At 41.0% G+C, this 47,319-nt stretch carries 58 protein-coding genes, 1 rRNA gene and 2 other annotated features; all 59 genes read right to left on the bottom strand.

The window, feature by feature from the left end; all coding sequences use genetic code 11:
* Positions 1-219: 219 nt before the first annotated feature.
* On the bottom strand, positions 220-609 hold the full coding sequence (rpsK, locus tag ACIQXU_RS18990; protein ID WP_040372575.1) for a 30S ribosomal protein S11: 390 nt from the start codon (positions 607-609) through the stop codon (positions 220-222).
* A 22-nt stretch (positions 610-631) separates the two neighbouring features.
* Positions 632-997 (bottom strand): 30S ribosomal protein S13, encoded by a 366-nt coding sequence (gene rpsM, locus ACIQXU_RS18985; RefSeq protein WP_063235804.1) that lies wholly within the window; start codon positions 995-997, stop codon positions 632-634.
* A gap of 22 nt (positions 998-1,019) precedes the next feature.
* Positions 1,020-1,133, bottom strand: coding sequence for a 50S ribosomal protein L36 (gene rpmJ, locus ACIQXU_RS18980; RefSeq protein WP_003156543.1), 114 nt, complete (start codon positions 1,131-1,133; stop codon positions 1,020-1,022).
* 41 nt (positions 1,134-1,174) lie between these two features.
* On the bottom strand, positions 1,175-1,393 hold the full coding sequence (gene infA, locus ACIQXU_RS18975; protein ID WP_028390440.1) for a translation initiation factor IF-1: 219 nt from the start codon (positions 1,391-1,393) through the stop codon (positions 1,175-1,177).
* A gap of 564 nt (positions 1,394-1,957) precedes the next feature.
* On the bottom strand, positions 1,958-2,611 hold the full coding sequence (locus tag ACIQXU_RS18970; protein WP_402875676.1) for an adenylate kinase: 654 nt from the start codon (positions 2,609-2,611) through the stop codon (positions 1,958-1,960).
* A gap of 58 nt (positions 2,612-2,669) precedes the next feature.
* Positions 2,670-3,965, bottom strand: coding sequence for a preprotein translocase subunit SecY (gene secY / locus ACIQXU_RS18965; RefSeq protein WP_402875677.1), 1,296 nt, complete (start codon positions 3,963-3,965; stop codon positions 2,670-2,672).
* Positions 3,965-4,405, bottom strand: a complete 441-nt coding sequence (gene rplO, locus ACIQXU_RS18960; RefSeq protein ID WP_402875679.1) for a 50S ribosomal protein L15 — start codon at positions 4,403-4,405, stop codon at positions 3,965-3,967. Before rplO ends, secY begins: the two co-directional genes overlap by 1 nt.
* A gap of 32 nt (positions 4,406-4,437) precedes the next feature.
* Entirely contained in the window at positions 4,438-4,620 is a 183-nt protein-coding gene (rpmD, locus tag ACIQXU_RS18955) for a 50S ribosomal protein L30 (RefSeq protein ID WP_402875681.1), read from the bottom strand.
* A 16-nt stretch (positions 4,621-4,636) separates the two neighbouring features.
* Positions 4,637-5,137 carry a 30S ribosomal protein S5 gene (gene rpsE / locus ACIQXU_RS18950; protein ID WP_402875683.1) on the bottom strand — a complete coding sequence of 167 codons (501 nt, stop codon included), beginning with the start codon at positions 5,135-5,137 and terminating at the stop codon, positions 4,637-4,639.
* A gap of 23 nt (positions 5,138-5,160) precedes the next feature.
* A complete protein-coding gene (gene rplR / locus ACIQXU_RS18945; RefSeq protein ID WP_402875684.1) occupies positions 5,161-5,523 on the bottom strand; it encodes a 50S ribosomal protein L18 in 363 nt (120 codons plus the stop codon).
* Between the two features lie 32 nt (positions 5,524-5,555).
* Positions 5,556-6,092 (bottom strand): 50S ribosomal protein L6, encoded by a 537-nt coding sequence (rplF, locus tag ACIQXU_RS18940; RefSeq protein ID WP_402875686.1) that lies wholly within the window; start codon positions 6,090-6,092, stop codon positions 5,556-5,558.
* Between the two features lie 30 nt (positions 6,093-6,122).
* Positions 6,123-6,521 (bottom strand): 30S ribosomal protein S8, encoded by a 399-nt coding sequence (rpsH, locus tag ACIQXU_RS18935; protein WP_285769160.1) that lies wholly within the window; start codon positions 6,519-6,521, stop codon positions 6,123-6,125.
* Positions 6,522-6,551: 30 nt separating this feature from the next.
* Positions 6,552-6,737: a type Z 30S ribosomal protein S14 gene (locus ACIQXU_RS18930; protein ID WP_402875689.1), complete on the bottom strand. Its 186-nt coding sequence runs from the start codon at positions 6,735-6,737 to the stop codon at positions 6,552-6,554.
* Between the two features lie 25 nt (positions 6,738-6,762).
* Positions 6,763-7,302 carry a 50S ribosomal protein L5 gene (gene rplE, locus ACIQXU_RS18925; protein WP_402875691.1) on the bottom strand — a complete coding sequence of 180 codons (540 nt, stop codon included), beginning with the start codon at positions 7,300-7,302 and terminating at the stop codon, positions 6,763-6,765.
* A gap of 29 nt (positions 7,303-7,331) precedes the next feature.
* On the bottom strand, positions 7,332-7,643 hold the full coding sequence (gene rplX, locus ACIQXU_RS18920) for a 50S ribosomal protein L24 (protein ID WP_402875692.1): 312 nt from the start codon (positions 7,641-7,643) through the stop codon (positions 7,332-7,334).
* A 41-nt stretch (positions 7,644-7,684) separates the two neighbouring features.
* Positions 7,685-8,053: a 50S ribosomal protein L14 gene (rplN, locus tag ACIQXU_RS18915; protein WP_402875694.1), complete on the bottom strand. Its 369-nt coding sequence runs from the start codon at positions 8,051-8,053 to the stop codon at positions 7,685-7,687.
* Between the two features lie 41 nt (positions 8,054-8,094).
* Entirely contained in the window at positions 8,095-8,358 is a 264-nt protein-coding gene (rpsQ, locus tag ACIQXU_RS18910; RefSeq protein WP_402875696.1) for a 30S ribosomal protein S17, read from the bottom strand.
* Between the two features lie 18 nt (positions 8,359-8,376).
* Positions 8,377-8,580, bottom strand: coding sequence for a 50S ribosomal protein L29 (rpmC, locus tag ACIQXU_RS18905; RefSeq protein ID WP_034305010.1), 204 nt, complete (start codon positions 8,578-8,580; stop codon positions 8,377-8,379).
* Positions 8,570-9,004: a 50S ribosomal protein L16 gene (gene rplP, locus ACIQXU_RS18900; RefSeq protein ID WP_402875698.1), complete on the bottom strand. Its 435-nt coding sequence runs from the start codon at positions 9,002-9,004 to the stop codon at positions 8,570-8,572. Before rplP ends, rpmC begins: the two co-directional genes overlap by 11 nt.
* 1 nt (position 9,005) lies before the next feature.
* On the bottom strand, positions 9,006-9,662 hold the full coding sequence (gene rpsC / locus ACIQXU_RS18895; protein ID WP_402875700.1) for a 30S ribosomal protein S3: 657 nt from the start codon (positions 9,660-9,662) through the stop codon (positions 9,006-9,008).
* Positions 9,663-9,665: 3 nt separating this feature from the next.
* On the bottom strand, positions 9,666-10,007 hold the full coding sequence (gene rplV / locus ACIQXU_RS18890; protein ID WP_061440384.1) for a 50S ribosomal protein L22: 342 nt from the start codon (positions 10,005-10,007) through the stop codon (positions 9,666-9,668).
* A 17-nt stretch (positions 10,008-10,024) separates the two neighbouring features.
* A complete protein-coding gene (rpsS, locus tag ACIQXU_RS18885; RefSeq protein ID WP_034305018.1) occupies positions 10,025-10,303 on the bottom strand; it encodes a 30S ribosomal protein S19 in 279 nt (92 codons plus the stop codon).
* 60 nt (positions 10,304-10,363) lie between these two features.
* Positions 10,364-11,194 carry a 50S ribosomal protein L2 gene (gene rplB, locus ACIQXU_RS18880; RefSeq protein ID WP_402875702.1) on the bottom strand — a complete coding sequence of 277 codons (831 nt, stop codon included), beginning with the start codon at positions 11,192-11,194 and terminating at the stop codon, positions 10,364-10,366.
* 26 nt (positions 11,195-11,220) lie between these two features.
* On the bottom strand, positions 11,221-11,505 hold the full coding sequence (rplW, locus tag ACIQXU_RS18875; RefSeq protein WP_402875704.1) for a 50S ribosomal protein L23: 285 nt from the start codon (positions 11,503-11,505) through the stop codon (positions 11,221-11,223).
* Positions 11,505-12,128 carry a 50S ribosomal protein L4 gene (rplD, locus tag ACIQXU_RS18870; protein WP_402875706.1) on the bottom strand — a complete coding sequence of 208 codons (624 nt, stop codon included), beginning with the start codon at positions 12,126-12,128 and terminating at the stop codon, positions 11,505-11,507. Before rplD ends, rplW begins: the two co-directional genes overlap by 1 nt.
* Positions 12,129-12,153: 25 nt before the next feature.
* Positions 12,154-12,783 carry a 50S ribosomal protein L3 gene (gene rplC / locus ACIQXU_RS18865; protein ID WP_402875708.1) on the bottom strand — a complete coding sequence of 210 codons (630 nt, stop codon included), beginning with the start codon at positions 12,781-12,783 and terminating at the stop codon, positions 12,154-12,156.
* Between the two features lie 39 nt (positions 12,784-12,822).
* Positions 12,823-13,131 (bottom strand): 30S ribosomal protein S10, encoded by a 309-nt coding sequence (gene rpsJ, locus ACIQXU_RS18860; RefSeq protein WP_402875709.1) that lies wholly within the window; start codon positions 13,129-13,131, stop codon positions 12,823-12,825.
* Positions 13,132-13,488: 357 nt separating this feature from the next.
* Positions 13,489-14,676, bottom strand: coding sequence for an elongation factor Tu (gene tuf, locus ACIQXU_RS18855; protein WP_402875712.1), 1,188 nt, complete (start codon positions 14,674-14,676; stop codon positions 13,489-13,491).
* Between the two features lie 119 nt (positions 14,677-14,795).
* Positions 14,796-16,874 (bottom strand): elongation factor G, encoded by a 2,079-nt coding sequence (gene fusA / locus ACIQXU_RS18850; protein WP_402875714.1) that lies wholly within the window; start codon positions 16,872-16,874, stop codon positions 14,796-14,798.
* Positions 16,875-16,918: 44 nt separating this feature from the next.
* On the bottom strand, positions 16,919-17,389 hold the full coding sequence (rpsG, locus tag ACIQXU_RS18845; RefSeq protein WP_402875716.1) for a 30S ribosomal protein S7: 471 nt from the start codon (positions 17,387-17,389) through the stop codon (positions 16,919-16,921).
* 21 nt (positions 17,390-17,410) lie between these two features.
* Positions 17,411-17,833, bottom strand: coding sequence for a 30S ribosomal protein S12 (rpsL, locus tag ACIQXU_RS18840; protein WP_402875717.1), 423 nt, complete (start codon positions 17,831-17,833; stop codon positions 17,411-17,413).
* Between the two features lie 104 nt (positions 17,834-17,937).
* A complete protein-coding gene (locus tag ACIQXU_RS18835) occupies positions 17,938-18,186 on the bottom strand; it encodes a 50S ribosomal protein L7ae-like protein (RefSeq protein ID WP_402875719.1) in 249 nt (82 codons plus the stop codon).
* Between the two features lie 292 nt (positions 18,187-18,478).
* On the bottom strand, positions 18,479-22,072 hold the full coding sequence (gene rpoC, locus ACIQXU_RS18830; protein ID WP_402875721.1) for a DNA-directed RNA polymerase subunit beta': 3,594 nt from the start codon (positions 22,070-22,072) through the stop codon (positions 18,479-18,481).
* 180 nt (positions 22,073-22,252) lie between these two features.
* Positions 22,253-25,822 carry a DNA-directed RNA polymerase subunit beta gene (gene rpoB / locus ACIQXU_RS18825; RefSeq protein ID WP_402875722.1) on the bottom strand — a complete coding sequence of 1,190 codons (3,570 nt, stop codon included), beginning with the start codon at positions 25,820-25,822 and terminating at the stop codon, positions 22,253-22,255.
* 240 nt (positions 25,823-26,062) lie between these two features.
* The gene (locus ACIQXU_RS18820) at positions 26,063-26,668 is read right to left on the bottom strand and encodes a class I SAM-dependent methyltransferase (RefSeq protein WP_402875762.1); all 606 of its coding nucleotides are present in this window, start codon (positions 26,666-26,668) and stop codon (positions 26,063-26,065) included.
* 176 nt (positions 26,669-26,844) lie between these two features.
* Positions 26,845-27,204 carry a 50S ribosomal protein L7/L12 gene (rplL, locus tag ACIQXU_RS18815; RefSeq protein WP_402875724.1) on the bottom strand — a complete coding sequence of 120 codons (360 nt, stop codon included), beginning with the start codon at positions 27,202-27,204 and terminating at the stop codon, positions 26,845-26,847.
* A gap of 63 nt (positions 27,205-27,267) precedes the next feature.
* Positions 27,268-27,768: a 50S ribosomal protein L10 gene (gene rplJ, locus ACIQXU_RS18810; protein ID WP_402875726.1), complete on the bottom strand. Its 501-nt coding sequence runs from the start codon at positions 27,766-27,768 to the stop codon at positions 27,268-27,270.
* A 39-nt stretch (positions 27,769-27,807) separates the two neighbouring features.
* Positions 27,808-27,958, bottom strand: a sequence feature (ribosomal protein L10 leader region).
* A 46-nt stretch (positions 27,959-28,004) separates the two neighbouring features.
* Positions 28,005-28,700: a 50S ribosomal protein L1 gene (rplA, locus tag ACIQXU_RS18805; protein ID WP_402875727.1), complete on the bottom strand. Its 696-nt coding sequence runs from the start codon at positions 28,698-28,700 to the stop codon at positions 28,005-28,007.
* A 104-nt stretch (positions 28,701-28,804) separates the two neighbouring features.
* The gene (rplK, locus tag ACIQXU_RS18800) at positions 28,805-29,230 is read right to left on the bottom strand and encodes a 50S ribosomal protein L11 (RefSeq protein ID WP_402875728.1); all 426 of its coding nucleotides are present in this window, start codon (positions 29,228-29,230) and stop codon (positions 28,805-28,807) included.
* 175 nt (positions 29,231-29,405) lie between these two features.
* A complete protein-coding gene (gene nusG / locus ACIQXU_RS18795; protein ID WP_402875730.1) occupies positions 29,406-29,939 on the bottom strand; it encodes a transcription termination/antitermination protein NusG in 534 nt (177 codons plus the stop codon).
* A 235-nt stretch (positions 29,940-30,174) separates the two neighbouring features.
* On the bottom strand, positions 30,175-30,357 hold the full coding sequence (gene secE / locus ACIQXU_RS18790) for a preprotein translocase subunit SecE (protein WP_402875732.1): 183 nt from the start codon (positions 30,355-30,357) through the stop codon (positions 30,175-30,177).
* Positions 30,358-30,409: 52 nt separating this feature from the next.
* A complete protein-coding gene (gene rpmG, locus ACIQXU_RS18785; RefSeq protein WP_402875733.1) occupies positions 30,410-30,559 on the bottom strand; it encodes a 50S ribosomal protein L33 in 150 nt (49 codons plus the stop codon).
* A 181-nt stretch (positions 30,560-30,740) separates the two neighbouring features.
* The gene (sigH, locus tag ACIQXU_RS18780) at positions 30,741-31,373 is read right to left on the bottom strand and encodes an RNA polymerase sporulation sigma factor SigH (RefSeq protein WP_402875764.1); all 633 of its coding nucleotides are present in this window, start codon (positions 31,371-31,373) and stop codon (positions 30,741-30,743) included.
* A gap of 85 nt (positions 31,374-31,458) precedes the next feature.
* Complete coding sequence (locus tag ACIQXU_RS18775) at positions 31,459-31,968, bottom strand: NYN domain-containing protein (protein ID WP_402875735.1); 510 nt, start codon at positions 31,966-31,968, stop codon at positions 31,459-31,461.
* Positions 31,969-31,972: 4 nt separating this feature from the next.
* Positions 31,973-32,716, bottom strand: coding sequence for a 23S rRNA (guanosine(2251)-2'-O)-methyltransferase RlmB (rlmB, locus tag ACIQXU_RS18770; protein ID WP_402875738.1), 744 nt, complete (start codon positions 32,714-32,716; stop codon positions 31,973-31,975).
* Between the two features lie 3 nt (positions 32,717-32,719).
* Complete coding sequence (locus ACIQXU_RS18765; protein WP_402875740.1) at positions 32,720-33,136, bottom strand: Mini-ribonuclease 3; 417 nt, start codon at positions 33,134-33,136, stop codon at positions 32,720-32,722.
* 3 nt (positions 33,137-33,139) lie between these two features.
* Positions 33,140-34,540 (bottom strand): cysteine--tRNA ligase, encoded by a 1,401-nt coding sequence (gene cysS, locus ACIQXU_RS18760; protein ID WP_402991656.1) that lies wholly within the window; start codon positions 34,538-34,540, stop codon positions 33,140-33,142.
* Positions 34,541-34,542: 2 nt separating this feature from the next.
* Positions 34,543-35,193, bottom strand: a complete 651-nt coding sequence (gene cysE / locus ACIQXU_RS18755; protein WP_402875743.1) for a serine O-acetyltransferase — start codon at positions 35,191-35,193, stop codon at positions 34,543-34,545.
* A gap of 77 nt (positions 35,194-35,270) precedes the next feature.
* Positions 35,271-35,515: a binding site (T-box leader), on the bottom strand.
* Between the two features lie 48 nt (positions 35,516-35,563).
* A complete protein-coding gene (gltX, locus tag ACIQXU_RS18750) occupies positions 35,564-37,015 on the bottom strand; it encodes a glutamate--tRNA ligase (protein ID WP_402875745.1) in 1,452 nt (483 codons plus the stop codon).
* An 88-nt stretch (positions 37,016-37,103) separates the two neighbouring features.
* The gene (gene ispF / locus ACIQXU_RS18745) at positions 37,104-37,583 is read right to left on the bottom strand and encodes a 2-C-methyl-D-erythritol 2,4-cyclodiphosphate synthase (RefSeq protein ID WP_402875747.1); all 480 of its coding nucleotides are present in this window, start codon (positions 37,581-37,583) and stop codon (positions 37,104-37,106) included.
* Between the two features lie 17 nt (positions 37,584-37,600).
* The gene (gene ispD, locus ACIQXU_RS18740; RefSeq protein WP_402991653.1) at positions 37,601-38,287 is read right to left on the bottom strand and encodes a 2-C-methyl-D-erythritol 4-phosphate cytidylyltransferase; all 687 of its coding nucleotides are present in this window, start codon (positions 38,285-38,287) and stop codon (positions 37,601-37,603) included.
* Positions 38,288-38,308: 21 nt separating this feature from the next.
* Positions 38,309-39,406 (bottom strand): PIN/TRAM domain-containing protein, encoded by a 1,098-nt coding sequence (locus ACIQXU_RS18735; protein WP_402959583.1) that lies wholly within the window; start codon positions 39,404-39,406, stop codon positions 38,309-38,311.
* 228 nt (positions 39,407-39,634) lie between these two features.
* Positions 39,635-40,708 carry a DNA integrity scanning diadenylate cyclase DisA gene (disA, locus tag ACIQXU_RS18730; RefSeq protein WP_402875752.1) on the bottom strand — a complete coding sequence of 358 codons (1,074 nt, stop codon included), beginning with the start codon at positions 40,706-40,708 and terminating at the stop codon, positions 39,635-39,637.
* 2 nt (positions 40,709-40,710) lie between these two features.
* Positions 40,711-42,099 carry a DNA repair protein RadA gene (gene radA / locus ACIQXU_RS18725; protein ID WP_402959585.1) on the bottom strand — a complete coding sequence of 463 codons (1,389 nt, stop codon included), beginning with the start codon at positions 42,097-42,099 and terminating at the stop codon, positions 40,711-40,713.
* A 210-nt stretch (positions 42,100-42,309) separates the two neighbouring features.
* Positions 42,310-44,751, bottom strand: coding sequence for an ATP-dependent protease ATP-binding subunit ClpC (clpC, locus tag ACIQXU_RS18720; protein ID WP_402959587.1), 2,442 nt, complete (start codon positions 44,749-44,751; stop codon positions 42,310-42,312).
* Between the two features lie 108 nt (positions 44,752-44,859).
* Complete coding sequence (gene mcsB, locus ACIQXU_RS18715; RefSeq protein ID WP_402875757.1) at positions 44,860-45,936, bottom strand: protein-arginine kinase McsB; 1,077 nt, start codon at positions 45,934-45,936, stop codon at positions 44,860-44,862.
* The gene (gene mcsA / locus ACIQXU_RS18710) at positions 45,933-46,484 is read right to left on the bottom strand and encodes a protein-arginine kinase activator protein McsA (RefSeq protein ID WP_402875759.1); all 552 of its coding nucleotides are present in this window, start codon (positions 46,482-46,484) and stop codon (positions 45,933-45,935) included. The genes mcsB and mcsA overlap by 4 nt, the downstream gene beginning before the upstream one ends.
* A 21-nt stretch (positions 46,485-46,505) precedes the next feature.
* Positions 46,506-46,967, bottom strand: coding sequence for a CtsR family transcriptional regulator (locus ACIQXU_RS18705; RefSeq protein WP_402875761.1), 462 nt, complete (start codon positions 46,965-46,967; stop codon positions 46,506-46,508).
* A gap of 259 nt (positions 46,968-47,226) precedes the next feature.
* Positions 47,227-47,319: ribosomal RNA gene (gene rrf / locus ACIQXU_RS18700) — 5S ribosomal RNA — on the bottom strand; the annotation flags it as partial.

Here is a 47,319-nt window from a genome sequence, read left to right as displayed (position 1 = left end):
TGAGTACAACCGTTTCGATTTTTGGTTTTTCTATTTCGATCATCAACAAACCCTCCTTCAAAACGTCAAAACCCCGGTAAGTAAGCTTGTCACTTAACCGAAATTCCCCATGTATACGTTCCCGCTGTGCGCAACAACTGAAAAATTAATCTTCTGTAAGAACGCAAACTTAGTATTATATCCCATTATTGACAGGAATACAAAATCTATACAGAAAAATTAAACACGGCGACGTTTTGGCGGACGACATCCGTTATGTGGTACTGGAGTTACATCTTTAATTGCAGTTACTTCTAGTCCAGCAGCTTGAAGTGCACGAATAGCAGCTTCACGTCCTGCACCTGGTCCTTTAACTGTAACTTCAAGAGTTTTCATACCATGTTCAATAGATGTTTTAGCAGCAGTTTCTGCAGCCATTTGTGCAGCGAAAGGAGTAGATTTACGAGATCCACGGAATCCTAATGCTCCAGCACTTGACCAAGAAATAGCATTACCATGTGCATCAGTGATAGTAACGATAGTGTTGTTGAATGTTGAACGAATATGTGCAATACCAGTTTCTATATTCTTTTTCACACGACGTTTACGTGTATTAGTTTTGCGTGCCATGAAAAGTAACCTCCTTTACTAATTATTTTTTCTTGTTAGCTACTGTACGACGAGGTCCTTTACGCGTACGTGCATTGTTTTTTGTGTTTTGTCCACGAACAGGAAGACCACGACGGTGACGTAAACCACGGTATGAACCGATTTCCATTAAACGTTTGATGTTAAGGGAAATTTCACGACGTAGATCGCCTTCTACTTTTAACTTGTCAATGATATCACGAATTTTGTTTAATTCGTCTTCCGTTAAATCACGAACGCGAGTTTCTTCAGAGATACCAGCTTCTGCAAGAATTTTAATCGCTGTTTGTTTTCCAATACCATATATATATGTTAATGAGATAACAATTCGTTTGTCACGGGGAATATCTACTCCAGCAATACGTGCCATGCTTGAGTGCACCTCCTTCTATTTAGCCTTGTTTTTGTTTATGTTTAGGGTTTTCGCAAATAACCATAACTTTACCTTTTCTGCGGATAACTTTACACTTTTCGCAGATTGGTTTGACTGATGGTCTGACTTTCATTGCTATCTAACCTCCTTATACAGATCGGAGCGTAACCGGAATTATTTAAACCGGTATGTGATTCTGCCGCGAGTTAGATCATACGGGGAAAGCTCAACCGTAACTTTATCTCCAGGCAAAATGCGAATAAAGTGCATACGAATTTTACCGGATACATGAGCTAAAACAGTATGACCATTTTCTAATTCTACCTTAAACATTGCATTTGGCAAAGTCTCTTGTACTGTGCCTTCTACTTCAATTACATCGTCTTTCGCCATTAAAGTGATTCTCCCTTCTCTATGCGTGAACCTATTACAGGTACACATCTTTCCGTCAACTTTACTCCAGTCCAATTATCCTCAAAAGTCTTACAATTCTGCATCAAGTATTCACCATTTTTGTAGAACCAGGCTTTAACTGAGGACCTTATCAGCTGGACCGAAATGAGGATTTTATGGGTCCTCATGTAAGTCTTGACCGATTCCGTGACCGACATACTCTCAAAAAAAGAGAAGCAATTAGTCTCGACATAGGCTTGAATAGCATGGGAGATGTTTGAAAGGCGCACGCCTGGCATAGCTACTTTCTACCCTCTATATCACGACTCTTTAGGAAATCTACTAGAGTCGTTGCATTTCTTCAACAATTTTGCCGACCGGATATGTCCATGAAGATTACTTAAAACGTAATCGCCCAATTCAGGGAATACCAAGTGCAAGAACCTGATCGATAAATGTGTAAATGCCGTTGCGAAATCCATTATACCCTTTGTATGAAAGGAATGCACCATATTTAAACAGGAAGTTTTAAAATGGCAGGATTTCATAAATTATCAAGAATGATTATTTTTGCAATGGATCAAGTAGCACATCAATGTTTTCAAATACCTTATTAATATCTTGCTGTCCATTAATGTCGACCAAGTACCCTTTTTCTCCGTAGAAATCAAGAAGTGGCTTAGTTTGTTTCAAATTCACATCTAAGCGATTTTGAACCGTTTCTTCATTATCGTCAGCACGTTGATATAAGTCTCCGCCGCAACGGTCACATACATCTTCTTTTGTTGGAGGATTGAAAACAAGGTGATATGTCGAACCACAAGATTTGCAAATGCGACGACCTGTCAATCTTTCCATTAAGATGCTTTTATCAACATTGATATTAATTACAAAATTAATTTTTCGATCTAAATCAGCAAGAATGTTTTCAAGAGCTTCTGCTTGTGCCACAGTACGTGGGAAACCATCAAGTAGAAATCCTTTTACGCAATCTTCCTTGCTTAAACGCTCACGAACAATGCCGATGGTTACTTCATCAGGAACCAATTCGCCCTTATCCATGAATGATTTAGCCTTTAGACCTAATTCTGTTCCATCTTTGATAGCTGTTCGGAACATATCTCCAGTAGAAATATGAGGGATGTTATATTTTTCTACGATTTTTTCGGCTTGAGTACCTTTACCAGCACCCGGTAGCCCCATTAAAACTAGATTCAATGTTCTTCCCCCTCAAACTCTATAATGGGTAAAGGGAACATATCGTTCCCAGAACTCATTACTTTATAAAGCCTTTATAGTGTCTCTTCACTAGTTGTGCTTCTAGCTGTTTCATCGTATCAAGGGCAACCCCGACTACGATTAGCAAACTAGTTCCGCCAATCTGAGCAGATTGTGGAAGATCAGCAAGTTTTATGAAGAATACCGGTAAAACGGCAATGGCTGCTAAGAATAAAGAGCCAACGAACGTTAAGCGATATAAAACACTAGTTAAATATTCTTGTGTACTCTTACCTGGACGAATCCCTGGCACATAGCCACCTTGCTTTTTCAGATTTTCAGACATTTGCTCAGGATTAACCTGAATGAACGCATAAAAATATGAGAAGGCAATAATAAGAGCAACATATATGATCATGCCAATTGGCTTAGTATAATCAAGGTTTGTTGAAATCCAAGTAGTCACGCTATTCTTCCCGAAGAAAGAGGCGATCGTTGTTGGAGTGATAATAAATGCAGTTGCGAAGATTACCGGGATAACACCCGCAGCATTTACTTTCAATGGTAAATGGGTAGATTGACCACCCATTTGCGTACGACCCACCGCAGCACGTTTGGCATATTGGATTGGAATCTTACGTAATGCTTGCTGAATGAAGATTACAGCAACCACGATTGCTAATACTGCTACTATGATAAGGATAATGGTTACAATTCGTAAGAATAGTTGGTCCCCAGCATTTTCAAACTGCTGTGCATAGATCTGGTTGGCCGTATTAGGCAAACTAGATACAATACCAGCAAAGATAATAATGGAAATCCCATTACCGACACCTTTAGCAGTAATCAACTCTCCTAACCACAAAAGAAAAGCTGTTCCTGCCGTTAAGACAGTCGCAATAAGCAAGTATGTTGCAACCCCAGGAGATTCAATTAACGAGCCACCCGACATATTGTTAAATCCATAAGACATACCCAAAGCTTGGATAAATCCAAGGACAATAGTGAAGTAACGTGTAAATTGAGCCAATTTACGGCGCCCTGCCTCCCCTTGTTTCGACCATTCAGTGAACTTTGGAACAACGTCCATCTGTAATAGCTGTACGATGATTGATGCCGTGATATACGGCATGATCCCCATCGCCAAAATAGAGAAGTTTTGCAGTGCTCCGCCGCCAAAGGTATTTAAAAGACCGATGACGCTCATTTGGTCCTGTTCAGCAAGAAAACCGGCATTCACATGCGGTACAGGAATAAATGTACCGATGCGATAGACGATTAACATGAGAAGGGTAAAAATTATCTTATTTCTTATTTCACCCACGCGCATAAAATTGGAGATCGTGCGAAACATTAGATCACCTCTGTGTTACCGCCAGCAGCTTCGATAGCTTCTTTTGCAGTAGAAGAGAATTTGTGAGCTTTAACAGTAAGCTTTTTCTCAATGTTTCCTTTAGCAAGAATCTTGATTCCTGCTTTTTCTTTACTTACGATACCAGTCTCAAGTAAAAGAGCTGGAGTTACTTCAGTACCGTCTTCGAAAAGATTTAACGTATCAAGATTTACGATAGCATAGTCTTTACGGTTAACGTTGGTAAATCCACGTTTAGGCAAACGTCTGAATAGAGGAGTTTGACCCCCTTCAAATCCAAGGCGTACACCGCCGCCAGAGCGAGCGTTTTGTCCTTTGTGTCCTTTACCTGCTGTTTTACCGTTACCAGATCCAATACCGCGACCTTTACGTTTACGTTCTTTACGAGAACCTTCTGCAGATTTTAACTCATGAAGTTTCATGTTGGCACCTCCTTGTTAAGTTAAAAATTATTTTATTGTTCTTTTACAGTAACAAGATGAGATACTTTGGTAATCATACCACGAATCGCAGGGTTGTCATCTTGAACAACCGTTTGATGCATTTTGTGTAAACCCAAAGTGTTAACTGTAACACGTTGATCTTCAGGACGACCGATCAAGCTGCGAGTGAGGGTAATTTCTAATTTATTAGCCATTATACGATTTCCCTCCTTATCCTAACAGTTCTTGTACTGATTTACCACGTAACTTAGCTACGTCCTCAGCACGTTTTAATTGCTTCAATCCTTCGATTGTTGCACGAACCATATTAATAGGTGTGTTAGTACCTAATGATTTAGACAAGATATCACTAATTCCGCCTAATTCAAGGACCGCACGAACAGGACCACCAGCAATAACTCCTGTACCTTCAGAAGCTGGTTTCAAAAGAATGTGACCAGCGCCAAAGTGACCATTCACAAGGTGAGGAATTGTAGTTCCTACCATTGGTACAGTAATTAGATTTTTCTTAGCATCCTCAATAGCTTTACGGATTGCATCCGGAACTTCTTGAGCTTTACCAGTACCAAATCCAACATGACCGTTTTTATCACCTACAACAACTAGTGCAGTGAAACGGAAACGACGTCCGCCTTTAACAACTTTAGCTACACGGTTTACGGTAACTACGCGTTCTTCAAGTTCTAATTTATTAGGATCAATGCTACGCATCTGTATATGTCCCTCCTTATCCATTAAAATTCTAAGCCGTTTTCACGAGCAGCGTCAGCTAATGCTTTAACACGACCATGGAAGAGGTAACCACCGCGGTCAAATACCACAGCTTTTAAACCTTTTTCAATAGCACGTTTCGCAATAAGTTCGCCAACTTTTTGAGCTGCTTCAGCGTTGCTACCAGCTTCAATGCTAATCTCTTTATCAAGAGTTGAAGCACTTGCTAATGTTACGCCTTTTGCATCGTCAATCAATTGTGCGTAAATGTGTTTGTTTGAACGGAACACATTTAAACGAGGACGAGCTTCCGTTCCAGAAATCTTTGCACGTACACGTGCATGGCGTTTCTGACGAGTAGCATTTTTATCAAGCTTCGTAATCATTTACGTCACTCCTTTCGTTTACTTAAGCAGCATTACTTACCAGTTTTACCTTCTTTACGACGAACGAATTCGCCAACATAACGGATACCTTTACCTTTATACGGTTCAGGTGGGCGAGTATCACGAATGTTAGCTGCAAGAGCACCTACACGTTCTTTACTAGCACCTTTAACGATTACTTTTGTATTAGAAGGAACTTCGACTTCAACGCCTGCTTCTGGTTCTATTTCTACAGGGTGAGAATATCCTACGTTAAGGATAAGCTTAGTACCTTGCTTTTGAGCACGGTACCCAACCCCAATAAGTTCTAGTGACTTTTCGAATCCTTTTGAAACTCCTTCAATCATGTTAGCGATAAGAGCGCGAGTAGTACCGTGTAAAGAACGGTGAGCTTTCTCGTCAGACGGGCGTGTAACAGTTACCACGTTCTCTTCAACAACGATTGTAAGATCAGGATTAAATGATCTAGTTAATTCACCTTTAGGGCCTTTAACAGTTACTTCACTTCCGTTTACAGTAACTGTTACGCCTGCAGGGATTTCAACAGGTTTTTTACCTATACGAGACATATTGTGCACCTCCATTCTTGTGAAAATGTATTACCAAACGTATGCTAAAACTTCTCCGCCAACTTGTTTAGAGCGAGCTTCCTTGTCTGTTAAAACTCCGTGAGAAGTAGAAACAATTGCGATACCTAAACCGTTTAGAACGCGTGGTACCTCTCCAGTTTTTGCATATACACGCAAACCAGGTTTGCTGATACGTTTAAGACCAGTGATAACACGTTCGTTGTTTGCACCGTATTTTAAGAAGATACGGATGATACCTTGTTTGTTGTCTTCGATTAATTCAAAGTCACGTACGAAGCCCTCACGCTTTAAGATCTCAGCAATTTCCTTTTTGATCTTTGAAGCAGGAACTTCTAGCTTTTCGTGACGAACCATATTCGCATTACGGATGCGAGTAAGCATATCTGCAATAGGATCTGTCATGACCATTTTATTTTACCTCCTTCCCAAACTCGGGTTTTACCAGCTAGCTTTTTTAACGCCAGGAATTTGTCCTTTATGTGCAAGTTCGCGGAAACAAATACGACATAGTTTAAATTTACGTATTACAGAATGTGGACGGCCGCAACGTTCGCAACGTGTATATTCTTGTACTTTAAACTTTTGTTCGCGTTTTTGCTTTACGATCATAGACTTTTTAGCCACGATTTCGCCTCCCTTTATTTAGAGATTACTTTTGGAACGGCATTCCAACTTGAGTAAGTAGTTCACGAGCTTCTTCGTCAGTGTTGGCAGTCGTTACGATAACGATATCCATACCACGAACTTTGCTCACTTTATCGTAATCAATCTCAGGGAAGATAAGTTGTTCTTTAATACCTAATGTATAGTTCCCACGTCCGTCAAAAGATTTCTTTGAAACGCCGCGGAAATCACGTACACGTGGTAAAGATACAGATACTAGCTTATCAAGGAATTGATACATACGTTCTCCACGTAGTGTAACCTTCGCTCCGATAGGCATACCTTCACGCAAACGGAATCCTGCGATTGATTTTTTAGCTTTAGTTATTACTGGTTTTTGACCAGCGATAAGTGTTAATTCTTCAACTGCTGTATCTAAAGCTTTTGAGTTAGATACTGCGTCACCAACACCCATGTTAATAACGATCTTTTCAATAGTTGGTACTTGCATTACTGATTGATAGTTGAATTTACCCATTAATGATGGTGTAATTTCGCTGTTATATTTTTCTTTAAGGCGGCTCATTGCTTCGTGTACCTCCCTTCATTTATGACTTATTTATCTAAAGATTCACCTGATATTTTAGCTACGCGTACTTTCTTGCCGTTTTCAATCTTATATCCAACACGAGTCGGTTTACCTGTTTTCGGATCAAGAGGCATTACATTGGATGCGTGAATAGCAGCTTCTCGGCTGATAATTCCACCTTGTGGATTAACTTGAGATGGCTTAGAGTGCTTTTTCACAATATTAATTCCTTCAACAAGCACACGATTTTGTTTCGGATATGCTTCAAGAATTGTTCCTTGTTTGCCTTTGTCCTTACCAGAGATGACTACGACTTTGTCACCTTTTTTAACATGCATTAGCTTGGCACCTCCTTGAAAGGCTTTACGAAATTTAACTATTATAAAACTTCTGGAGCTAGAGAAACGATCTTCATGAAACTGTTATCACGTAATTCACGAGCAACAGGTCCAAAAATACGAGTTCCACGTGGGCTCTTATCGTCACGGATAATTACACATGCGTTCTCATCGAAACGAATGTAAGAACCGTCAGGACGACGCATACCACGTTTTGTACGAACAACAACAGCCTTAACGACTTCACCTTTTTTAACAACGCCTCCAGGTGTTGCTTGTTTAACGGTACAAACTATAACATCGCCGATATTAGCATATTTACGTCCAGAACCACCTAGTACTTTAATAGCTAGAACTTCACGTGCACCTGAATTGTCAGCGACTTTTAAACGAGATTCTTGTTGAATCATGTACGGTACCTCCCTTCGGAATTAACTTAATCCGAACAAAATTAAATGATTACTGATTTTTCTACTACTTCTAGAAGACGGAAACGTTTTGTAGCTGAAAGTGGACGAGTTTCCATGATACGTACTACATCGCCTGCTTTAGCTTCATTCAGCTCGTCATGAGCTTTTAACTTTTTAGAGTATTTTACGCGTTTACCGTATAAAGAATGCTTTTTATAGGTTTCTACAACGACTGTTACGGTTTTATCCATTTTGTCGGATACTACGCGGCCAGTGTAGACTTTGCGTTGGTTGCGTTCGCTCATTATGCAAACCTCCATTCATTATCGATTAGTGACACCGATCTCTCTTTGACGAACAACTGTTTTCATACGAGCGATCGATTTGCGAACTTCACGGATGCGAGCTGTATTTTCAAGTTGTCCAGTAGCTAACTGGAAACGAAGATTAAATAGTTCTTCTTTAAGAGATTTTAGTTTTTGTTCAATTTCAGCAGTGGTTAGATCTTTGATTTCATTAGCTTTCATTTGTTTCACCACCAATTTCCTCTCTTTTTACAAACTTACATTTGATTGGAAGTTTGTGTGCTGCAAGGCGCAATGCTTCTCTTGCCACCTCTTCAGATACACCAGAGATTTCAAACAATACTTTGCCCGGTTTAACAACTGCTACCCAACCTTCAGGAGCACCTTTACCGGAACCCATCCGTACTTCAAGCGGCTTAGCAGTGTAAGGTTTGCTTGGGAAGATCTTGATCCAAACTTTACCTCCACGCTTCATGTAACGAGTCATCGCTACACGAGCTGCTTCGATTTGACGGTTAGTGATCCAGGAAGCTTCTTGGGCTTGAAGTCCAAATTCTCCGAAATGAACTTCACGTCCGCCTTTAGCCATCCCTCTCATCTTACCGCGATGTTCACGACGGTATTTTACGCGTTTTGGCAATAACATATTATTTTCCTCCTTCCTCAGATTTCTTCTTAGTAGGAAGAACTTCTCCACGGTAGATCCAAACTTTCACGCCTAGCTTCCCGTAAGTAGTATCTGCTTCAGCATGAGCATAATCTATGTCAGCACGAAGTGTGTGAAGTGGAACTGTTCCCTCGCTGTAGTGTTCAGCACGAGCAATATCTGCACCGCCAAGACGACCAGAAACTTGAGTTTTGATTCCTTTAGCGCCTGAACGCATTGTACGTTGAATAGCTTGTTTTTGAGCACGACGGAATGAAACACGATTTTCTAATTGACGAGCGATGTTCTCAGCAACCAATTTCGCATCAAGATCTGCTCTTTTGATTTCGATGATATTGATGTGAACTCTTTTGCCAGTTAATTGGTTTAATGCTTTACGAAGTGCTTCAACTTCAGTGCCGCCCTTACCGATAACCATACCTGGTTTAGCAGTATGAACTGATACATTGATGCGGTTAGCTGCACGTTCGATTTCAACCTTGGATACAGAAGCATCACTTAGACGTTTCGCGATATACTCACGAACTCTAAGGTCTTCATGCAAAAGAACTGCGTAGTCTTTATCAGCGTACCATTTGGATTCCCAATCACGGATGATCCCGATACGCATACCGACTGGATTTACCTTTTGACCCACAGATTACCCCTCCTTCTTTTCTGATACAACGATTGTAATATGACTAGTACGTTTGTTAATTGCACTCGCACGACCTTGAGCGCGAGGACGGAAACGTTTTAATGTTGGTCCTTCGTTAACGTATGCCTCTGAAACGACTAGGTTATTGATATCCATTTCGTAGTTATGTTCTGCATTTGCGATAGCAGATTTCAGAATTTTTTCTACGACTGGAGAAGCAGATTTTGGTGTTAAGCGAAGAATCGCTACTGCTTCACCTACTTGTTTTCCTCGAATTAAGTCTGCGACTAAACGCACTTTACGAGGAGCAATACGAACTGTTCTAGCGACAGCTTTTGCTTGCATGAGATGCCCTCCTCTCATTAACGTCTTGTTTTCTTGTCATCACTTGCGTGACCTTTATAAGTGCGTGTAGGCGCGAATTCGCCTAGTTTGTGACCTACCATGTCTTCTGTTACATAAACCGGCACATGCTTACGACCGTCATAAACAGCGATTGTATGTCCGATGAATTGCGGGAAGATTGTTGAGCGACGAGACCAAGTTTTTACTACCTGTTTCTTGTCTGCTTCATTTAATTTTTCAACTTTTACCAATAAATGATCATCAACAAAAGGCCCTTTTTTTAAGCTACGACCCATGCGAGTACCTCCCTTCGTGATCGTTCTACGGTCCGATTAATGAACCGTAGCTCAACCCCGTTATTTTTTACGACGACGAACGATAAATTTATCGGATTTATTTTTCTTCTTACGTGTTTTGAATCCAAGAGTTGGTTTACCCCAAGGAGACATTGGTGATTTACGTCCGATTGGTGCTTTACCTTCACCACCACCGTGTGGGTGATCATTCGGGTTCATTACTGATCCACGTACAGTTGGGCGTTTACCTAACCAACGATTACGACCAGCTTTACCAATGTTGATAAGTTCATGTTGTTCGTTACCAACTTGACCGATTGTAGCACGGCAAGTAGCAAGAATCATACGAACCTCACCAGAATTTAAACGTACAAGAACATAACGACCTTCTTTACCAAGTACTTGTGCAGATGTACCTGCAGAACGGACTAATTGTCCACCTTTTCCTGGTTTTAATTCGATGTTATGAATTACTGTACCAACTGGGATGTTAATTAGAGGAAGTGCGTTACCCACTTTAATATCGGCTTCTGGGCCAGACATAACTTCCAAACCTACTTCTAGGTTTTTAGGAGCTAGGATATAACGTTTTTCTCCATCAACGTAATTAATTAATGCAATGTTTGCAGAACGATTTGGATCGTACTCAATAGTAGCAACGCGTCCTGGTATACCATCTTTATTCCGTTTGAAATCGATGATACGGTATTGACGCTTGTGGCCGCCACCTTGATGACGAACTGTTAACTTACCTTGGTTATTACGGCCGCCTTTATTGTGTAAAGGAGCAAGTAATGATTTTTCGGGTTTGTCTGTAGTAATCTCAGCAAAATCCGAAGTTGTCATATTACGTCGACCGTTAGAGGTAGGTTTATACTTCTTAATCGCCATTTGTATTTCCCTCCTTCTCTAATGAATTAAGCTTCGAATAGCTCGATTTCTTTGCTGTCAGCAGTTAATTTAACAATAGCTTTACGGCGCTTGTTAGTATAGCCTGCATGTTTGCCCATGCGTTTGAATTTACCTTTGTAGTTCATGATATTTACCTTTTCAACTTTTACGCCGAAAACTTCTTGAACCGCATCTTTAACTTGAGTTTTGTTAGCTCTAACATCAACTTCAAAAGTATACTTCTTTTCAGCCATAGCGTCTGAAGAAGCTTCTGTGATTACGGGGCGCTTAATGATATCGCGTGCATCCATTATGCAAGCACCTCCTCTACTTTTTCGACAGCTGATTTAGTCAAGATCAATTTGTTGTGTGAAACAACATCAAGAACATTAAGACCAACAGCTTCAACCACAGTAACACCTGGGATGTTACGTGCAGAAAGAGCAACCTTCTCATCTAAACCGTCAGTAACGATCAACGTTTTAGTATCTACAGAAAGATTTTTTAGTACAGCTACAAATTCTTTCGTTTTTGGAGCTTCGAAAGTCAAGCTTTCAAGTACTAAGATGTTTTCTTCCAATGCCTTTGCAGACAATGCAGATTTAATAGCTAAGCGACGTACCTTTTTAGGCAACTTGTAAGAGTATGATCTTGGAGTTGGTCCAAAAACGATACCACCGCCACGCCATTGTGGAGAACGGATAGAACCTTGACGCGCACGTCCAGTTCCTTTTTGTTTCCAAGGTTTACGTCCACCGCCTGCAACTTCAGAACGGTTTTTAACTTTATGAGTTCCTTGACGTAAGGAAGCTCGTTGCATGATGATTGCTTCAAATAACACATGATTATTAGGTTCGATACCAAAGATGGATTCGTTTAGCTCGATGTCGCCAACTTGTGAACCTGTTTGGTTGAACAATGTAACTTTTGGCATTCTATTGCTCCTCCTTTCTCAGAAATTACTTTGCTTTAACAGCAGTTTTAACTTTGATCAGCGCTTTTCTAGCACCAGGTACATTACCTTTGACCAATAGTAGATTACGTTCAACATCAACTTTAACGATAGCTAAGTTTTGAACAGTAACTTGTTCCCCACCCATACGTCCTGGTAATAGTTTACCTTTGAATACGCGGTTTGGAGCAACAGGACCCATTGAACCTGGGCGACGGTGGTAACGAGAACCATGAGTCATCGGTCCGCGAGATTGTCCGTGGCGTTTAATAGCACCTTGGAAACCTTTACCTTTTGAAATTCCTATTACATCTACTAAATCGCCTTCAGCGAAAATACTAACATTGACTTCTTGACCGATCTCGTATGAAGCAAGATCCGTTCCGCGGAATTCGCGAATGAAGCGCTTAGGAGTAGTATTTGCTTTTTCAACGTGTCCCTTTTCAGGTTTGTTAGAAAGCTTTTCGCGTTTGTTTTCAAAACCAACTTGAATTGCTTCATAACCGTCAGTTTCAACAGTTTTCTTTTGAAGTACTACATTGTTAGCAGCTTCGATTACTGTTACCGGGATAAGTTCGCCATTTTCAGCAAAAACTTGAGTCATACCGATTTTTCTTCCTAAGATTCCTTTGGTCATAAGTCACACCTCCTAGAGTAATTGTTCTTATTATATAAATTATAATTTAATTTCGATGTCAACGCCTGACGGTAAATCTAAACGCATCAATGAATCAACTGTTTGCGGAGTTGGATTAACGATATCGATTAGACGTTTATGCGTACGCATTTCGAATTGTTCGCGAGAGTCTTTGTATTTATGAACCGCACGAAGGACCGTATAGATAGATCTTTCAGTTGGCAATGGAATTGGACCAGCAACAGTCGCACCAGAACGTTTTGCAGTTTCAACAATTTTCTCAGCAGATTGATCAAGGATTCTGTGATCATATGCTTTCAAACGAATACGAATTTTTTGTTTTGCCATAATTTTCCCTCCTTTTCGCCTATTTTATAAAATAGACCTTCTCAATGGAAATTTCCCACACACTCGCCATGGCAAAGCGGCCGGGTGTGTCAGCAACCTTCCATATCATCGCAGTCAAAGACCAACATTGTCTATTATACATAACACACAAGTTAAATGCAAGTTAAACTTAAATCTTTCTTGTGCAACACACTTTTATTATTATACATACAATCTTTAGGATTTACAAGTAGATTCTATATGTCTATTTCTAACCAGTTTCTTCTATTATAATCCTAAAGGCAAAAAAAAGAAGCAGACGGCGTCCCATCTGCTTCTTCCGGAAGGCGTCCCTTCCAATATTCGATTTAGAATCGATTATTCTTGGATTGTAGCAACTACACCAGCGCCAACAGTACGTCCACCCTCACGGATAGAGAATTTAGTACCTTCTTCGATAGCGATAGGAGCGATAAGTTCTACTGACATTTCAATGTTATCTCCAGGCATAACCATTTCTACGCCTTCAGGAAGGTTACAAATACCAGTTACGTCAGTTGTACGGAAGTAGAACTGCGGACGGTAGTTTGTGAAGAATGGAGTATGACGTCCACCTTCTTCTTTAGAAAGAACATAAACTTCAGCTTTGAATTTGCTGTGTGGAGTGATTGTATTTGGCTTAGCAAGTACTTGTCCACGTTGGATATCTTCACGAGCAACACCACGAAGTAGAGCTCCGATGTTGTCACCAGCTTCAGCATAATCAAGAAGTTTACGGAACATTTCAACACCAGTTACAGTTGTTGGTTTTGCTTCGTCGTTGAAACCGATGATGTCTACAACGTCACCGACTTTAACTTGTCCACGTTCAACACGTCCTGTAGCAACTGTTCCACGACCAGTGATTGAGAATACATCCTCAACTGGCATCATGAATGGTTTGTCAGTGTCACGAGTTGGTTCTGGAATGTACTCGTCAACAGCAGCCATTAATTCATGAATTTTTTCTTCCCAAGCAGCATCTCCTTCAAGAGCTTTAAGAGCAGAACCTTTGATAACTGGAACGTCATCGCCAGGGAAATCGTATTCAGAAAGAAGATCACGAATTTCCATTTCTACTAATTCAAGAAGTTCTTCGTCATCAACCATGTCGCATTTGTTCATGAATACAACTAGGAAAGGAACACCAACTTGTTTAGAAAGAAGGATGTGCTCACGAGTTTGAGGCATTGGGCCATCAGCAGCAGAAACTACTAAGATACCACCATCCATTTGTGCAGCACCAGTGATCATGTTTTTAACATAGTCAGCATGTCCTGGGCAGTCAACGTGTGCATAGTGACGAGTAGCTGTTTCGTACTCAACGTGTGCAGTAGAGATTGTGATACCACGTTCTCTTTCTTCTGGTGCACCATCAATTTGGTCATACGCGCGTGCTTCTGCTCCACCAGCTTTAGCAAGTACAGTAGTGATTGCAGCAGTTAGAGTTGTTTTACCATGGTCAACGTGTCCAATTGTTCCAACGTTAACATGCGGTTTTGAACGATCATATTTAGCTTTTCCCATTAGGAATTCCTCCTTAAAAATATAAAAATAGTTTAAGTATATAAGGGCTGTGAAAGAAGATAAATTCTTCCAACACAGCTTACATAAGTAGTTATACTTTAATAAGAGATGAAAATCAATTATTCACCTTTATTTTTTTTGATGATTTCTTCAGAAATGCTCTTAGGTACTTCTTCATAGTGATCGAAGTGCATAGAGAATGTTCCGCGTCCTTGAGTGTTTGAACGTAATGAAGTTGCATAACCGAACATTTCGGATAGTGGAACCATCGCTTTAACCATTTGAGTGTTTCCGCGAGCTTCCAAACCTTCTACGCGTCCACGACGAGATGTAATATCTCCCATGATATCGCCTAGGTAATCTTCAGGGATTACAACTTCCACTTTCATGATAGGTTCAAGGATAACCGGCTTACATTTTGAAGCAGCATTTTTAAGCGCCATTGATGCAGCGATTTTAAATGCCATTTCATTGGAGTCAACGTCATGGTAAGATCCGTCGAATAATTTTGCTTTAATATCAACTAATGGGTAACCAGCAAGTACTCCACGGTCAAGTGAATCAACTAATCCAGCTTGTACTGCAGGAATATACTCACGAGGTACTACACCACCGACGATAGCATTTTCAAATTCGAATCCTTTACCTTCTTCGTTTGGTCCAAATTCAATCCAAACGTGTCCGAATTGTCCACGTCCACCAGATTGACGAACGAATTTACCTTCAACTTTAGCTGAACCACGGAAAGTTTCACGGTAAGCAACTTGAGGAGCACCTACGTTAGCTTCCACTCTGAATTCACGACGCATACGGTCAACAAGGATGTCCAAGTGAAGTTCACCCATACCAGCGATAATTGTTTGACCAGTTTCTTGGTCAGTATGCGCACGGAATGTTGGATCTTCGTCTTGAAGCTTTTGTAAAGCTTGAGACATTTTGTCTTGATCTGCTTTCGATTTTGGTTCAACAGAAAGTGAGATAACTGGTTCTGGGAATACCATTGATTCAAGGATAACTTGATCCTTATCATCACATAGTGTATCACCAGTAGTCGTATCTTTCAAACCAACAGCTGCAGCGATATCCCCAGCATATACTGTAGAAATCTCTTCACGGCTGTTTGCATGCATTTGAAGGATACGTCCAATACGTTCACGTTTACCTTTTGTTGAGTTGATTACATATGATCCAGATTCTAATGTACCAGAGTACACACGGAAGAATGTAAGCTTACCAACATAAGGGTCTGTCATAACTTTAAACGCTAAAGCAGAGAACGGTTCAGAATCATCTGAGTGACGTTCTACTTCTTCTTCAGTATCCGGAAGAGTACCTTTGATTGCAGGTACGTCTAATGGAGATGGAAGGAAGTCAATAACGTTATCAAGCATTAATTGAACACCTTTATTTTTGAACGCTGAACCACAGATAACTGGGAAGAATTCAACATTAACGGTTGCAGTACGGATAGCAGCTTTTAATTCAGCAATGCTGATCTCTTCGCCACCAAGGTATTTTTCCATTAAGTCTTCATTAACTTCAGCCACCGCTTCGATTAATTTCTCACGGTACTCTTCAGCTAATTCAAGGTGTTCTGCAGGAATTTCACCAACAGTGATATCAGTTCCTAAATCATTTGAGTAGAAATGAGCTTTCATTTCAATTAAGTCAATGATAGCGGAAAAATTATCTTCAGCACCAATTGGTAATTGGACCGGATGAGCGTTTGCTTGCAAACGATCGTGGATAGTTCCTACTGAATAAAGGAAGTCCGCACCGATTTTGTCCATTTTGTTAACGAATACGACACGTGGTACACCGTATGTTGTAGCTTGGCGCCAAACTGTTTCAGTTTGAGGCTCAACACCTGATTGGGCATCAAGTACAGCTACAGCTCCATCAAGTACACGTAGAGAACGTTCAACTTCAACTGTGAAATCTACGTGTCCCGGTGTATCAATGATGTTTACGCGGTGACCTTTCCACTGTGCAGTTGTTGCAGCGGATGTGATCGTGATTCCACGTTCTTGTTCTTGCTCCATCCAGTCCATTTGTGAAGCACCTTCGTGTGTTTCACCAATTTTGTGGATTTTACCAGTATAGTAAAGAACGCGTTCTGTTGTAGTCGTTTTACCAGCATCAATATGTGCCATGATACCGATATTACGAGTATTTGCTAAGGAGAACTCTCTTGCCATTTGTCTTTCTCCTTCCTATTATAAGGATTTTATTGTTATTGATCTTACCAGCGATAGTGAGCAAATGCTTTGTTAGCTTCTGCCATTTTGTGCGTATCTTCACGTTTCTTAACAGCTGCTCCAGTGTTGTTTGCAGCATCCATGATTTCGAAAGCTAAACGCTCTTCCATCGTTTTTTCTCCACGAAGGCGAGAGTAGTTTACTAACCAACGAAGACCTAGAGTTGATTTACGGTCTGGACGTACCTCAACTGGTACTTGGTAGTTAGCTCCACCCACACGGCGTGCTTTTACTTCTAATACAGGCATGATGTTTTTAAGTGCTTGATCAAACACTTCGATTGGCTCATTGCCAGTACGTTCTTTAATTAACTCAAATGCAGAGTAAAGTATTTTTTGTGATTTTCCTCTTTGTCCATCAACCATTAATTTGTTGATTAAGCGAGTCACAAGTTTAGATTTATAAATTGGATCTGGTAATACATCTCTTTTTGTTACGGGTCCTTTACGAGGCATTATATTTCCTCCTTTCTCGGATTATTTTTTTGCTGCTTTCGGACGCTTAGTACCGTATTTAGAACGGCTTTGCATACGATTGTTAACTCCTGCTGTATCAAGAGCACCACGTACGATATGGTAACGTACCCCTGGTAAATCCTTTACACGTCCACCGCGGATTAGTACCACGCTGTGTTCTTGTAAGTTGTGACCGATACCTGGGATATAAGCTGTTACCTCGATACCGTTAGTTAAACGTACACGCGCATATTTACGTAAAGCGGAGTTTGGTTTTTTCGGTGTCATAGTTCCCACACGAGTACAAACACCACGTTTTTGCGGAGATGATACGTTAGTTTGTGCTTTCTTAAAGCTGTTGTAGCCTTTGTTAAGTGCTGGAGAGTTAGATTTAACCTCTTTAGACTCGCGTCCTTTACGCACTAATTGATTAATAGTAGGCATTACATTTTTCCTCCCTTCGCAATTTCATGTCTAGTACCACACATCCAGGTGGTTCATAAATGGGTAAAAACAAAGTCCTTGCAAATAGTATTGCAAAAACATTTTTACTTTTTAATGGCAACAGTTGCTGCTCCGACATCAATACCACATGCTTTTCCAAGCATTTTCATCGAATCAACATATGTGATAGGAACATCCACTAGTTTAGCGGTCTCAACAACACGCCCAGTCAAGTATATATCTGCATCATCAGCGATGATAACTTCTTGAATTAAATTGTTCTTCAAAGCTCTAACTGTTTGTTTCGTTCCTATAACCACTGACTTTGCCTGTATTACTTTTTCATAAGACATGGTCCATATCCTCCAAAGTTACAGGGTAACATAGGAGCACCTTTGCTATAGTATCATTTTTAGTCAGATGCTGTCAACTTGTTTCAAAAAATTATTTAAGCAAAAGGTTTTCCAGTTAAATCATTCTATAGGTTTTTAAGTCTACCAAATTGGTTCTATCATAACTAATTTTTTACTGATTACTCTTTATTAATAAAAAGAAACCAGCTCATTTAATCCGAACCTCAATCCCCCAATATCGTTAGGGGGATCAAGTTCTTCAGTATTTATATGAGCTGGGTCTAATTATCCTTTAGTCAACCGATACTGTCTCAGGATTCTCTACGACAACAGGGTTAGCTTTTCTGTAGCGAGGCATACCTGTTCCAGCTGGAACAAGTTTACCGATGATAACATTTTCTTTCAGTCCAAGCAATTCGTCGCGTTTTCCTTTAATTGCTGCATCAGTCAATACTCTAGTTGTTTCTTGGAATGATGCTGCAGACAAGAAGGAATCCGTTTCAAGTGATGCTTTTGTAATTCCTAGTAATACAGGACGACCTGTAGCAGGTAGCTTGCTGGTTAGCAATGCGTTTGTGTTTGCCACGGTGAACTGGTTAACATCCAATAGCGTACCTGGAAGAACTTCAGTTTCCCCTGCATCAAGAACACGAACTTTACGCATCATTTGTCTAACCATAACCTCGATATGTTTATCGCCGATTTCTACCCCTTGCATCCGGTATACTTTCTGTACTTCATGAAGTAGGTATTCCTGAACAGTAAGAACATCCGTAACTTTCAACAATTCTTTAGGATCGATAGAACCCTCTGTTAACTCCTCGCCTCGACGAACGAAAGTATCAACAGACACTCTTAAACGCGCTGTGTATGGCGCTGTATAAGTACGTGATTCAACCGCACCTTGGACCACGATTTCTTGTTGTTTATCGCGGATTTCATTGATTGAAACGATAGTTCCCTCAATTTCAGAAATAACTGCTTGACCTTTAGGGTTCCTCGCTTCAAATATTTCTTGGATACGAGGTAAACCTTGAGTAATATCGTCTCCGGCAACCCCACCTGTATGGAATGTACGCATTGTTAACTGAGTACCAGGTTCACCGATTGATTGGGCAGCAATGATACCAACTGCTTCTCCCACTTCAACTTCCTGACCGGTAGCCAAGTTACGTCCGTAACATTTCTTACATACACCATGACTGGTGTTACATGTAAAGGCAGAGCGAATCCATGCAGTTTCAATACCTAGAGATGCAATATAAGCTGCTAGATCCTCAGTGATAAGGTCATTCTCAGCCACAATTACTTCATCTGTTTCTGGATGTCTAATGGCTTTTCTTGCATATCGGCCAATTAAACGTTCTTCAAGATGCTCGATTATTTCTGTTCCCTCTCTCAAGGCAGAAATTTTCAAGCCGCGGTCTGTTCCACAGTCATCATCACGGATGATAACATCTTGGGCTACGTCTACTAGACGACGTGTAAGGTAACCAGAATCGGCAGTTTTAAGGGCTGTATCGGCAAGACCTTTACGAGCACCATGTGTAGAGATAAAGTACTCTAACACTGTTAAACCTTCACGGAAACTTGATTTGATCGGTAATTCGATGATACGTCCAGCCGGGTTGGCCATCAGTCCACGCATACCCGCAAGCTGCGTGAAGTTGGAAGCATTACCACGGGCACCGGAGTCACTCATCATGAAGATCGGATTGCGTCGGTCAAGAGATTTCATCAGTTTAGACTGAATAGTATCTTTTGCTGCGCTCCAGATCGAAATGACGCGATCATAACGCTCATCTTCGGTAATTAGACCACGTCTAAATTGTTTTAGGACGTTATCCACTTTTGTTTGAGCTTCCGTAATGATTTCTTGTTTTTCTTTTAATACAACAATATCAGCTACACCAACAGTGATACCTGCTTTTGTCGAATATTTGAATCCAAGATTTTTCATCCGGTCAAGCATTTTAGATGTTTCGGTGATTTTGAAACGTTTAAACACTTCCGCAATGATATTACCAAGAATTTTCTTCTTGAATGGATCAATAGCTGGTTGTGCTTTAATCAATTCAGGGATATTAGCGCCTTTTTCCACGAAATATTTCTCTGGAGTTTTAGTTTCCAAGTTATAACGTGTAGGTTCGTTAATATATGGGAATGATTTTGGCAAAATTTCATTAAAGACCAATTTACCAACGGTAGTGATTAGAAGCTGGCTGTTTTGTTCTTCCGTGAACGTTTCATTATTCAGTGATGATGCATGCACTGCGCAACGAGAATGTAAGTGAACATAACCATTTTGGTATGCAAGCAACGCTTCACTAGTATCTTTAAAGATCATACCTTCACCGATAGCGCCTTCTCTTTCTAATGTTAGGTAGTAGTTACCTAATACCATATCTTGAGAAGGAGTAACGACTGGTTTTCCATCTTTAGGATTCAAGATGTTCTGGGCAGCAAGCATTAGCATACGTGCTTCAGCTTGAGCTTCAGAAGATAAAGGAACGTGGACGGCCATTTGGTCACCATCAAAGTCAGCGTTATATGCTGTACATACTAACGGATGCAAACGAATTGCACGGCCTTCAACCAATGTTGGCTCAAACGCTTGAATACCCAGTCTATGAAGAGTTGGTGCACGGTTAAGTAAAACTGGATGCTCCCTAATGACTTCTTCAAGTACATCCCAAATCTCAGGAGATAGTCGTTCAATTTTTCGTTTTGCAGATTTGATGTTATGAGCTAATCCTCTTTGAACGAGTTCCTTCATAACGAATGGTTTGAATAATTCAATCGCCATCTCTTTCGGCAGACCACATTGGTACATTTTCAGGTTAGGACCAACTACGATTACAGAACGACCAGAGTAATCGACACGTTTACCAAGAAGGTTCTGACGGAAACGACCTTGTTTACCTTTTAACATGTGTGATAAAGATTTCAATGGGCGGTTACCCGGACCAGTTACTGGGCGACCACGACGTCCATTATCGATTAAAGCGTCAACGGCTTCTTGAAGCATACGCTTTTCATTTTGGACGATAATGCTTGGAGCGCCAAGATCAAGCAATCTTTTCAAACGATTGTTACGGTTAATAACACGACGATATAGATCATTTAAGTCAGATGTCGCAAAACGACCGCCATCTAATTGAACCATTGGACGAAGTTCTGGTGGTATAACTGGAAGCACATCAAGAATCATCCATGAAGGCTCGTTACCAGAATTACGGAAGGCTTCTAATACTTCCAAGCGTTTGATTGCACGAGTTCTACGTTGTCCTTGAGCTGTCTTAAGCTCTTCTTTCAACGTTTCTACTTCTTTTTCCGTATCAATGTCTTGTAAAAGTTTTTTAATAGCTTCCGCACCCATTGCAGCTTGGAACTTCTTACCGTATTTTTCACGGTATGTACGATATTCTTTTTCAGAAAGAAGTTGTTTCTTTTCTAAAGTTGTATCGCCAGTTTCAGTTACCACATAAGATGCGAAGTAAATAACTTCTTCTAATGCCCGTGGAGACATATCCAGGACAAGACCCATACGACTCGGAATTCCTTTGAAATACCAAATATGTGAAACTGGTGCTGCCAGCTCAATATGACCCATTCGTTCACGACGGACTTTAGCACGCGTGACTTCAACCCCACAACGGTCACAAACTACGCCTTTATAACGAACACGTTTATATTTACCACAGTGACATTCCCAGTCCTTTTGAGGTCCGAAAATTCTCTCACAGAATAAACCGTCTTTTTCTGGTTTTAACGTACGATAGTTGATTGTTTCTGGTTTTTTAACTTCCCCATGAGACCAAGAACGAATCTTGTCTGGTGAAGCAAGACCAATTTTCATATACTCAAAATTATTAACATCTAACAAGGGGCCTACCTCCCTTTTAATCTCCAGGTTTTACCCTGATTGCCTTCATTCATTCGGGCAATCTAAACCGGATGATGGGTGATTGAATCAATAAGACTCCGACAAGGCAGCAGGATCTTTAAAGAAAAACCTTGCTGCCAGTCAGAGCTGATAATATATAGATTTATTTATTTAAATTATTTACTCTTTTGATGGTGCTCCTGCTTCAGTAGCAACCATATCTTTTGTTTCTGCATCTAGGCTTAATTTGTCTGACTGATTAGGGTCTTCTTCATCTTCTAAATCACGCATTTCAATTTCGCGGTCTTCAGCATTCATGATTTTAACATCTAATCCTAAGCTTTGAAGTTCCTTAATCAATACTTTGAATGACTCAGGGACACCAGGCTCAGGGACATTTTCGCCTTTGACAATCGCTTCGTATGTTTTCACACGGCCCACGACATCATCTGATTTAACGGTAAGGATTTCTTGTAATGTATAAGCAGCTCCATATGCTTCAAGTGCCCATACTTCCATCTCACCAAAACGTTGTCCACCGAATTGCGCTTTACCACCAAGTGGTTGTTGCGTAACAAGGGAGTAAGGTCCAGTTGAACGAGCATGAAGTTTATCATCAACCATATGTGCAAGTTTAATCATGTACATGACACCAACAGACACACGGTTATCGAATGCTTCACCTGAACGGCCATCGTAAAGTACCGTTTTTGCATCACGTGACATGCCAGCTTCTTCAATCGTACTCCAAACGTCTTCCTCAGTAGCTCCATCAAATACCGGTGATGCTACGTGAATGCCTAGTGCACGGGCTGCCATACCTAAGTGAAGCTCAAGTACCTGACCGATATTCATACGGGAAGGTACACCCAGTGGGTTTAACATGATGTCAACCGGTGTTCCATCAGGCATGTAAGGCATATCTTCTTCAGGAAGGATTCTTGAGATTACACCTTTGTTACCATGACGTCCGGCCATTTTATCGCCTTCATGTATTTTACGTTTTTGAACGATATATACACGTGCAAGTTGATTTACACCAGGTGGTAGCTCGTCGCCATCTTCTCTGTTAAACACCTTAACATCGAGGACGATTCCGCCGCCGCCGTGGGGAACACGCAATGATGTATCCCGTACTTCGCGCGCTTTTTCACCAAAGATTGCATGTAAGAGACGTTCTTCCGCCGTTAGTTCCGTTACCCCTTTAGGAGTTACTTTACCTACTAGAAGGTCACCGTCTTTTACTTCAGCACCGACACGGATTATTCCACGCTCATCAAGGTTGCGAAGCGCATCTTCTCCGACGTTCGGAATATCACGAGTGATTTCTTCAGGTCCCAATTTCGTATCGCGAGACTCAGATTCATATTCTTCAATATGGATGGAAGTGTACACATCATCTTTAACTAGACGTTCACTCATGATGATGGCATCTTCATAGTTGTATCCATCCCAAGTCATGAAGGCAACTAATACATTTCGTCCAAGTGCTAATTCACCTTTTTCCATTGAAGGACCATCGGCAAGAATTTCACCTTTGACAACATTGTCACCAACACTAACGATAGGACGTTGGTTATAACACGTTCCTTGGTTAGAACGAATGAATTTTAATAAACGGTATTTATCAAGGTTTCCTTTTACTTGTTGACCGTCAACCTCACTCACCCGGCGTACCCATACTTCACGTGATTCCACGTGTTCGACGATACCAGGGTGTTTACAGATGACAGCTGCCCCAGAGTCTTTCGCTGAAACATATTCCATACCTGTTCCAACTCTTGGTGCCTCTGGTTGTAATAAAGGTACTGCTTGACGTTGCATGTTCGCTCCCATTAGGGCACGGTTGGAGTCATCATTTTCCAAGAAAGGAATACATGCTGTCGCTGCAGATACGACTTGTTTAGGCGATACGTCCATATAATCTACGCGGTCACGCGGAACAACGGTATTTTCACCGCGGAAACGTGCAACAACCATATCATCAAGGAATGTTCCATCATCGGATAGACGAACATTCGCTTGGGCAACTACGTAGTTATCTTCTTCATCAGCCGTTAAGTAATCGATTTTGCTCGTAATTTTCCCTGTCTCATGGTCAACACGTCGGTATGGTGTTTCAATGAATCCATAAGGGTTAACCTTTGCAAAACTTGATAGGGAGTTAATCAATCCAATATTCGGTCCCTCAGGCGTTTCAATCGGACACATACGGCCATAGTGGGAGTAATGAACGTCACGTACTTCGAAACCAGCACGCTCACGAGTCAAACCACCAGGTCCCAATGCAGATAGACGACGTTTATGCGTCAATTCGGCCAATGGGTTCGTTTGGTCCATGAATTGTGAAAGCTGTGAGCTACCAAAGAATTCTTTAATGGATGCTATAACAGGACGAATGTTAATCAATTGCTGTGGAGTGATCGTATTCGTGTCTTGAATAGACATTCTCTCACGCACGACACGCTCCATACGAGATAAACCAATTCTGAATTGGTTTTGCAGCAATTCACCAACGGAACGCAGACGACGATTTCCTAGATGGTCAATATCATCTGTAATTCCCACACCATGAAGCAAGTTAAAGAAATAGCTAATAGAAGAGATGATATCAGCTGGAGTAATGTTTTTAACCTGATCGGTTACATACGCATTACCAATGATATTGATCACTTTTTCGCCTTCAGCGTCATTTGGAGCAAAGACTTTGATTGGTTGAAGAAGGGTTTCTTCTTCTACTACGCCACCAGACGGGTGGAACGTTTTAAAACCGATTCCTGCTTCAAGATGAGGCAGAATTTTATCAAGTGTCCTTCTATCAAGCAAAGTACCCTTTTCGACAATGATTTCCCCTGTTTCAGGATCGATTAAAGTCTCGGCGATCTTTTGTCCGAATAGACGATTCTTGATATGCAGTTTTTTGTTGATTTTATAACGACCTACGTTAGCTAGATCATAACGTTTTGGATCGAAAAAGCGGGATACTAGTAGACTTTTCGCGTTATCGACTGTAGGTGGTTCACCCGGGCGAAGACGTTCATAGATTTCTAGCAATGCTTTTTCTACACTCTCCGTGTTGTCTTTTTCAAGAGTGTTGCGAAGATACTCATTATCACCGATTAAATCAATGATCTCTTGATCAGTTCCAAAGCCCAATGCACGCATCAATACCGTGATAGGTAATTTCCTAGTGCGGTCGATTCGAACATAAACTACATCCTTGGCATCTGTCTCATATTCGAGCCATGCACCACGGTTAGGAATAACGGTCGCAGAGAAACCTAGCTTACCGTTCTTATCCATTTTCCCATTATAGTAAACACTCGGTGAGCGTACTAATTGGGATACGATTACACGTTCAGCACCATTGATGACAAACGTGCCCGTTTCAGTCATAAGTGGGAAGTCACCCATGAATACATCTTGGTCTTTTACTTCCCCTGTTTCTTTGTTAACAAGACGCACTTTCACACGAAGTGGTGCAGAATACGTAACATCGCGTTCTTTTGTTTCTTCAACAGAATACTTCGGTTCAGCAAGGCTGTAATCGATGAATTCTAATGACAAATTACCTGTAAAATCCTCAATAGGAGAAATGTCCTGGAACATTTCTTTTAAACCTACATCTAAAAACCATTGATAAGAAGCCGTTTGAATTTCAATCAGATTCGGAAGATCCAAAACCTCACTGATTCTTGCATAACTTCTACGTTGGCGGTGTCGTCCATACTGAACAAGTTGACCTGTCAACTGATTCACCCCTTAAATCAAGCGTTATAAGGATCTATTTGCCACGGAAAAAAGCAATCTAATCCATAGACAAAAAGAAAATGGTTTTTATTTTAAAAACCACTATTTCTCATAAAACGAACTATTATTTATATATTTTTCCCATATTATCCATTGGTTATACACCAATGGTATAAAAATTGCATAGTAACGGAATTATATATATGCATTTTATAATACTAACATAGCGAAAATTTAGAGTCAAACTTTTTTGGATAATAGTATGTAGTAGCCTTTTTTCTTTACAGCCACTTCGACATTACCAAATAACAGCTCTAGTTTATCCATGGCGGAAGGAGCGCCTTGCTTTTTTTGAATGACAACCCATAGTTCTCCACCAGTCACCAAACTTCGATAACTTTCTTCTAGAATTTCGTGGACTACACTTTTACCTGCGCGAATGGGAGGGTTCGTAAGAATTGCAGCGAATTGTTTAGATCCTACCTTTTCAAAACGGTCGCTTTCGTACACTTTAACATTAGCGATTCCGTTTGTAGCGGCATTTTCCTTCGATAATTCAACTGCCCGGCTATTTATATCTATCATTTCTACCGTTCTTTCGGGATAAGCCGCAGCAATTGATATTCCAATGGGGCCATAACCGCAACCAACATCAAGAATATTCCCTTTTACAGCTTTATTAAGATTGAAGGATTCTATCAAAAGACGAGAACCAAAATCAACTTCTTTTTTTGAAAAAACACCATTATCACTTTTAAAGTGGAATGTGCGTCCTTTTAATACAAAATCCCAAAATTTAGGATTGCTTTCGACATCCGGTTTTTGTGAGTAGTAATGCTCTGTCAGAGTCATCTCCCCCTATCAGAAAGGAATATTGAAGATTTAACGAGAGAAGAGATATGAAGAATGGATACTTACCTGTCATAAAGTTTGTACATCTTTACTAAATCGTCTACCATTTTTCTTTAAAAATGAAGAGAAAAAAGCTCGCCAGTGATAGCGAGCTTTTTGTTTATGCAAGATTACTTAACTTCAACGCCAGCTCCAACTTCTTCAAGTTTAGCTTTAAGTTCTTCAGCTTCCTCTTTAGAAACGCCTTCTTTGATTGCTTTTGGAGTGTTATCAACAACTTCTTTCGCTTCTTTAAGTCCAAGACCAGTTGCTTCACGAACAGCTTTGATAACTTTGATTTTTGAATCTCCAGCAGATGTAAGAACTACATCAAACTCAGTTTTTTCTTCAGCAGCAGCGCCACCAGCAGCAGCTACAGCTACAGGTGCAGCAGCAGTTACGCCAAATTCTTCTTCGATTGCTTTTACAAGGTCGTTTAATTCTAAAACAGTCATGTTTTTAACTGCTTCAATGATTTGATCTTTAGTCATTGTTATTTCCTCCTCGAAATGGTTGGTTTTTTTTTGAATCAATAGGCAAGATAAGCGGTTAGCTTACGCGCCTTGTTCTTCTTTTTGTTCTGCAACTGCTTTTGTAGCAAGAGCAAGACCGCGCATAGGTGCTTGTAGCACACTTAGCAACATTGAAAGTAGGCCTTCGCGTGAAGGTAGTTCTGCAAGAGCTTTAATGTCTTCAGCAGATGCTACGTTTCCTTCGATAACTCCAGCTTTGATTTCTAACGCTTCATGTTTTTTCGCAAAATCGTTAAGGATTTTAGCTGGCGCAATAACATCTTCATTTGAGAATGCAATTGCGTTTGGTCCTGTTAAAGATTCGTTTAAAGAGCTAAGTTCAGCACTTTCAGCAGCACGACGAGTTAAAGAGTTTTTGTAAACCTTGAACTCAACGCCAGCATCACGAAGTTGCTTACGAAGTTCTGTTAATTCAGCAACAGTCAATCCACGGTAGTCAACAACAACTGTGGATTTGCTAGCTGTTAATTTACCAGTAATCTCAGCAACGATAGTTTGCTTTTGTTCAATAATTGCGTTCATCCTTACACCTCCTGTAGATTTGCTTGAAAACATTTATACCGTTTCAAAGAAAAAGCCTTCATCTCTAATACAGACATGAAGGCAGTAATTTCAAAGGTCATAGTCAACGACTATTTTTATCGAATTACCTCGGCAGGGAATTAAGCTCTTGTGGAGCACCTACTGTCTTCGGTACAAATGATATTCATTTATCACAACAAAACATATTATAACAACAATAGTTTTGGAATGTCAAATTATTTATTGAAAGAAGAAGAATCAACTTTCACACCAGGGCCCATTGTAGTCGTTACAGAAATATTCTTCATGTAAGTTCCTTTAGCAGCCGCAGGTTTAACTTTCATTAATGTATCAAAGATAGTAGTGAAGTTTTCCACTAGTTTAGCATCTTCGAAAGATACTTTACCGATTGGAGCATGGACGTTACCAGCTTTATCTACGCGGTATTCAACTTTACCTGCTTTGATCTCATTAACAGCTTTCGTTACATCAAATGTAACTGTGCCAGTTTTAGGGTTTGGCATTAAGCCTTTAGGTCCTAATACGCGACCAAGTTTACCAACTTCACCCATCATGTCAGGAGTTGCAACGATTACGTCGAATTCGAACCATCCTTGTTGGATTTTGTTGATGTAGTCAGATTCGCCAACGAAGTCAGCACCAGCAGCTTCAGCTTCTTTTGCTTTTTCGCCTTTTGCGAATACTAATACGCGTTGAGTTTTACCAGTTCCGTTCGGAAGCACAACTGCTCCACGAATTTGTTGGTCAGCTTTCTTAGGGTCTACACCCAAACGGAAAGCAACTTCAACAGTCGCATCGAATTTTGTGAAGTTTGCTTTTTTAACAACTTCAATCGCTTCAGTTACAGCGTATGCTTTTGAAACTTCAACAAGCTTAGCTGCTTCAAGATACTTTTTACCTTTTTTAGCCATGATATAAATCCTCCTAAATTGTGGTTTTAACGGAATTACCTCCCACGAATAAAGGTTGCGAGTATCAATCGCAACCCCGTAGAAACAAATAACAATTACATGGATTAGTCTTCGATGACAATACCCATGCTGCGAGCAGTACCTTCAACCATACGCATTGCAGCTTCAACGTTTGCAGCGTTTAGGTCAGGCATTTTAGTTTCAGCAATCTCGCGCACTTGATCACGCTTGACTGTAGCAACTTTTTTACGGTTAGGTTCACCAGAACCAGACTCGATACCTGCTGCTTTCTTAAGTAGTACTGCAGCGGGTGGAGTTTTTGTAATGAATGTAAATGAACGGTCTTCAAATACCGTGATTTCAACAGGAATAATTAGACCAGCTTGGTCTGCTGTACGAGCGTTGAACTCCTTACAGAATCCCATGATGTTTACACCAGCTTGACCTAATGCAGGACCAACCGGCGGTGCAGGATTCGCTTTACCAGCAGGAATTTGCAATTTAACCATTTTAATTACTTTTTTAGCCACGAGACACACCTCCTTATAAGTCCGTGATGTGGTAATAGGGATATACCCTCCCACTCATCTTGAATTCTTTATATGTTAATAAAGAATACTTGTATCGTTGAGGCCTAAAAATTTGAAACATACTGACCTTTGAAATTTTACCACTTCCAAAAGGCTTTTTCAAGTTTTTTTCCGTTTATAATTTTTCCACTTGATTAAAGTCTAGTTCTACCGGCGTATCGCGGCCGAACATATTAACAAGAACTCGGACTTTTCCTTTATCTGTATCAAGTTCTTCGATAGGCCCAGCAAATGTTGCAAATGGTCCTTCTTTCACTTGAACAGTGTCGCCGACTTCAAAGTCGATGTCAAATTTACTTTCGTCAACACCCATGCGTTTAAGGACAACTTCTATTTCTTCATCAAGCAGTGCTGTCGGTTTAGATCCCGCTCCTGATGAACCTACGAAACCTGTTACACCAGGTGTATTGCGGACTACATACCAAGAATCATCGGTCATGATAATTTCTACCAGTACATATCCTGGGAAAACCTTTTTCTTCGTTACTTTCGTTTTGCCATCTTTGACTTCGGTTTCTTCTTCTTCAGGAACTACTACGCGGAAGATTCTATCTTCCATCCCCATTGTTTCAACACGCTTCTCCAGATTGGCCTTTACCTTGTTTTCATAACCTGAATAGGTGTGAACTACATACCAATTCTTTTCCATTTTTTAGGACTGTGACGTCCTTCCCTCCCTGCAATCAATCATTTTCTTTATGAAACTTTATTTTCTAACGATCTAGCCAAAATTAACATCCTGCACTATCCCGACTTGTCTAAAGAATAACAGCAATGCTAGAGTTTGAACTTTTTCTTAAAAAAGACAAATTAAAAAACCCGTTTCCGGGCTTTTCTGCTGACACATATTATTCTATCACTATTATACCTTATTTTCGAATCTCTTATTCAATAACTAAGCGAATTAATTCGGAAATGCCCATATCGACCACTAAAAAGAATAAAGCCATAAACAACACAGTCGTCACTACAACGATTGTATATTTGGTTAATTCTTTACGTTTTGGCCAGCTTACTTTACGCATTTCACGAGTGACTCCGCTGAAAAATTCGGTTAAGCGTTTCATGAATGTATCCTCCAAGCATTAGACTGCTTCTGTCAATCTATTTATAAAACGGTTATTTTGTTTCCCTATGATTCGTATGTGAATTACAGGTGCTGCAAAATTTCTTTAATTCTAGTCGTTCAGCGTTGTTTGACTTATTGCTTTCATAATTATAATTTCTTGAACCACAATCGGTGCAAGCTAGTGTGATTTTCTTTTGCAATTGATACACCTATCCTATCTACTATTTCCATAAAACCTTATCACGGCTGGCTTTTATTGTCAATAACAAGGTGAGGCCACCTAAGTCCATGTCAACTCTATCAGCCTATGTCTACCATAAGTGAATGCATCATCCAAGTGGAGTTAGTGTCAGATGAAATAAAGCGGAAAAGGCGGAGGGACTATAAACTGATCTCCCTTACTTCCAGATAACGCTCGAGCTTTCTTTTCACCCTCTGGAGGGCATTATCGATTGACTTCACATGACGATTCAACTCTTCTGAGATTTCCTGATAGGTTTGCCCATCTAAATAAAGGGCTAATACCTTTCTTTCCAAATCGCTCAGCAGCTCGGCCATTTTCAATTCGATATCGTCAAACTCTTCTTTATTGATAATCAGTTCTTCTGGGTCTAATACCTTCGTACCCGATATAATATCCATGAGAGTACGGTCGGACTCCTCATCATAAATGGGCTTGTCCAGGGAAACATAGGAATTGAGCGGAATATGCTTTTGACGTGTTGCTGTTTTAATAGCGGTAATGATCTGTCTCGTAATACATAATTCGGCAAATGCTTTAAAAGAAGAAAGCTTATCGCCTTTAAAATCACGGACAGCCTTATACAAACCAATCATGCCTTCTTGAACGATGTCTTCCTTATCTGCACCTATTAAAAAATATGTCCTTGCCTTCGCTCTTACAAAATTACGATACTTTTGAATCAGATAATCCAGTGCTTCACTGTCTCCAGTGTGTACTAACTCAATTAATTCTTCATCATCGAACTGCAGATACTTTTCGTTCAGTTTCATACCGAAATTGAGACCCAAATTATATCCCCCTGACCTGACTCAGATAGAAATATTATACAGCAGGTAAAAAATACCCGTCAATGGTTCAAATTTTCCCCCGACGCCATTTTTCGAATATTTCCGCTACTTCTTCACTTAAAGGAATTTTAGCCGTAGGTTTTACCGCCGCTGTTTTTTGGACATCTTTTTTTATTTCTCCCTGAATTTCCTCCATATCCATTAGCAGTTCACGGGCAGATTTCCTTAGGGCCCCTTGGCCAAAGATGACCCATTGCTCCGTAAAGTCTGAAGTAGCCACTTGAATCTGCGTCTTGATATTATTCAGTTCAATCGCCATCTTTTCTATTCTCTCATCGGCTGTTTCATTTTCTTTCGTGAAAATTACGTCGACTTTATGATTCTTGAAAATACGGGCTATTCCCTGGACATATTGGGCATCGAATACGACAATGACCCGGGACCCAGTAAACGCCTGATATTCCGCCATCATTTCTATCAGTCTGTCTCTTGCTGCAGCAAGGTCTCTTTCTTTCAATTCTCTCAGTTCCGGCCAGGCTCCAATAATGTTGTAACCGTCCACTAACAGAATATTCATCTCATTATTGCCCTAGAGGGTTTCTTTTTCTGTAGACCTCATACATCAATAAACCTGCTGCCACCGATGCATTTAATGATGTTACTTTCCCGGCCATAGGAAGACGAATTAGAAAATCACATTTTTCTTTCATTAACCGTGCCATTCCCTTGCCTTCACTTCCAATAACAAGGCCAATAGGCATATTCCCGTCCATGTTCCGGTAATCATCGCTACCTTTCGCATCGGTACCCACAATCCAGACACCGCGTTCTTTTAACTCTTCGACTGCTCTTGCCAAATTCGTGACCCGTGCAACCGGAATATACTCAATGGCCCCTGTCGATGCTTTCGCAACCGTTGCCGTTAAACCAACTGCTCTACGCTTCGGAATGATGATTCCGTGAGCTCCGACCGCATCCGCTGTTCTCATGATTGACCCTAGATTATGTGGATCTTCTACTTCATCCAGAATCATGAAGAAGGGAGCCTCATCCCGTTCAGCTGCTTTGGCAAATAAATCGTCCAACTCTACATAATCGTAAGCTGCGACTTGCGCTACGACTCCTTGATGGATACCTTCTACCATTTGGTCTATTTTTTTCTTAGGTACGATTTGTACGAATACCTTTTTTTCTTTTGCAAGTCCGATTAGCGGAAGCATGGACCCTTTCTGTGAGCCCTCTGATATCCAAATTTTATTAATATCCCGTTCGGAGCGAAGTGCTTCCAAGACGGGGTTTCTTCCAATGATAAATTCTTCACTCATGGGTTATTTCCCCTTTTCTTCTTCAATGAATTGAATTGATTTTTCAACAAGGTCTTCCATTCTTTCTATTCGGCCGGATAAATACAGAAAGCCCATAAGCGCCTCAAAGGCAGTGCTATACCGATACGTTTGCACATCTGTATTCTTCGGAACCGACCCGGACTTCGCATTACGACCTCTACGGACGACAGCGGTCTCTTCTTCTGATAACCAACCTGACTCTAGAAAAAAGTGAATGATTTTGCTCTGCGCTTTAGCCGATACAAAAGATGTCGCTTTTTTATGAAGCAGATTAGGCTTAACTGCCCCGTTTTGAATAAGGTGATGCCGTATGTAGGTTTCGTATACGGCATCTCCCATATAGGCTAGAGCAAGACTATTTAACATTTTTTCGTCTACCTTATTATCATATTGAAGCATCTGTTACCCTCTTTTCCATCTTGTACCTTGAGGGGTATCCTCTAATATAATGTTCATGCTCTTTAGACGATCACGAATCTCATCAGACAACCCAAAGTTACGGTCTTTCCTAGCTTGAATCCTTTGTTGAATTAAACTCTCGATTTCCTCGTCCAGTAATCCCTCTTCCTCTTCAAGGGAAAAGCCCAGGACGGAGAGTAGATTTTGGAATTTACCAAGAAAAGCTTTAATGACTTCCTGGTTAGTATTCTTCTCCATCAAGTAATAATTCGCTTGCTTAGACAGTTCAAAAAGAATGGATATCGCGTTCGCCGTATTGAAATCATCGTCCATTTCCTTAATGAATTGTTCGTGCAGTTCATCGATTTTCTGCAACCATACCTCATTATTTTCTGTTAACCCATCGCTTACTTGAAGGCGATGTTTCAGGTTTTGATAGGATGTTTTCAAGCGATCGAGAGCAGCCGTTACATTTTCAAGCACTTCTTCACTATAATTGATTGGATGACGATAATGTACGGATAACATGAAGAAACGCAATACTTGTGGGTCATACTTCTGTATGATGTCATGAACAAGAATAAAATTGCCTAATGACTTCGACATTTTTTCATTATCAATATTGATGTATCCATTGTGCATCCAATAATTCGCAAAGGATTTTCCCGTTAACGCCTCGGATTGTGCAATTTCATTTTCATGATGGGGAAAAGCTAAATCCTGACCGCCTGCATGGATATCAATCGTATCACCAAGGTACTTCTTAACCATCGCTGAGCATTCTATATGCCAGCCAGGGCGCCCCATCCCCCATGGGCTTTCCCAAGAAATTTCGCCAGCCTTCGCCGCTTTCCAGAGGGCAAAGTCAAGTGCATCCTGCTTCTTCTCGCCGACTTCAATACGAGCTCCGACCCGCAGTTCATCAATGGATTGATGAGACAACTTCCCATACCCATCGAATTTACGAGTGCGAAAATACACATCCCCTTCAGATTCATACGCATAGCCTTTTTCAATCAACGTCGAAATGAATTCAATGATTGTATCCATGTTTTCCATTACGGTTGGATGTTCATCCGCTTTTTTGCAACCTAGAGCAGAAACATCTTCAAAATACGCTTGAATAAAACGCTCTGAGATGGTTGGGACATCCTCCCCTAGTTCTTTGGCAGCTCGAATTAGCTTATCATCAACATCCGTGAAATTCGAAACGAAATGCACATCGTATCCTCTATACTCCAAGTATCTTCTCACGGTATCGAATACGATTGCTGGCCTAGCATTCCCAATATGAATGTAGTTATAGACTGTAGGCCCGCATACATACATTTTCACTTTTCCTTCTTCCATCGGTACGAAGGTTTCCTTCTGTCTAGTCGCTGTGTTATATATTTTTATCGCCATTTTTATAAACTCCTTTCTTCCTGCTTCCATTTTGCTAACTCTGTTTTCAAAGCATGAATTTCCCTATCCATTTCCTTTAGACGGTCAGCAATTGGATCAGGAAGATCTGAATGATTAAAATCTTTCTTGATTTTTATGCCATCTTGAATGACGACTTTTCCAGGAATGCCAACCACCGTTGAATTAGCGGGCACTTCCTTTAAAACGACCGAGCCTGCACCAATTTTGGAATTTTCACCGACGGTAATCGAGCCAAGCACTTTGGCTCCCGTGGCAATCAATACGTTATCTTTTATCGTAGGATGACGTTTGCCTTTTTCCTTTCCCGTTCCTCCAAGTGTCACTCCTTGGAAGACAGAGACATTGTCACCAATCTCGCATGTCTCACCAATGACAATCCCCATCCCATGATCGATGAAGAAACGACGACCTATTGTAGCCCCGGGGTGAATCTCAACCCCGGTAAAAAACCGACTGATTTGTGATACACTTCTGGCCAGGAAAAAGAACTTTTTCTTGTATAGTACATGAGCCATCCGATGACTCCATATTGCATGCAACCCTGCATACGTTAAAATAACTTCTAAATAGCTACGCGCTGCAGGATCCTGTTCAAAAACCACTTCGATATCCTCTTTAAACATCTTTAACATGATGATTCCCCCCTATGCTATATCCTTTTAGTCATCCCTTATTTTAAAGCATATAAAAAAGCGCCTCTGTCCAAATAGACAGAGACGCTTTGAAGCGCGGTTCCACTCTGTTTGGAATGAATAGCAGGACCAAAGGCCAACTTGTTCCATTCCCAACTTTTATCCTGTAACGGAGGACATTCCGCCTATGCCTACTAGAGGTTAGTTCAGCAAAGGACTCAAGGGTGCATTTCGGAAAACGAGAGGCTTGAACCATTTTCAGCAGGTTATGGTTCTCTCTAATAAGCTTCGTTTACTTACTTCTCCCTATCTACGCGTTCTTTTGTAAGATTATTAATTACTATATTACATTTTTGTCTAATTGTTAATATTAAATACTTAGAATGCGTTGTTTAATTTTTTCTTTGCCCAGTAGGGAAATCGCTTTTGGTAGGTCAGGACCATGAGTTTGACCAGTCACCGCCGCACGGATTGGCATGAATAACTTTTTACCCTTATGTCCTGTGCTTTTTTGTACCGCTTTGATCGATTTCTTGATTTCGTCGGCTTTAAATTCCTCAAGCCCTTCTATTTCTTTAAGGAAGGCTTCCATGACTTCAGGTACTTGTTCCTCCGCTAGGACTTCTTTCGCTTCAGGCTCATATTCAAGATCATCTTTGAAGAATAGTTCGGAAAGTTCAACGATTTCCGCCCCATAACTCATCTGTTCTTGATAAAGAGAAACTAGACCACGCACCCACTCTTCTTCTTCCGGAGAACGTGTTTCAGAAATCTTGCCGGCCTTCACTAGGTGAGGGATGGACAATTGCACTGCACGTTCCTCATCCAATTGCTTCACATACTGATTATTCATCCAAGTGAGTTTTTGCTTATCGAATAGGGCCGGTGATTTGGATAGACGGTCCGCTTCGAAAAGTTTAATGAACTCTTCCTTAGGGAAGATCTCTTCCTCGCCGCCTGGTGACCATCCAAGTAAAGCAATGAAGTTGAATAAAGCTTCAGGCAAGTAACCCAACTCTTCATATTGTTCGATGAATTGGATAATTGATTCATCACGCTTACTTAATTTTTTCCGGCTTTCATTGACGATCAACGTCATGTGTCCGAACACAGGAGGCTCCCACCCGAATGCTTCATAAATCATTAATTGCTTAGGTGTATTAGAAATATGGTCATCACCGCGAAGTACATGCGAAATCTTCATTAGGTGGTCATCGACCGCTACCGCAAAGTTATACGTCGGGATTCCATCTTTTTTGATAATGACAAAATCGCCAAAGCCATCCGTCTCAAATGAAACATCATCCTTAACCATATCTTTGAAAGTAAGGACTCTGCCCGAAGGAACGGCGAATCGAATACTCGGTTTTCTGCCTTCAGCCTCTAGTTTTGCTTGATCTTCCGCTGTTAAATGACGACACTTACCGGAATACTTGGGTGTTTCGTTCCTTTCAACCTGTCCTTCACGTTCTGCTTCAAGCTCTTCTTCCGTACAATAGCATTTATAAGCCAACCCTTTGTCAAGAAGCTCTTGGTACAACCCTTGATAAATGTCGTTCCGCTCTGATTGACGATACGGTGCGAACTCCCCGCCAATATCAACGCCTTCATCCCAATCCATTCCAAGCCATTTTAAATACTTCAGTTGGCTTTCTTCTCCGCCCTCTATATTTCTTTTTTTGTCAGTATCTTCAATGCGGATTATGAATTTTCCACCATTATGACGTGCATACAGATAATTAAATAAAGCAGTCCTCGCATTTCCTATATGTAAATGTCCAGTCGGACTTGGTGCATAGCGAACTCGAATATCGCTGTTCATGATATATATAGACCTCCCAGTCTCTCTTTTCTTCGTTTTATTTTACCATTTAACCTCAAGGGAATAAAGGTTTCCACCTAAACGACAATCAGTTAGTTTTAACCAACAAGACAACAGCCTGTGCTGCGATTCCCTCGCTTCTGCCCGTGAATCCAAGTTTCTCGGTCGTAGTCGCCTTCACATTGATTTGATCCACTGAAGCATCTAAAAGCTCTGCTATCCTTACACGCATTTCTTCAATATACGGCGCCATTTTAGGGCTTTGGGCAATAATTGTACAGTCTGCATTACCCAACTCATAACCTTCTTTTTTGACGATTGCCCAAATATACTGCAATAACTTAGCGGAATCAGCATCCTTAAATTCCGGATCGGTATCCGGAAAATGCTTGCCGATATCACCTGCACCAATTGCACCCAAACAAGCATCTGCAACCGTATGTAGCAATACATCAGCATCTGAATGCCCAAGTAACCCTTTCTCATGCGGGATTGTTATCCCTCCAATTATTAAAGGCCTACCTTCAACTAGCTGATGTACGTCATATCCTTGGCCAATTCGAAACATCTCATTCTCCCCTATCTTCACTTTTCAAGTTGTTGTTTATGTAAAATCGCGTCCGCAAAATATAAATCTTCCTGAGTCGTAATCTTAATATTATCATAATTGCCTTCAATAATGACTACCTGTTCATCGATCCGTTCTAGCAAGCTTGAATCATCCGTACCTAAATACGACTCCGCTTCCGCTTTTTCATGGGCGTTAATTAATATGGATGCACGAAAAGCTTGTGGTGTCTGTACCGCCCACAAGCTTGATCGTTCCACTGTTTCCGTGACTGACCTGTCATTTGCTTTTTTAATCGTATCCTTTACGGGGACTGCAATGATGGCTCCACCATGGAGACTGGCTGCGGACGTTAATTCAATAATTTGCTTTTGGGCGATAAAAGGACGTGCCCCGTCATGGACTAGAATTATCTCTTCCCTCACATACTTCAATGCATTATGGACGCTCTGTTGACGTTCCTTACCACCTTCAACGAGTTTCTTGACCTTCTTAAATCCGAAGGAAGCCACCATTTCCTTGAAGTAATCCTCTTCTGTTGGGTTTATCGAAAGGAAAATACCCCGGCAGTTTGGATCCTCTTCAAAGACACGAAGGGTGTAGACAATGATCGGGGTACCCGATAGTTCAATAAAAAGCTTGTTCTTGCCGGCCTTCATTCTCTTTCCTTGTCCGGCTGCAGGTATCACTACTTCATAAAACATAACGGTTTCTCCTACTCTTCTTTATAATGCTTTTTCTAATAGTTTAGGTTTAGCAAAGATCATCCGACCCGCTGATGTTTGAAGAACGCTTGTCACAAGGACATCAATACGTTTTCCAATATAATCGCGTCCGCCTTCGACAACGATCATCGTCCCATCATCCAAATAGGCAACACCTTGATTTTGCTCTTTCCCATCCTTAATCACCTGTACATTCATTTCTTCCCCGGGTAGTACGACGGGTTTTACGGCGTTCGCTAAGTCATTTATATTGAGGACCGCTACATTTTGGAACTCGCATACTTTATTTAAATTGAAATCATTAGTGACCACCATGCCACCTGAAATCTTGGCAAGCTTCACTAATTTACTATCGACTTCCTGGATGTCTTCGAAATCCCCTTCGTACATCTCCACTTTAATCGGAAGGTCTCTTTGAATCCTATTCAGGATATCCAAGCCCCTTCGACCCCGGTTTCTTTTCAAGGCATCAGAGGAATCCGCAATGTGTTGAAGCTCATTTAATACAAACTGAGGTATCACGATGGTTCCTTCGAGGAAGCCGGTCTGACAAATATCCGCAATTCTCCCATCAATGATAACGCTTGTATCGAGGATCTTCAACCGTTTGCTGTAGCCTTCCTCATCCTCTTCGGCCATTTCCCCGTCAGAGGCTTTTTTCTTATTGTTTTTGGAGAAAAGATTCAGCAGTTCATCACGCTTTTTAAAACCGACCTGAAACCCTAGGTATCCAAATAAAAGCGTAAGAATAATAGGCACGACTGTATTTAAAATGGGGACTCGAATCGCACTGAAGGCCGACCCTACTAAAAACGCCGCAAGCAGACCAACTAAAAGGCCCACACTTCCAAAAATTATATCGGTAATTGGAAACTTAACCAGTTGTTCTTCTAACCACTTCATAAAATAGACCACATGATCTACTGCCCAAAAAGTAATAAGATAAAAGATAATAGCACCCAACAGTACACTAACATAAGGATTGTTTAATAAAGCAATATCATCTGCATGGACAACACTTAATAATTCAGGAATAAGTAGCATACCAAGTGTCCCACCAATTATTAAGAAACATGCCTGTATAATGCGTTTTAACATTCCCTTTCACCTCCCTCTTCTCATTATTGACCAATCCAAAAAAAATGAAACCATTGAAAATTCGTTTTCACTATATATCAAGAAATTCCCTGAAGGACTCCTGTGATGTATCCATATTGTCCCTTCTCTTTTTCGTAATTTTAGCCTAGCATCCTGGGTTTTGGGTGTCAAAAATAAACACTATTCAATTTCAAGCTAAAATAGGAAAATTTAGAAAGTGGGATCACTTTACATCCTTCGATTAGTGACAAGTTGATTTTTTAATATCCGAAGACCCTCTCTAATTTTATTCGCGCGAACTTCCCCAATTCCTTCCACTTCATCAAGTTGCTCAACCGTCGCCTTATTGATTTCTTTAAAGCAATCAAATTGTTTCACTAGATTATCGATGATCAGACCTGGTAATCGGGGGATTTTATGAAGGATTCGGTATCCCCTGGCATGGACAGGGGCATCTACATGAATATGACCCTGGTACCCCAGTATCTTCAGCAGGATGCTCTCATCTAGCTTTTCCTGCATGGCAAGTTCCTGAAGGCGAAGAATGGTTTCCTCCGGATTATCTTCCTTATTGGACGAGTAATCTTTGATAAGCCATTTTCCTTCTGTTTCGATATCTGCTAATATCTCATTCATCTGCAGGCGAATCAGCCTACCTTCTGTACCCAGTTCATTGAGGTATGTCAGTAACTCCGCTTTGATTCGAAGAACCATCACGTACCGGTGGAACACTTGCAAAAGATCCTCGTACGTTACTATTTCCTCGAATTCGAGGGCTCCCAATACCGAAATGCTCTGCTGTAGCACGACCTTATACTTTTCCAGGGTCTGGATGGCCAGATTGGCTTTCGCGAGGATGACTCCTATATCTTTAAGGGCATATCGAAAATTCCCCTGGTATAGGGTGATAACAGTCCTCCGCTGAGAAATGGCAATCACTAATGATTTCGTCTCCCTCGCTACCCTTTCCGCTGTTCGATGCCTCATTCCGGTCTCTGTAGATGGCGCACTATTATCCGGGACCAATTGTGCATTGGCAAATATGATTTTGTCGGCCTTCTCGTTCAAAATGATGGCTCCATCCATTTTTGCCAACTCATATAATGTACTTGGGGTACAGGCACAGTTAATTTGGAAACCACCATCCACAATCGCTCGTACCTTTTCGTTGTACCCCACAACAATCAATCCACCCGTATTCGCCCTTAATACATTTTCAATTCCTTCTCGAAGAGGTGTGCCTGGGGCCACAATTTGCAAAATCTCCAACTTTGTTTTCTCATACCCTTTTTTCTCTGTCATCCTTAACCCCCTAGCGTATGGTGAAGCGCCTCAGAAACTGATGAAACCCCAATGATTTTGATGCCATTTGGAGCAGTCCAGCCCCCTATATTATTGGCTGGGATGATGACCCGTTCAAATCCGAGCTTCGCTGCCTCCTGAACTCGTTGTTCAATCCGGGAGACCCTTCTAACTTCCCCCGTCAACCCCACTTCACCAATAATGCAATCGGCTGGATTCGTGGACTTGTCACGGAAACTTGATGCAATACTAATGGCAACTGCCAGATCTATGGCTGGTTCATCCAATTTAACGCCCCCCGCGACTTTTAGGTACGCATCTTGGTTTTGCAGGAGCAAACCGACTCTCTTTTCTAAAACTGCCATTAAAAGTGAAACTCGGTTATGGTCAATTCCAGTGGCCATTCTCCTTGGGTTTCCGAAACTAGTCGGTGATATCAGGGCTTGTATTTCGACAAGTACTGGTCTTGTCCCCTCCATCGAGGCGACAACGGTCGATCCTGAAGCACCTTGGGAACGCTCCTCAAGGAAGATTTCCGATGGATTCGCCACTTCTTCCAAACCATGTTCCTTCATCTCAAAAATGCCCATTTCATTTGTCGAACCGAATCGATTCTTGACTGCACGGATTATCCGATATGTATGGTGTCTTTCTCCCTCAAAATATAAAACGGTATCCACCATATGTTCAAGCAGACGAGGTCCGGCAATCGCCCCTTCTTTTGTAACATGTCCCACGATAAAAATGGCAATTCCATTGGTCTTGGCAATGCGCATTAAAGAAGATGTACATTCCCTCACTTGGGAAACGCTTCCCGGGGCTGAAGTCACTTCCGAATGGTACACGGTTTGAATGGAATCAATGATGACCAGGTCTGGCTTTACCTCTTGGATGGCCTGCTGGATATAGTCCATATCGGTCTCGGCATACACCAATAAGTTCTCCGACATCGCTCCTAACCGATCCGCTCTTAACTTCGTTTGTTTGATGGATTCTTCCCCAGAAATATATAATACTTTCTTCTGTTTATGAGCTAATTGTGCAGACACTTGCAAAAGGAGTGTTGATTTGCCTATCCCCGGGTCTCCGCCGATCAATACAAGTGATCCTTGGACAATACCACCGCCAAGTGCACGATTCAATTCTGCCAAATCCGTCGTAATGCGTGGTTCTTTGTCCGACTGAATGGTTGTGATGGGTGTCGCCTTTTCACGCTCTGCAGATCCCCTCACTTCTGAATGGGTAAATGCTCCCTTTCGAGCTGGCTTAACAATCTCCGTCTCTTCAACCATCTTGTTCCATTCCCCGCATCCAGGGCATTTTCCCATCCATTTTGCTGACTCATACCCACAAGATTGACACATGAATTTCGTTTTCTTTTTTGCTGCCATAGTAACTCCTCTTTCTCATAATACTCATGTAAAAGATATTATATATTGGTTTTATTTAATCCTTCTTATTTAAAGTTATTAAGAAATTTATTTTTACTCTCTATTCGATTCATCTTATAGAGTAGTTCCTCTAGGTACAATTTCGTCATGAATAAAAACAGAGGTACACTGCTGAGAAATCTGAGTGTACCTCGAAGTTAAAGAATGACTTTATTCACTTATGTTGACGGGATCGCCATTTCTGACCGCAAATTTATTGTCCACGACATCCATCACGACCGTTTGCCCTTTTTTCACATTTCCTTTGAGCAGTTCTTCAGATAGGTAATCTTCGACATGTTTTTGTAGTGCCCTGCGAATTGGACGTGCCCCATATTCTGGATCATATCCTTCAGATGCTACTTTTTCTCTAGCTGCATCTGTAAGCTCTAAGAAAATTTCCTGTTCCTTCAAACGGGAGATGAGCTGATTGGACATCAACGTAACGATTTGTTTCAAATGATCCTTTTCTAATGAATGGAAGACGATCGTCTCATCAATACGATTCAGGAATTCTGGACGGAAAGCACGTTTTAATTCTTCCATCACTTTCCCTTTCATATTTTTGTAGTCTTGACCAGTGTCCTGAATATTGAAGCCTACATACTTATCAGTCTTCAATGCAGAAGCTCCGACATTCGATGTCATAATCAGAATCGTGTTCCTGAAATCAACAGTACGGCCTTTTGAATCCGTCAATCTTCCGTCTTCAAGGACCTGTAGAAGAATGTTGAATACATCTGGATGTGCCTTTTCAATTTCATCAAGTAGAACGACGGAGTATGGCTTTCTACGTACTTTTTCAGTCAGTTGTCCGCCCTCCTCATATCCCACATAGCCTGGAGGAGAACCAACTAGGCGTGAAGTTGAATGTTTCTCCATATATTCCGACATGTCGATACGGATCATGGCATCTTCATCACCGAACATGGATTCAGCCAATGCACGACCAAGTTCCGTTTTACCGACTCCTGTTGGCCCTAGGAAGATGAATGAGCCGATTGGACGTTTAGGATCCTTCAGCCCCGCTCTTGCACGTCGTACTGCTTTGGAAACGGCTATAACAGCCTCTTCCTGACCAATTACACGATCATGGAGAATAGATTCCATATTTAGAAGTTTATCTGACTCCGTTTGTGCCAATTTAGTAACCGGGACTCCAGTCCAGCTGGATACGACATGTGCGATGTCTTCCACCGTCACTTCACTATTTTCTTGCCCTTGTTTCTCTTTCCACGTTTTCTTTGTTTCTTCCAATTGTTCTCTTAAGCGTTGCTCCGTATCACGAAGCGATGCAGCCTTTTCAAACTCCTGGCTTTGAACGGAAGCGTCCTTTTCTTTCCGGACTTCATCTAATTTCACTTCAAGTTCTTTTAAGTTTGGAGGTGTAGTATATGAACGCAACCGGACTTTCGAACCTGCTTCATCAATTAAATCGATTGCTTTATCCGGAAGGAAACGGTCGGAAATATATCGATCAGATAACTTAACAGCCGCATCGATAGCCTCATCAGTGATTGATACACGGTGATGGGCTTCATACCGGTCACGTAACCCTTTAAGAATTTGAATGGACTCTTCTGTTGTTGGTTCATCCACTTGGATGGGTTGGAAGCGGCGTTCGAGTGCAGCATCCTTTTCGATATATTTACGGTACTCATCCAATGTGGTTGCACCGATACATTGCAGTTCACCACGGGCCAATGATGGCTTAAGGATATTAGATGCATCGATGGCACCTTCCGCCCCACCAGCACCAATTAATGTATGCAATTCATCAATAAACAAGATGATATTTCCTGCTTGACGGATTTCGTCCATCACTTTCTTTAATCGATCCTCGAATTCACCACGGTATTTCGTCCCCGCTACGACCGTCCCCATATCAAGTGTCATGACACGTTTATCACGTAGGATTTCAGGAACCTCATTATTGATGATTTGCTGTGCTAGGCCTTCAGCAATAGCAGTTTTACCCACCCCTGGCTCACCAATTAATACAGGGTTATTCTTCGTGCGTCTGCTCAACACTTCGATGACACGCTGAATTTCCTTGCCTCTACCAATGACAGGGTCCAAGCTGTCTTCACGAGCGATGGCCGTTAAATCACGAGCAAGACTATCAAGGGTTGGAGTGCTTGCATTAGAGGCGGTTGAACCTTGATGTCCACCTGACTCATTGCTACCTAATAGTTGTAATACTTGCTGTCTTGCTTTATTTAAACTGACGCCAAGGTTATTTAACACACGGGCTGCTACACCTTCTCCTTCTCGAATAAGTCCAAGGAGTACATGTTCTGTGCCTACATATGAATGACCTAATTTCCTTGCTTCATCCATGGATAGTTCAATGACTTTCTTCGCTCTTGGCGTATAATGAATCGTTTGGGCTTTGTCCTGGCCACGGCCGATTAAGTTTTCCACTTCTTTCTGGATCTTTTCCGCACCTAATCCGAGAGCGTATAATGCTTTGGCTGCAATACCGTCTCCCTCGCGAACTAAACCTAAAAGGATGTGCTCAGTACCAATATTATTATGACCTAACCGGATAGCTTCTTCTTGGGCTAATGCTAATACTTTCTGGGCTCTTTCAGTAAAACGACCAAACATCATAGGGAATTCCTCCTTTAGAATTTTCGTTTTGAATAAAGCTTTTGACTCTGCATAAAATCTTGCAGATGCTTCGCTTTAACATGTATAGCAGATGATCGATTGACTTTTCTATGAGAAGGAGGATTCTGTGAAATCCAAGTGTTCTCGTATAAGAGCTGCTCGACGGATATCCCTTTCATGTGTCCTTAAAGGTCCACCTGCGTATTTTTGTAAAAAGCCTGGCTGAGTCAGAATCATTAACTCATTTAGGATGCTTTTTGAAATGTTTTTTATATATCCTATATCTATCCCTAACCTAACATCGGAGATACAGGTAGCTGCTTCCTTGGTCCCAATGATTCGGGCATTTGATAATATACCATAGGATCGGAAAACCCTATCCTCTAATTGTATGTGAGAGGTCTTCACTAATGCATCTCTGGCTGACCTTTCCTGGGCAATGATCTGCTGAACTACACTCGTTAGATCCTCCACGATATCCTTCTCGGATTTTCCGAGAGTGATCTGGTTGGAGATTTGAAAGATGTTTCCTAGAGCTTGACTGCCCTCTCCATAAATCCCGCGAACCACCAGTCCCAATTGATTAATGGCCGGTATAATATGATTCATTTGCTGAGTTAGTACAAGACCCGGGAGATGCATCATGACTGAGGCCCTCAATCCTGTTCCCACATTAGTCGGACAGCTAGTTAAGTATCCTCTTTCTTCATCATATGCATAGTCTATGGATTCTTCAATCCAATCGTCAAGAACATTTGCGAGTCTTAAGGTTTCCTTAAGTTGCAATCCTGACATCAAGCACTGGATTCGGAGATGGTCCTCTTCGTTAACCATGATGCTTATTTCTTCATTCTCGGAAAGAAGGCATGCCCCTTTTGCCGATTCTTCCACTAAATGTGGGCTGATCAAATGTTTTTCAACAAGCACTCTCTTTTCCAGTGACTGCATTTGATCAATTTCCAGAAGTTCCAGCTTGCCAATCTCTTGGGTAACTTCCTCTTCAATTCTTTTCTTCACTAATTCAATGATTTCTTTTGCCTCTTCATTGGAAAAGGCGGTAGGAAAGGTAAAGTCTTTAAAATTTCTGGCTAAACGAATTCGTGAACTTAATACAATATCCATTTCTGGACCTTCATGATTCATCCAGGAACTCAAAGCGTTCTCCATAAATTTCTCCAAACTCATGATTCATCGCCCCCCTCCTGTGCCTCATACCTTTTTTCAAGGGAACGAACCTTATCTCTTACTTCGGCCGCCTTCTCGAACTCTTCCTGTTCGATGTGTACCTTTAAATTCTCTTTTAAGTCAGAAATTTGTTTTCGAAGGTAAATACCGCCACCAATTCTTTTTGGGATTTTCCCAATGTGTGCAGTATTTCCGCTATGAACCCTCTTTAGAATCGGATTTAACTGATCATTGAACGTTTTATAACACTCGGCACATCCAAACTTTCCAATATGGACGAATTCCTTATATGAACGATGACAATGAGGACAGCGTTTTTCTTCTGTCATAGGAAATGAATTAGCCTTTGTCTGTTGAATATTCGACTCGATATTTAACAATCCTGCTAACAAATTATTTATTGAAAATCCATGCCCACCCGCATCCATGAACATCTCACCTTTTTCCTGAGCACATTTCTCACAAATCATGACTTCAGTCTTTTTTCCATTAATGATTTTGGTAAAGTGAAGAGTCGCAGGTCTTTGATGGCATTCTTGACAAATCATTCATTCATCACCTCTGCCAGTTTATTTATATTTTAAAGTTGTAAGCATGGCTGATAAAATTCGCGCCCTTAATTCATCACGATCAGGTAGGTCTATATAGATGACGGATCTATCAATGACACTCATCATGATTTTAGCTTCCCTTTCATTAATGACTTCCTCGCTCATCAGCCGAGCGATGACCCCTTCCGCCATAGATTGAGGCACTCTGGAACCAATAAGGGATAATAACTGGTTGATGAGTTGCACGTAATCCTGCGATTTCACCTTCATAATCCGAATATACCCGCCACCGCCACGCTTACTCTCAACAACATAGCCTCTTTCGATTGTAAACCTGGTATTAATTACGTAATTGATTTGAGAAGGAACACACTGAAATTTATCTGCTATTTCACTTCTTTTAATTTCTAGGATATCTTTCTGACTTATTTCTAGCACTTGCTTCAAATAAGTTTCGATAATATCAGATATGTTTCTCACTCAACCTCCTCCAATCTGACTTTGACTATATTTGACTATTATTATACAAGGAAAAATGCATATTGCAAATTAAAACGCACTAACTTCTTTTTGCATTACCTATTTTCTCCAAATTATATGTAGTTACATACCTATTGCACACGGTAAAATTAAAATATCTTTATAATTACCCCTAATGGATATATTCAAAACCACCTTAATCCTTTAATCGTACTTTTAGAACGCAAAAAAAGGCCAGCCTAATGGCTGACCTTTATTGGCTTGGCGGCGTCCTACTCTCACAGGGGGAAACCCCCAACTACCATCGGCGCTGAAGAGCTTAACTGCCGTGTTCGGAATGGGAACGGGTGTG

The sequence above is a fragment of the Peribacillus sp. NPDC097284 genome (assembly GCF_044761765.1).
Taxonomy (GTDB): domain Bacteria; phylum Bacillota; class Bacilli; order Bacillales; family DSM-1321; genus Peribacillus.
The sequence above is the reverse complement of the archived record's forward strand: the minus strand, read 5'-3'. Positions and strand labels throughout refer to the sequence as shown.

Bases quoted from the DNA above. Each gene is read 5' to 3' on its own strand.
- rpsK (WP_040372575.1), bottom strand. From the start codon at position 609: ATGGCACGCAAAACTAATACACGTAAACGTCGTGTGAAAAAGAATATA.
- rpsM (WP_063235804.1), bottom strand. From the start codon at position 997: ATGGCACGTATTGCTGGAGTAGATATTCCCCGTGACAAACGAATTGTT.
- rpmJ (WP_003156543.1), bottom strand. From the start codon at position 1,133: ATGAAAGTCAGACCATCAGTCAAACCAATCTGCGAAAAGTGTAAAGTT.
- infA (WP_028390440.1), bottom strand. From the start codon at position 1,393: ATGGCGAAAGACGATGTAATTGAAGTAGAAGGCACAGTACAAGAGACT.
- secY (WP_402875677.1), bottom strand. From the start codon at position 3,965: ATGTTTCGCACGATCTCCAATTTTATGCGCGTGGGTGAAATAAGAAAT.
- rplO (WP_402875679.1), bottom strand. From the start codon at position 4,405: ATGAAACTTCATGAGTTAAAATCTGCAGAAGGTTCTCGTAAAGAACGT.
- rpmD (WP_402875681.1), bottom strand. From the start codon at position 4,620: ATGGCTAATAAATTAGAAATTACCCTCACTCGCAGCTTGATCGGTCGT.
- rpsE (WP_402875683.1), bottom strand. From the start codon at position 5,137: ATGCGTAGCATTGATCCTAATAAATTAGAACTTGAAGAACGCGTAGTT.
- rplR (WP_402875684.1), bottom strand. From the start codon at position 5,523: ATGATTACGAAGCTTGATAAAAATGCTACTCGTCAGAAACGCCATGCA.
- rplF (WP_402875686.1), bottom strand. From the start codon at position 6,092: ATGTCTCGTATAGGTAAAAAACCTGTTGAAATCCCTGCAGGCGTAACA.
- rpsH (WP_285769160.1), bottom strand. From the start codon at position 6,521: ATGGTCATGACAGATCCTATTGCAGATATGCTTACTCGCATCCGTAAT.
- rplE (WP_402875691.1), bottom strand. From the start codon at position 7,302: ATGAGCCGCCTTAAAGAAAAATATAACAGCGAAATTACACCATCATTA.
- rplX (WP_402875692.1), bottom strand. From the start codon at position 7,643: ATGCATGTTAAAAAAGGTGACAAAGTCGTAGTCATCTCTGGTAAGGAC.
- rplN (WP_402875694.1), bottom strand. From the start codon at position 8,053: ATGATTCAACAAGAATCTCGTTTAAAAGTCGCTGACAATTCAGGTGCA.
- rpsQ (WP_402875696.1), bottom strand. From the start codon at position 8,358: ATGAGCGAACGCAACCAACGCAAAGTCTACACTGGCCGCGTAGTATCC.
- rpmC (WP_034305010.1), bottom strand. From the start codon at position 8,580: ATGAAAGCTAATGAAATCAAAGATCTAACCACTGCTGAAATTGAACAA.
- rplP (WP_402875698.1), bottom strand. From the start codon at position 9,004: ATGTTATTGCCAAAACGCGTAAAATACCGTCGTGAACATCGCGGTAAG.
- rplV (WP_061440384.1), bottom strand. From the start codon at position 10,007: ATGCAAGCAAAAGCTGTCGCTAGAACAGTTCGTATTGCTCCTCGTAAA.
- rpsS (WP_034305018.1), bottom strand. From the start codon at position 10,303: ATGGGTCGTAGCTTAAAAAAAGGGCCTTTTGTTGATGATCATTTATTG.
- rplB (WP_402875702.1), bottom strand. From the start codon at position 11,194: ATGGCGATTAAGAAGTATAAACCTACCTCTAACGGTCGACGTAATATG.
- rplW (WP_402875704.1), bottom strand. From the start codon at position 11,505: ATGGATGCACGCGATATCATTAAGCGCCCCGTAATCACAGAAGCTTCT.
- rplD (WP_402875706.1), bottom strand. From the start codon at position 12,128: ATGCCAAAAGTTACATTGTTCAACCAAACAGGTTCACAAGTTGGCGAC.
- rplC (WP_402875708.1), bottom strand. From the start codon at position 12,783: ATGACCAAAGGAATCTTAGGAAGAAAAATCGGTATGACTCAAGTTTTT.
- rpsJ (WP_402875709.1), bottom strand. From the start codon at position 13,131: ATGGCAAAACAAAAAATTCGTATTCGTTTGAAAGCATATGATCACAGA.
- tuf (WP_402875712.1), bottom strand. From the start codon at position 14,676: ATGGGAAAAGCTAAATATGATCGTTCAAAACCGCATGTTAACGTTGGA.
- fusA (WP_402875714.1), bottom strand. From the start codon at position 16,874: ATGGCAAGAGAGTTCTCCTTAGCAAATACTCGTAATATCGGTATCATG.
- rpsG (WP_402875716.1), bottom strand. From the start codon at position 17,389: ATGCCTCGTAAAGGACCCGTAACAAAAAGAGATGTATTACCAGATCCA.
- rpsL (WP_402875717.1), bottom strand. From the start codon at position 17,833: ATGCCTACTATTAATCAATTAGTGCGTAAAGGACGCGAGTCTAAAGAG.
- ACIQXU_RS18835 (WP_402875719.1), bottom strand. From the start codon at position 18,186: ATGTCTTATGAAAAAGTAATACAGGCAAAGTCAGTGGTTATAGGAACG.
- rplL (WP_402875724.1), bottom strand. From the start codon at position 27,204: ATGACTAAAGATCAAATCATTGAAGCAGTTAAAAACATGACTGTTTTA.
- rplJ (WP_402875726.1), bottom strand. From the start codon at position 27,768: ATGAACGCAATTATTGAACAAAAGCAAACTATCGTTGCTGAGATTACT.
- rplA (WP_402875727.1), bottom strand. From the start codon at position 28,700: ATGGCTAAAAAAGGTAAAAAGTATCTTGAAGCAGCTAAGCTTGTTGAA.
- nusG (WP_402875730.1), bottom strand. From the start codon at position 29,939: ATGGAAAAGAATTGGTATGTAGTTCACACCTATTCAGGTTATGAAAAC.
- secE (WP_402875732.1), bottom strand. From the start codon at position 30,357: ATGAAACGCTTAACCGAATTTTTCAGCGGAGTCACTCGTGAAATGCGT.
- sigH (WP_402875764.1), bottom strand. From the start codon at position 31,373: ATGAAACTGAACGAAAAGTATCTGCAGTTCGATGATGAAGAATTAATT.
- ACIQXU_RS18775 (WP_402875735.1), bottom strand. From the start codon at position 31,968: ATGAATATTCTGTTAGTGGACGGTTACAACATTATTGGAGCCTGGCCG.
- rlmB (WP_402875738.1), bottom strand. From the start codon at position 32,716: ATGAGTGAAGAATTTATCATTGGAAGAAACCCCGTCTTGGAAGCACTT.
- ACIQXU_RS18765 (WP_402875740.1), bottom strand. From the start codon at position 33,136: ATGCTTCAATATGATAATAAGGTAGACGAAAAAATGTTAAATAGTCTT.
- cysS (WP_402991656.1), bottom strand. From the start codon at position 34,540: ATGGCGATAAAAATATATAACACAGCGACTAGACAGAAGGAAACCTTC.
- cysE (WP_402875743.1), bottom strand. From the start codon at position 35,193: ATGTTAAAGATGTTTAAAGAGGATATCGAAGTGGTTTTTGAACAGGAT.
- gltX (WP_402875745.1), bottom strand. From the start codon at position 37,015: ATGAACAGCGATATTCGAGTTCGCTATGCACCAAGTCCGACTGGACAT.
- ispF (WP_402875747.1), bottom strand. From the start codon at position 37,583: ATGTTTCGAATTGGCCAAGGATATGACGTACATCAGCTAGTTGAAGGT.
- ispD (WP_402991653.1), bottom strand. From the start codon at position 38,287: ATGTTTTATGAAGTAGTGATACCTGCAGCCGGACAAGGAAAGAGAATG.
- ACIQXU_RS18735 (WP_402959583.1), bottom strand. From the start codon at position 39,406: ATGTTAAAACGCATTATACAGGCATGTTTCTTAATAATTGGTGGGACA.
- disA (WP_402875752.1), bottom strand. From the start codon at position 40,708: ATGACAGAGAAAAAAGGGTATGAGAAAACAAAGTTGGAGATTTTGCAA.
- radA (WP_402959585.1), bottom strand. From the start codon at position 42,099: ATGGCAGCAAAAAAGAAAACGAAATTCATGTGTCAATCTTGTGGGTAT.
- clpC (WP_402959587.1), bottom strand. From the start codon at position 44,751: ATGATGTTTGGTCGTTTTACTGAAAGAGCCCAGAAAGTATTAGCATTA.
- mcsB (WP_402875757.1), bottom strand. From the start codon at position 45,936: ATGAGTTTGGAGAAATTTATGGAGAACGCTTTGAGTTCCTGGATGAAT.
- mcsA (WP_402875759.1), bottom strand. From the start codon at position 46,484: ATGATTTGTCAAGAATGCCATCAAAGACCTGCGACTCTTCACTTTACC.